The organism is Mesorhizobium zhangyense (assembly GCF_011045115.1).
GTDB classification, from domain to species: Bacteria; Pseudomonadota; Alphaproteobacteria; order Rhizobiales; family Rhizobiaceae; genus Mesorhizobium_M; species Mesorhizobium_M zhangyense.
Map to the genome: position 1 here is coordinate 1 of NZ_JAAKZG010000022.1, position 54,049 is coordinate 54,049.

At 59.3% G+C, this 54,049-nt stretch carries 52 protein-coding genes and 2 pseudogenes; 24 read left to right on the forward strand and 30 right to left on the reverse strand.

Translation table 11 applies throughout. The features are described 5' to 3' along the window. Positions 1-429 precede the first annotated feature (429 nt). From G6N74_RS28100 to G6N74_RS28120, 5 genes are all read left to right on the forward strand, one after another. Positions 430-615 carry a hypothetical protein gene (locus G6N74_RS28100; RefSeq protein ID WP_165121301.1) on the forward strand — a complete coding sequence of 62 codons (186 nt, stop codon included), beginning with the start codon at positions 430-432 and terminating at the stop codon, positions 613-615. Between the two features lie 491 nt (positions 616-1,106). Next, on the forward strand, positions 1,107-3,578 hold the full coding sequence (locus G6N74_RS31310; RefSeq protein ID WP_165121302.1) for a beta strand repeat-containing protein: 2,472 nt from the start codon (positions 1,107-1,109) through the stop codon (positions 3,576-3,578). Between the two features lie 390 nt (positions 3,579-3,968). Then, entirely contained in the window at positions 3,969-4,925 is a 957-nt protein-coding gene (locus G6N74_RS28110) for an AraC family transcriptional regulator (RefSeq protein ID WP_165121303.1), read from the forward strand. A gap of 334 nt (positions 4,926-5,259) precedes the next feature. Then, positions 5,260-7,320, forward strand: coding sequence for a calcium-binding protein (locus G6N74_RS28115; protein ID WP_165121304.1), 2,061 nt, complete (start codon positions 5,260-5,262; stop codon positions 7,318-7,320). A gap of 617 nt (positions 7,321-7,937) precedes the next feature. Then, positions 7,938-9,149: a calcium-binding protein gene (locus tag G6N74_RS28120; protein WP_165121305.1), complete on the forward strand. Its 1,212-nt coding sequence runs from the start codon at positions 7,938-7,940 to the stop codon at positions 9,147-9,149. 116 nt (positions 9,150-9,265) lie between these two features. Here G6N74_RS28120 and G6N74_RS28125 read toward each other — a convergent pair whose 3' ends face one another. From G6N74_RS28125 to G6N74_RS28135, 3 genes and pseudogenes are all read right to left on the reverse strand, one after another. After that, positions 9,266-9,481 (reverse strand): hypothetical protein, encoded by a 216-nt coding sequence (locus G6N74_RS28125; RefSeq protein ID WP_165121306.1) that lies wholly within the window; start codon positions 9,479-9,481, stop codon positions 9,266-9,268. A gap of 127 nt (positions 9,482-9,608) precedes the next feature. Further along, positions 9,609-9,797 (reverse strand): annotated as a pseudogene (locus G6N74_RS31010) (transposase domain-containing protein); the annotation flags it as partial. A gap of 22 nt (positions 9,798-9,819) precedes the next feature. Then, positions 9,820-10,680 carry an alpha/beta fold hydrolase gene (locus G6N74_RS28135; RefSeq protein WP_165121346.1) on the reverse strand — a complete coding sequence of 287 codons (861 nt, stop codon included), beginning with the start codon at positions 10,678-10,680 and terminating at the stop codon, positions 9,820-9,822. A 1,200-nt stretch (positions 10,681-11,880) separates the two neighbouring features. On the opposite strand from G6N74_RS28135, the gene G6N74_RS28140 reads away from it, so the two are divergent. Then, entirely contained in the window at positions 11,881-12,147 is a 267-nt protein-coding gene (locus G6N74_RS28140) for a hypothetical protein (RefSeq protein ID WP_165121307.1), read from the forward strand. Between the two features lie 194 nt (positions 12,148-12,341). Here the strand turns inward: G6N74_RS28140 and G6N74_RS28145 are convergent. Then, positions 12,342-12,769, reverse strand: a pseudogene (locus G6N74_RS28145) (GFA family protein). 223 nt (positions 12,770-12,992) lie between these two features. On the opposite strand from G6N74_RS28145, the gene G6N74_RS28150 reads away from it, so the two are divergent. After that, positions 12,993-13,214 carry a hypothetical protein gene (locus G6N74_RS28150; RefSeq protein WP_246246018.1) on the forward strand — a complete coding sequence of 74 codons (222 nt, stop codon included), beginning with the start codon at positions 12,993-12,995 and terminating at the stop codon, positions 13,212-13,214. Positions 13,215-13,243: 29 nt separating this feature from the next. On the opposite strand, the gene G6N74_RS28155 is transcribed toward G6N74_RS28150, so the two are convergent. From G6N74_RS28155 to G6N74_RS28165, 3 genes are read right to left on the reverse strand one after another with little or no spacing between them, the layout of a single operon-like run. Next, positions 13,244-14,407 carry a patatin-like phospholipase family protein gene (locus G6N74_RS28155; protein WP_165121308.1) on the reverse strand — a complete coding sequence of 388 codons (1,164 nt, stop codon included), beginning with the start codon at positions 14,405-14,407 and terminating at the stop codon, positions 13,244-13,246. Positions 14,408-14,427: 20 nt separating this feature from the next. Beyond that, on the reverse strand, positions 14,428-15,180 hold the full coding sequence (locus G6N74_RS28160) for an acetoacetate decarboxylase (RefSeq protein ID WP_165121309.1): 753 nt from the start codon (positions 15,178-15,180) through the stop codon (positions 14,428-14,430). Positions 15,181-15,227: 47 nt separating this feature from the next. Next, positions 15,228-16,034, reverse strand: coding sequence for a 3-hydroxybutyrate dehydrogenase (locus G6N74_RS28165; RefSeq protein ID WP_165121310.1), 807 nt, complete (start codon positions 16,032-16,034; stop codon positions 15,228-15,230). Between the two features lie 455 nt (positions 16,035-16,489). On the opposite strand from G6N74_RS28165, the gene pstS reads away from it, so the two are divergent. The 3 genes from pstS (at position 16,490) to G6N74_RS28180 (ending at position 20,498) form a co-directional block, all read left to right on the forward strand. Then, positions 16,490-17,539 (forward strand): phosphate ABC transporter substrate-binding protein PstS, encoded by a 1,050-nt coding sequence (gene pstS, locus G6N74_RS28170; RefSeq protein WP_312857938.1) that lies wholly within the window; start codon positions 16,490-16,492, stop codon positions 17,537-17,539. 95 nt (positions 17,540-17,634) lie between these two features. Further along, positions 17,635-19,371, forward strand: coding sequence for a Na/Pi cotransporter family protein (locus tag G6N74_RS28175; protein WP_165121312.1), 1,737 nt, complete (start codon positions 17,635-17,637; stop codon positions 19,369-19,371). A 116-nt stretch (positions 19,372-19,487) separates the two neighbouring features. Then, the gene (locus tag G6N74_RS28180) at positions 19,488-20,498 is read left to right on the forward strand and encodes a DUF808 domain-containing protein (RefSeq protein WP_165121313.1); all 1,011 of its coding nucleotides are present in this window, start codon (positions 19,488-19,490) and stop codon (positions 20,496-20,498) included. A gap of 366 nt (positions 20,499-20,864) precedes the next feature. Here the strand turns inward: G6N74_RS28180 and G6N74_RS31015 are convergent, their stop codons facing one another. After that, positions 20,865-21,680 carry a CHAD domain-containing protein gene (locus tag G6N74_RS31015; RefSeq protein WP_312857939.1) on the reverse strand — a complete coding sequence of 272 codons (816 nt, stop codon included), beginning with the start codon at positions 21,678-21,680 and terminating at the stop codon, positions 20,865-20,867. Between the two features lie 11 nt (positions 21,681-21,691). Next, the gene (locus G6N74_RS31020; RefSeq protein ID WP_246246019.1) at positions 21,692-22,414 is read right to left on the reverse strand and encodes a CYTH domain-containing protein; all 723 of its coding nucleotides are present in this window, start codon (positions 22,412-22,414) and stop codon (positions 21,692-21,694) included. A 327-nt stretch (positions 22,415-22,741) separates the two neighbouring features. Between G6N74_RS31020 and G6N74_RS28190 the strand changes: the two genes are divergently transcribed. Continuing rightward, complete coding sequence (locus G6N74_RS28190; protein ID WP_165121314.1) at positions 22,742-23,734, forward strand: magnesium transporter CorA family protein; 993 nt, start codon at positions 22,742-22,744, stop codon at positions 23,732-23,734. A gap of 35 nt (positions 23,735-23,769) precedes the next feature. Here the strand turns inward: G6N74_RS28190 and ppk2 are convergent, their stop codons facing one another. Then, positions 23,770-24,684, reverse strand: coding sequence for a polyphosphate kinase 2 (ppk2, locus tag G6N74_RS28195; RefSeq protein WP_165121347.1), 915 nt, complete (start codon positions 24,682-24,684; stop codon positions 23,770-23,772). A gap of 225 nt (positions 24,685-24,909) precedes the next feature. On the opposite strand from ppk2, the gene G6N74_RS31585 reads away from it, so the two are divergent. Continuing rightward, entirely contained in the window at positions 24,910-25,179 is a 270-nt protein-coding gene (locus G6N74_RS31585; protein ID WP_376767764.1) for a serine hydrolase, read from the forward strand. Between the two features lie 472 nt (positions 25,180-25,651). Here G6N74_RS31585 and G6N74_RS28205 read toward each other — a convergent pair whose 3' ends face one another. Continuing rightward, positions 25,652-25,864, reverse strand: coding sequence for a cold-shock protein (locus G6N74_RS28205; RefSeq protein WP_165121315.1), 213 nt, complete (start codon positions 25,862-25,864; stop codon positions 25,652-25,654). A 354-nt stretch (positions 25,865-26,218) separates the two neighbouring features. Here G6N74_RS28205 and G6N74_RS28210 point away from each other — a divergent pair, with 354 nt between their 5' ends. From G6N74_RS28210 to G6N74_RS28225, 4 genes are all read left to right on the forward strand, one after another. Further along, a complete protein-coding gene (locus G6N74_RS28210) occupies positions 26,219-26,530 on the forward strand; it encodes a PadR family transcriptional regulator (protein WP_165121316.1) in 312 nt (103 codons plus the stop codon). A gap of 45 nt (positions 26,531-26,575) precedes the next feature. Then, entirely contained in the window at positions 26,576-27,796 is a 1,221-nt protein-coding gene (gene chrA, locus G6N74_RS28215; protein ID WP_165121317.1) for a chromate efflux transporter, read from the forward strand. Between the two features lie 124 nt (positions 27,797-27,920). Beyond that, a complete protein-coding gene (locus G6N74_RS28220) occupies positions 27,921-28,304 on the forward strand; it encodes a VOC family protein (protein ID WP_165121318.1) in 384 nt (127 codons plus the stop codon). A 182-nt stretch (positions 28,305-28,486) separates the two neighbouring features. After that, positions 28,487-29,020 (forward strand): cytochrome b, encoded by a 534-nt coding sequence (locus G6N74_RS28225; protein ID WP_165121319.1) that lies wholly within the window; start codon positions 28,487-28,489, stop codon positions 29,018-29,020. Positions 29,021-29,440: 420 nt separating this feature from the next. Here the strand turns inward: G6N74_RS28225 and G6N74_RS28230 are convergent, their stop codons facing one another. The 7 genes from G6N74_RS28230 to G6N74_RS28260 form a co-directional block, all read right to left on the reverse strand. Continuing rightward, the gene (locus G6N74_RS28230) at positions 29,441-29,737 is read right to left on the reverse strand and encodes a hypothetical protein (protein WP_165121320.1); all 297 of its coding nucleotides are present in this window, start codon (positions 29,735-29,737) and stop codon (positions 29,441-29,443) included. Positions 29,738-29,827: 90 nt separating this feature from the next. After that, positions 29,828-30,247 carry an exopolysaccharide biosynthesis protein gene (locus G6N74_RS28235; protein WP_165121321.1) on the reverse strand — a complete coding sequence of 140 codons (420 nt, stop codon included), beginning with the start codon at positions 30,245-30,247 and terminating at the stop codon, positions 29,828-29,830. Positions 30,248-30,252: 5 nt separating this feature from the next. After that, positions 30,253-30,534, reverse strand: coding sequence for a DUF2076 domain-containing protein (locus tag G6N74_RS28240; protein WP_165121322.1), 282 nt, complete (start codon positions 30,532-30,534; stop codon positions 30,253-30,255). A 21-nt stretch (positions 30,535-30,555) separates the two neighbouring features. Then, positions 30,556-31,275, reverse strand: coding sequence for a Bax inhibitor-1/YccA family protein (locus tag G6N74_RS28245; RefSeq protein WP_165121323.1), 720 nt, complete (start codon positions 31,273-31,275; stop codon positions 30,556-30,558). 26 nt (positions 31,276-31,301) lie between these two features. Next, positions 31,302-32,075 carry an anti-sigma factor family protein gene (locus tag G6N74_RS28250; RefSeq protein WP_165121324.1) on the reverse strand — a complete coding sequence of 258 codons (774 nt, stop codon included), beginning with the start codon at positions 32,073-32,075 and terminating at the stop codon, positions 31,302-31,304. Further along, positions 32,059-32,604, reverse strand: coding sequence for a sigma-70 family RNA polymerase sigma factor (locus G6N74_RS28255; protein WP_165121325.1), 546 nt, complete (start codon positions 32,602-32,604; stop codon positions 32,059-32,061). The genes G6N74_RS28250 and G6N74_RS28255 overlap by 17 nt, the downstream gene beginning before the upstream one ends. A 160-nt stretch (positions 32,605-32,764) precedes the next feature. Then, entirely contained in the window at positions 32,765-34,321 is a 1,557-nt protein-coding gene (locus G6N74_RS28260; RefSeq protein ID WP_246246020.1) for a S8 family serine peptidase, read from the reverse strand. Here G6N74_RS28260 and G6N74_RS28265 point away from each other — a divergent pair. Together G6N74_RS28265 and G6N74_RS28270 are read left to right on the forward strand one after the other, a co-directional pair. After that, on the forward strand, positions 34,295-34,837 hold the full coding sequence (locus G6N74_RS28265) for an RNA polymerase sigma factor (protein WP_165121326.1): 543 nt from the start codon (positions 34,295-34,297) through the stop codon (positions 34,835-34,837). The genes G6N74_RS28260 and G6N74_RS28265 overlap by 27 nt on opposite strands. Beyond that, positions 34,834-35,628 (forward strand): anti-sigma factor family protein, encoded by a 795-nt coding sequence (locus tag G6N74_RS28270; protein ID WP_165121327.1) that lies wholly within the window; start codon positions 34,834-34,836, stop codon positions 35,626-35,628. The genes G6N74_RS28265 and G6N74_RS28270 overlap by 4 nt, the downstream gene beginning before the upstream one ends. Before the next feature lie 170 nt (positions 35,629-35,798). On the opposite strand, the gene G6N74_RS28275 is transcribed toward G6N74_RS28270, so the two are convergent. Together G6N74_RS28275 and G6N74_RS28280 are read right to left on the reverse strand one after the other, a co-directional pair. Further along, positions 35,799-36,038, reverse strand: coding sequence for a hypothetical protein (locus G6N74_RS28275; RefSeq protein ID WP_165121328.1), 240 nt, complete (start codon positions 36,036-36,038; stop codon positions 35,799-35,801). Between the two features lie 113 nt (positions 36,039-36,151). Next, positions 36,152-36,862, reverse strand: coding sequence for a DUF6065 family protein (locus G6N74_RS28280; RefSeq protein ID WP_165121329.1), 711 nt, complete (start codon positions 36,860-36,862; stop codon positions 36,152-36,154). A gap of 562 nt (positions 36,863-37,424) precedes the next feature. On the opposite strand from G6N74_RS28280, the gene G6N74_RS28285 reads away from it, so the two are divergent. Continuing rightward, on the forward strand, positions 37,425-37,841 hold the full coding sequence (locus G6N74_RS28285; protein WP_165121330.1) for a hypothetical protein: 417 nt from the start codon (positions 37,425-37,427) through the stop codon (positions 37,839-37,841). Further along, positions 37,819-38,664 carry a competence protein CoiA gene (locus G6N74_RS28290; protein WP_165121331.1) on the forward strand — a complete coding sequence of 282 codons (846 nt, stop codon included), beginning with the start codon at positions 37,819-37,821 and terminating at the stop codon, positions 38,662-38,664. Before G6N74_RS28285 ends, G6N74_RS28290 begins: the two co-directional genes overlap by 23 nt. A 118-nt stretch (positions 38,665-38,782) precedes the next feature. Here G6N74_RS28290 and G6N74_RS28295 read toward each other — a convergent pair whose 3' ends face one another. From G6N74_RS28295 to G6N74_RS28340, 10 genes are all read right to left on the reverse strand, one after another. Next, entirely contained in the window at positions 38,783-40,423 is a 1,641-nt protein-coding gene (locus G6N74_RS28295; RefSeq protein WP_165121332.1) for a hypothetical protein, read from the reverse strand. Between the two features lie 65 nt (positions 40,424-40,488). Further along, entirely contained in the window at positions 40,489-41,574 is a 1,086-nt protein-coding gene (locus G6N74_RS28300) for a hypothetical protein (RefSeq protein ID WP_165121333.1), read from the reverse strand. Positions 41,575-41,917: 343 nt separating this feature from the next. Continuing rightward, the gene (locus G6N74_RS28305) at positions 41,918-42,649 is read right to left on the reverse strand and encodes a hypothetical protein (RefSeq protein ID WP_165121334.1); all 732 of its coding nucleotides are present in this window, start codon (positions 42,647-42,649) and stop codon (positions 41,918-41,920) included. Next, entirely contained in the window at positions 42,637-43,026 is a 390-nt protein-coding gene (locus G6N74_RS28310) for a hypothetical protein (RefSeq protein ID WP_165121335.1), read from the reverse strand. The genes G6N74_RS28305 and G6N74_RS28310 overlap by 13 nt, the downstream gene beginning before the upstream one ends. A 198-nt stretch (positions 43,027-43,224) precedes the next feature. Next, positions 43,225-43,848: a HupE/UreJ family protein gene (locus G6N74_RS28315; RefSeq protein ID WP_165121336.1), complete on the reverse strand. Its 624-nt coding sequence runs from the start codon at positions 43,846-43,848 to the stop codon at positions 43,225-43,227. Further along, positions 43,845-44,453: a HupE/UreJ family protein gene (locus G6N74_RS28320; RefSeq protein ID WP_165121337.1), complete on the reverse strand. Its 609-nt coding sequence runs from the start codon at positions 44,451-44,453 to the stop codon at positions 43,845-43,847. Before G6N74_RS28320 ends, G6N74_RS28315 begins: the two co-directional genes overlap by 4 nt. A gap of 17 nt (positions 44,454-44,470) precedes the next feature. Further along, entirely contained in the window at positions 44,471-45,487 is a 1,017-nt protein-coding gene (locus G6N74_RS28325) for a HupE/UreJ family protein (RefSeq protein ID WP_165121338.1), read from the reverse strand. After that, positions 45,484-46,437 (reverse strand): peptidylprolyl isomerase, encoded by a 954-nt coding sequence (locus G6N74_RS28330; RefSeq protein WP_165121339.1) that lies wholly within the window; start codon positions 46,435-46,437, stop codon positions 45,484-45,486. The genes G6N74_RS28325 and G6N74_RS28330 overlap by 4 nt, the downstream gene beginning before the upstream one ends. A gap of 29 nt (positions 46,438-46,466) precedes the next feature. Further along, positions 46,467-48,665 carry a DUF3604 domain-containing protein gene (locus G6N74_RS28335; RefSeq protein WP_205826908.1) on the reverse strand — a complete coding sequence of 733 codons (2,199 nt, stop codon included), beginning with the start codon at positions 48,663-48,665 and terminating at the stop codon, positions 46,467-46,469. A 193-nt stretch (positions 48,666-48,858) separates the two neighbouring features. Continuing rightward, positions 48,859-49,830, reverse strand: coding sequence for a helix-turn-helix transcriptional regulator (locus tag G6N74_RS28340; protein WP_165121341.1), 972 nt, complete (start codon positions 49,828-49,830; stop codon positions 48,859-48,861). A gap of 88 nt (positions 49,831-49,918) precedes the next feature. Between G6N74_RS28340 and G6N74_RS28345 the strand changes: the two genes are divergently transcribed. From G6N74_RS28345 to G6N74_RS28360, 4 genes are all read left to right on the forward strand, one after another. Then, positions 49,919-50,515: a hypothetical protein gene (locus G6N74_RS28345; RefSeq protein ID WP_165121342.1), complete on the forward strand. Its 597-nt coding sequence runs from the start codon at positions 49,919-49,921 to the stop codon at positions 50,513-50,515. Positions 50,516-50,689: 174 nt separating this feature from the next. Continuing rightward, the gene (locus G6N74_RS28350) at positions 50,690-51,463 is read left to right on the forward strand and encodes a DUF2092 domain-containing protein (RefSeq protein ID WP_281354046.1); all 774 of its coding nucleotides are present in this window, start codon (positions 50,690-50,692) and stop codon (positions 51,461-51,463) included. A gap of 393 nt (positions 51,464-51,856) precedes the next feature. Beyond that, positions 51,857-53,125: an alpha/beta hydrolase gene (locus G6N74_RS28355; RefSeq protein ID WP_165121344.1), complete on the forward strand. Its 1,269-nt coding sequence runs from the start codon at positions 51,857-51,859 to the stop codon at positions 53,123-53,125. 45 nt (positions 53,126-53,170) lie between these two features. After that, positions 53,171-53,965, forward strand: a complete 795-nt coding sequence (locus tag G6N74_RS28360) for a hypothetical protein (RefSeq protein ID WP_165121345.1) — start codon at positions 53,171-53,173, stop codon at positions 53,963-53,965. The last annotated feature ends 84 nt before the right edge of the window (positions 53,966-54,049 follow it).

The window sequence follows — 54,049 nt, forward strand, 5'->3', positions numbered from 1 at the left end:
GTGGCGAGGCTGATATGCCGTTCAAGGCAATCGTCTGGATAAACACTTTGGCTGCTTTTCATGAGGCCATTGATGGCGAAAGACCGAAGTCGCTCAGAGGTAAGAAATTTGGCCGTGATCGCCAACCGCGGCGGGCCGCGTTCATGCCGAAGGCTTGAAAAAAGAAGCCCGCCGTCGCGAGGGCAGCGAAGGCGGGCTCTATGCCGCCGGGGAGTGAGTGAACGCCGGCGGCTTGCCGCTCCTCGCATAATCCCAGACAATAGCGGCACCACGCTAACGCTCGCCTTGCGGCAATGTTCCCTCCAAATTCACTGGCACGGCAGGAGATTCGGTGATTATGTGGTTGAGTAGCCTGACCCCCGTCGGCTGCATGGCCGGCGCGAAGACCCCCAAGTCGCCCAACGCGCCGGCCTCTCATCGGAGGATGCGATGCCACAACTTCACGCACGCGGCGTTGAACTGGTTGTCGAGCTTCTAGACGCTGCAGAGCATTTCGAGCAGATGCCGCCGGATCACATCAAGAAGCTACTACGCGAAACATCGCTGGTTTTGGGTGATCTTCTGGCAAGGGATGTCCCCCCAGAGCGGCCAGCTCGTACGGCGGGAAATCCCTAAACGCAATAAAGCCCGCGCTTCTAAAGGAAACATGTAGGCTCCGGCTACCATATCTGCCGCGCGCCGGCGCAATAAACTTTTCTCAAGGATACCCTCTTTGTGCGCCGGCCAATCGCTACCGCACCGCCGATGAACGCTATGCGCCGTTTACGTCCGAGCAGTTTCGAACCGCGTCTGTGTTGATTAAAACCGATAAGCCGCTCAGGCATGTTCCGTAAGTATTTCCGCCGCGGCCATAGCCCGACTACCGTCAATTGGAATTCCGGCTGAGACGGGGCCTAGCGCAGTGATCCTGACTTGGCAGTCGGCAAGCGTGAATCCAAAAAGTTTAAAACGCTCCTCGCGATTGCTGAACTGGGAGCACACGTATATGGTGTATAAGGGAGTGAGCCGGGGATCACAGTTCCAATAGCTTCTCTTTCAGATTTGTCCGATGGCGCATCCCATAGTGCGCCGCCATCGGCTCCAAACTCGATTGGGGGATTTCCATCATGACCGTCAACGCCAGCTCGATCATCCGGATATCGGTCGACAGCAGCGGCAACAGCGCCAATAACATCGCTACTGGCGGCGTGACGTCGGGCGATGGCCGCTTCGTCGTTTTCCAGAGCACTGCGACTAACCTGGTGTCCGGCGACGCCAACGGCTTCTTCGATGTCTTTCTGCGCGACACACTGAGCGGCACCACGACGCTGATCTCGACTGCAATCGGTGGTACGCAGGGCGATAACGTCTCCAGCGTGGCGGCCGTTACCGATGACGGCCGCTTCGTATTCTTCAACAGCACGGCTACCAACCTGGTCGGCGGCGACACCAATGGCGCATTGGATGTCTTCATGCGGGACACGCTGACGGGTGTGACCACTCGTGTCTCGACGGCATCGGACGGCAGTCAGGCAAGCGGCGCCAGCCAGAATGTCGACGTCACCGGGGACGGCGGCCATATCGGTTTCCAGAGTACCGCGAACAACCTGGTGGCCGGCGACAGCAATAGCTTCAGCGATGCCTTCGTCAAGAACCTGCAGACGGGGGCTGTCACCCGCGTTTCGGTAGCAAATGACGGCTCGCAGGCCAACGGTAACTCCCTTGTGGCCCGTCTGTCTGACGATGGCAGCCGCGTCTCTTTCGTCAGTAGTGCCAGCAACTTGACGGTGAACGACAGCAACGGCGCCGTGACCGATGTCTTCGTTCGAGACATCGCTGCCGGCACCACTACCCTCGTCTCGGTTTCGACCGGCGGCGGCTCGGGGGACGGCACTTCCTACGGCGCTTTGATCTCCGGCAGCGGCCGCTATGTTGTGTTCACCAGCGACGCCACCAACCTTGTCAGCGGCGATAGCAACGGCTCCACCGACGTCTTTGTCCGCGATCTGTTGACCAACACCACCACACGCGTCTCCACCGCGACAGACGGGAGCCAGGCAAACGACCTGTCCCTCCAGGCGGTGATCTCGGCCGACGGGCGCTATGTCGTCTTCCTCAGCGCTGCCAATAACTTGGTGCAGGGCGATACGAACGGGCTGCGCGACGTCTTCCTGAAGGACATGGTGACCGGCGCGGTGACGCGCCTGTCCGTCGCAGCTGACGGATCTGAGTTGAACGACATTTCGAACACGCCATCGATCTCGACCGATGGCCGTTACGTCACCTTCCAGTCGCAGGCGACCAATGACGGGGCAGGTACTGACGCCAACGGCAGCGGTTTCGATGTGTTTCGGATCTCGCTCGTTGCGTCGGCCGGGGCCGACCGAATGATCGGCTCCGACGGCAATGACTCCATTGATGGTTTGGCGGGCGACGACATACTCAATGGCGGGCTGGGCAACGATGTGCTTACAGGGAGCGCCGGCGCGGACCAACTCTTCGGTGACCTCGGTTCCGACACTGCCGACTACACTGCCTCGACGGCGGGCGTTATCGTCGGCCTCGCGGACGGTTCGGGAACGGGTGGCCACGCTGAAGGCGATACGCTGACCGGCATAGAGAACCTCACCGGCTCGGCCTTCGACGATACGCTGACCGGTACCGACGCCGACGCGAACACTCTCAGCGGCGGGGACGGCAACGACATGCTTTCCGGTCTCGGCGGCGCGGACAACCTGATCGGCGGAGCAGGTTCGGATACTACCGACTACACCGCCTCCACGGCGGGCATCATCGTCAACCTGGACACCGGAACGGCTAGCGGCGGCCATGCCGAAGGCGATACGCTGGCCAGCATCGAAAATCTTTTCGGATCGGCCTTTGATGACACGCTGACAGGCACCGATGCCGATGCGAATATCCTGAACGGCGGTGCCGGCAACGATCTGCTATACGGCCTGGGCGGCGACGACACTTTGATCGGCGGGCTGGGTAACAACACACTGGCCGGCGGCGACGGCGACGACATCTACATTGTCTCCTCGACAGGGGATCGTGTTATAGAAGTGACTGGCGAGGGCCGCGACACCGTACGAGCTTCGGCCAGCTGGACGATCGGCGCCAACATCGAACGCGTCGAATTCCAGGGCACCGCCAACCTGACCGGCAATGGCAACACGCTTGCCAACACCGTCGGCGGCAACAGCGGCAATAACATCCTGCGCGGCGGTGCCGGCAACGACACGCTTGCCGGCTATCTCGGCAATGACCGCCTGGTCGGCGGGGAAGGCAAGGACAATTTCGTCTTCAACACGGTGCTCGGGCCGAACAATGTCGACACCATCACCGACTACAATGTCGCCGACGACATGATCCAGCTGGACAAGGGCATCTTCTTCGGCCTGGCGGCGGGCTGGCTGTCAGCGGCGGCATTCCATATCGGCACTGCCGCGCATGATGCCAGCGACCGGATCATCTTCAATTCGACGACGGGTGGCCTTTTCTTCGACAAGGACGGCATCGGCGGCGCTGCTGCAACCCAGTTCGCCACCCTCACGCCCGGACTGGCGATGACGGCAAGTGACTTCTTCCTCGTCTGAATAATCTCACTGCCGAGGCCCGTGGACTGCGTTCTGTGGGCCTCGAGTTTTCACGGACTGCTCGGTCACTCGCCGGTATCACGGCAAGACTTCTGTGCCAAAAGAGGTTTTGGACGCCCCGAGGTGCTTTCTCCAGCCTCTGAAGCAATCTGCAAGGATGCCATCGCTTCTGCTTACACGACTCGTCCGCGCGATGAGAGACGGCTGGCGGGAGAATGAAATCCGGGCCGCCGTCGTCGAACTGGCTCAGACGGCGCTGCGTTCGATCTCGACGGCAGGAATCGCGGGAAGCCGAAGGCCAGCGATGACCGGCATACAGTAAGCCATCCCTTGCCATCGATTGCGGCTAGCCGTACCAAAGCGGTTACTGGACAGGAATGATCCTAGCCGATGCAGCGTTTCTCCACCGAAAATATCCCTGAACGCGATCGCCCGGCATTCGTGCACGAATTCGTGGCGCGTCATGTCGCCGGCAGGCAATTCACTCCCGCCGACCCAAGGGGTTTCCATGTAGAGATCGCCGCCTTTGGCCTGCCGGATCGGGTCACAGTCGGAACGGCCAGGTATTCACCACTCCGCGGTGCAAGGACACGCGATCTGCTCGGCGATGGCAGAGACGGCTATCTCCTCACCTTGCATACGGAAGAGCATGAGGTGTCGATAGAGGGAGGGCGACCGGTGAAAGTGCCTGCCGGTGACCTGATGCTCGTCAACGAAGGGACACCGTCGGATTTCTGGCTGCCACAAACCGTCGTGAGGGTGCTGTCCTTTGAGCGATCGCGGCTGGCTCGGATGGTGCCACGTATCGACATGAGAGCAAGCTACCACATTCCTAAAACCACCCCCGGCATGTCACTCATTTCCGGCTATGCTGATCTCTTGCGAACAAATCAGCCACAGGGTGACAAAGCCAGTCAGATCGCCGTCAATCACCTTTATGACCTTGCAGCTCTTCTACTGGATGGTTTTGTCCAGGGCGGTGCAGAACGGAACGAGCCCAGCTTCAGGAGCGCGCGGCTCCAACTCGTGAAAAAACACATTCTCAGCCGAATGCAAGATCCAGAGCTGAGCATCTCTTTGGTGGCCGGTCTACAGGGTGTCACGCCGCGATATATCCAGCGCCTGTTCGAGGCAGAAGGCGTCACCTTCTCCGAGTTCCTGCGCGACAGCAGACTGAAACTTGCATTCCAGTTGTTGAGCGACAGCGACCTCGACAAAACCATATCGGAGATCGCTTACGATTCCGGTTTCCATGATCTCTCCAATTTCAACCGCGCCTTTCGTAAGCGCTTCGGGATCACGCCTTCCGATGTCCGAGCAGAGGGCATGCGCAAGCATTTCAGCTAGTCACCTCGTAGTTTTTATTTTCCCGCAACCTTCGCCGGACGCCGGGGGATTTTTAAAATCCCGATAGGCAAACGGCTGGTTCGTTCTCGGCAGTAAATGTTCGCCCGATGCAAAGACGGCGAACAATGCGGTCGTGTATGCAACCGGACGGCCCGACTGCGGCTGGCAACAAATTGGCTTGCGAGGACTCATTATGCCAACGCCTACGCTCCCCTATCACTCATTCCAGATAAATCCACATAGCCCCAACGACAGTCAAAACTCGGCGGCGGTTACGGCCCTTTCAGATGGTCGCTTCGCGGTAGTTTACCGTAGCCTCGGCGATCCGAGCACCTTGAAGTATGTCATTCACAATGCTGACGGCACCGTCAGCCGGGCCGAAGCTGTCGCCAATGCCACGAACGGCGGAGCCATCGACGAAGGCAACGTGGCAATCGCTGCGCTTGAGGGAGGCGGTTTTGCAATTACGTGGGCATCCCGCTCTGGCAGCAACGAGGATGTCCACCACCGCGTTTTCAATGCCTCCGGTGATCCGGTGACCGGAGACTTGCCCACCAATGTCGGCAGTACTGACGGCACACAGAGCAGGCCCGACATCGTGGGCGATCGCGCAGGCGGTTTCTATATCGTATGGGACGATGACAGGTTCGATAGCGACCCAGGGCCCGGTGTGACGTACACTCAGGCCGTTCGTGCAGTTCATTTCGGCGCCGATGGACAGGCCACAGGTCCGATCCAGCAAATCAGCGACCAGTGGGGTGCGGATTCCAATGCTTCAATCGCAATCAGTCGCGATGGATCGCGCGTGAACATCGTCTGGGATGATGACCTAGGTCAGTCAGCAGAGACCAATCACCATGACAGCATACGCGGCCACGAAACCGGTGGCCGTGGTTCGTACCGCGTCGACAGCGGCGAATTCGACGAATTTCATATCGATCCGGATGTCGCTTATTCGACCGGCGACAACTTCATGGCCGTTTGGACCGAACATGTCTCACCGGGTGTGTTTCGAGTTTACGGCGCTGTCAATGGCGGAGACGAATTCCAAATCAACACCTCCGCCCACACCCATACGCAAACCAAGCCACAGGTGGTCGGCCTTCAGTCCGGGAATTTTCTGGTCGTCTGGAACGACGGTGGTTTCGGTGGAATTGACGACGTTCTGGGCCAACTCTACTCCGCCAGCGGTGAACGGATAGGTTCCGAATTTGTGATATCTTCGGACCGAACCTCCAATCTTGTTGCAGGGATTACCGCGTCCGAGATGGCGGATGGCCGTGTGATCGTGACTTGGGACTCCGCGCATATAGGCTCCACCGAAATTTACGCACGGATCGTGGACCCGCGCCAGGCCGCCGTGGAATGGGTCGGCACAGCGGTCTCGGAACAGTTCTTCGGGACCGTTTTCAACGATAACATAGACGGACGCGACGGTGCTGATCGGCTATACGGGGAGGCTGGCGCCGATCGCCTTACTGGCGGTCTGGGTAACGACTATCTGAACGGCGGTTCTGGCAGCGACATCTTGAAAGGCGGCAGCGGCGACGACGTCTACGTGGTAGACACCGCCGGTGATCAGGTCATCGAGACTGCGGGAGCAGGCACCGACACCGTCCGCTCCTTCATCCACTGGACACTCGGCGCGAATATCGAACGACTGGAACTGCAAGGCACAGCCAATCTCGTCGGTACCGGCAACAGCCTACACAACATCATCATCGGCAATGTCGGCGACAATACGCTGAGAGGAGGTGCCGGCAACGATTTCCTGGATGGTGCGGCTGGCAACGACACCACCCTCGGCGGCACCGGCAACGATATCTTTGTCCTCTCCTCGACAGGCGACCGGACGATCGAACTTGCCGGCGAAGGCACCGATACGGTCAAGTCCTATATTGACTGGACGCTCGGCGCCAATATCGAGCGGCTGGAGTTCCTTGGCTCGGCCAACCTGATAGGCAATGGCAATACGCTCAACAACACGCTCATCGGCAACAGCGGCAACAACATTCTTCGCGGTGGCGCCGGCAACGACCTTCTGTTGGGCGGTGCCGGTAAGGATACCTTGCTCGGCGGAGCCGGCAACGACACGTTCCTGTTCAACGCACCGCTTGGCTCGACCAACATAGACAAGGTCAACGACTACAACGTCGCGCAGGACACGGTTCAGCTGGAGAATGGCGTCTTCACCGGTCTTGCGGCTGGCTGGCTTTCGGCCGGCGCTTTCCACACCGGGGCCGGTGCGCATGATGCGAGTGACCGCATCATCTACAACGCGACGACCGGCGACCTGCTGTTCGACAAGGACGGCCTGGGCGGTGCAGCGGCAATCAAGTTCGCAACGCTCTCGCCCGGACTGGCGATGACGGCCAGCGATTTCTTTATCGTCTGAGGGGTGAAATGCGAAAAGCCCACCACCCCTTCCGGAGCGGCGGGCCAACGTGTGGTTGGCGATCGGGAAACCGCCACGCCTGCTGTCTGAGCTTTTGAGTTAGATCGGTTTCCTCGGAAATACCGGCGGATATAGGACCAGGGCAAGATCAGCGATATCCTTTGCGCTCTCGTCGCTAGCCTTGATGCCTCTTTCCCATCGGAGTCTTCGGCATACGTGGGAGAGCATGAGCAATCTTCAGGTAATAGACGTGCGGTTGATGTGCTCTGCGGAGGCCTTCCATGGCTTTCCTCCCTTCATTCGAAGCATATGCTGTGACTTCCAGCCGCCGCCTGCTGGTCCCTCGATGTGGAGTATGCGCCAATATCGAACGACGACAATAAGATTTGACATATACGCAAAAGGAAGCCAGCGCGCTCCAGAAGGAATACGCGGTCTGAATGATTATTAGGCGCAGAATGCCAACCCACCACTGTCTATACCTGAATTCAGGGATACCAGTCTCGCTGGCATATCCGCAGGCTTGCCGAGCGCAGTATCCCAATGAGGTAGGCATATCTTCTTGCGTGCACCGACCGACGCATGCAATCTGCCCGTGTCCTTTTGGAGCTTGAAACATGTCGCAGATTCTTACGGATGGAAATGACTACATCACCGCCGCTCAGTCCGCAGTTTACGGGCTCGACGGCAATGACCGCATTTTCACCACTCAGGCCGGCCCCGACCTCTATGGCGGCAACGGGAGTGATTTTCTCGGCAGTAATGGGGCCGGAAACATGTATGGCTTCGGTGGCGACGGCAACGATACCGTCCATGGCGGCACCAGTACTGACTACCTCCATGGCGAACTCGGGAGCGACCTGCTGGTCGGCGGCGAATTCACTTACAGCTCCGCCGCAAGTGGATCCATCGTTCCCTATCTTGGTGAATTGAGCGGCAGGGACTACCTCGATGGCGGCGATGGAAGAGACAGCCTTTGGGGGTTCGACGGTAACGATACGCTGCTTGGCGGCGACGGCGGCGACAACAATGATTTCACGATTACTGTAAAAAGCAGTGATAGCGCTGACACCTTTTGGAGCACTATAAAGGGCGGTCTCTACGGCGGCGCAGGCGATGATTATCTCGACGGTGGCCGGGGCGACGACTATCTCGATGGCGGAGCCGACAACGACACGCTGATCGGTGGCTTGGGCAATGACACCCTTGACGGGGGCGACGGGGCCGACTCGATGGCCGGCGGCGACGGCGACGATCTCTATTTCGTTTCGCTTTCGGGAGACCGGACAATCGAAGCCGCTGACCAGGGCCTCGATACTGTGCGTTCCCATATCGACTGGACGCTTGGCGCAAATCTTGAGCGCCTGGAGCTTCAAGGGACTACCAACCTGACCGGCAACGGCAACAGCCTCAAAAACACCCTCATCGGCAATGCCGGCAACAACATCCTGCGCGGCGGGGCTGGCAATGATTTGCTGTCCGGGGGAGCGGGCAAGGACACGCTGGTCGGCGGAACCGGAGGCGACGCCTTTCACTTCAACGCCCCGCTCGGTTCGACCAACATCGACAAGATTACGGACTACAACCTCGCCGACGACATGATCCAGCTTGAGAATGCGGTCTTCACCGGCCTTGCGAATGGCTGGCTTTCGGCGGGTGCCTTTCATACTGGAGCCGCCGCGCATGATGCGAGTGATCGTATCATCTACAACAAGACAACCGGCGACCTGTATTTCGACAAGGACGGGCTGGGCGGTGCCGCGGCAACGAAGTTCGCCACGCTCTCGCCCGGACTGGCCATGACGGCCGGAGAGTTTTTCGTCGTCTGAGGTCGAAAACGAAAAAAGGCCCGCGCTCCAGAAGGAACACGCGGGCGCAAGGGGCTAGAGGCGTTGAATAGCCGCTTCGAGCTATTCACGCACCCTCCATTTTGGGTGGAATTTGATCATCCGGGCGGTATCGGCACGCGGCGTTCGACTCGATCCAGCCTTTCCAGAATATCCCGGATCACGTCACGCTGATTGTAGATGCCGCTCGGGAATTGCTTGATCTCGTCGACCTGGCGCTGTTGGTCACCAAACACCTGATCCAGTTCGGCGCGGAACCAGCCGTTCTTCGATCTTGTCAATCCGGCCGGATCGCCGACCAGATCACCGGCCATTGCGTCTTGGACGAGCCCCGCAATTCGTTCGACAGGGAATGAATGGAGCTTTCCTGGTTGCGAAAGCCCGTGTTTATGTTCGAGCGCAGGTCGACGACATCCCAACCCTGATTTTCCACCCGCTCGCTCAAACGAGCATATTGAGCATGCCTCTTGCACACATCGTAAGCGGTGTTCTCAGGCCACGGCGTTGAGCTCGGGAGCCGGGGATATAAGCCCAAGGCAGCAGGTCGTCGAGCTGGCTGTTGGGGTGGCCATTGACGATCCTGGTGAGGACATCGGCGAGATAGCCGAGCGGTTCGACATCGTTGAGTTTGATGAGGTGGGTGGTAGCAGATCTAAGCGGATCGAAAGAACCCTCGCAGTTCCGCCGTGAGAGCCTCCGGCGCCTCCTCCGCCATATGGTGTCCACAATCGATACCCCTCCCAGACAATCTGGTCGTCCATGGAATCCATACGTCGAGGACGTTGCCGTAAAGCTGCTCCAGATCGTCTTGGAGCGACCAGAGTACCATCGTCGGGCAGGCAATCCGGCGACCGGCAGCACGGTCCGATTGGTCATGCTCGCGATCGATCCCAAGACCGGCCCGGTAGTCTTCGAGCATTCCATGGACGACCCGAGGATCATGGATGGCAGCACGGTAGTCCTCAAAGGCTTCTGCGCCCATATGCTCCGGCGATCCGCCATACCAGCCGTCTGGGTCGGTCAGAATCGCTCGCTCTGGCTTTTCCTTTTGGGCGAAGAAGAACCAGTGCCACCATTCTTTCGCGAAGCGGGCATCGCAACGTTCCAGTGCTTCCAGGATCGGTACGCCATCGAGGATCGCGAGATGCGTAATCACGTCGGGGTAGTCCATTGCCATACGGAATGCGGTGTAACTGCCGCGATCGTGGCCTGCGACAGCAAAGCGCTCGAAGCCGAGGTGCCGCATCAGGGCAACGCAGTGACGCGCCTTTGCGCGTTTGGAGGATCCGGCGTGGTCGGGCGTGTCAGCAGGAATGGATGATTGCCCGAAGCCGGGAAGATCTGGACAGATCACTGTGTAGAATTCGGCTAAATGAGGAGCCACGCGATGCCAGGTCGCGTGCGTGCGGGGATGCCCGTGCAGGAGAAGCACCGGAGGGCCGTTGCCACCGCGGCGAATCCGAAATGTCGCCTCCGGCAGTTCAATCATTTCAAGATTAAAGCCATCGAACATCGGCGGATATAATCCCTGGAAGGGCTCAAAGGTTCCACGTCTGGTAACAGAACCGGTATGGGTAGTCCTTCCGAAAGCGCAGCCGGCACCGCCGTCCATCACCACTCCGAAGTGGCGGGATTTTTGGATCAACGACATGATAGATCCGGATCCGAAAGTTATCATAGATTAGCGCCTGAAAACGCTATGAATGCTATTCATCGTCTCTGCTCGGCTCAATGCCGCTGTCCGAGTGGGACAGTGTAAGGGGGCCGTTGAGCAGGGCGGGGGTATCAGTGAACTTGCGTTCCCCCGCCTCTTTCGCTGACCTAGCAGTGGGCCTTATGTCGACAATGTGAAGCGCAAAGCAGCGGCGCTCGTAAGTCCCGATGCTGGTCTATGGATTAGACGGCCTTGGCAAAAATGCCAGACACCCCCGACACCCTCGCCGATCACATCGCCAAGAAAATCTCCGCTTGCTATTGGCCCGCTTAGGCGTAGCGTTATTGGGTGACCAGCCTTTGATAAGGGCGCTGGTTTTTGAGAGAGAACACCATGCTTTCGCCCTCATTCGTAGGAGAAAGCCATGACCAACCATCATGATTTTCAACCGAGAATTTCTATCCCGACGACCTGGATCTGCTGGATCGCGTCGTCCAGAAGACGTGCGACTGGCACGGTCTCAGCGTCAAAGGTGAGGATGCCGAGGAGCTTGCCAGCCGGGCCATGTCGCTTTTCAGTTTCGGTTTGACCAGTGAAGACGCACTTTTCAAGAGGCTTCGACGCGAACCGTTGGCAAGGCGTCCACACCGAGCTTTCGCCGACCTAACGCGCATTTATCGTCGGGATTGGCGCCCAAAAACGATCAGATCGGTGCGCACCGTGGCCCCGACATAATTGGGCAAGAGAGTGACCGCGAGTCCTGGCTGGCAAGTGAACGTTATGTGCTTTGCGCTGCAAAATTGGCGGCGGTGGAGCTAACCGTGCTTGACGACGCCCCGAGACGAGTTGAAACGGGAAATTCAAGCGGCGTTGTCTGATCTTTGGCATTACCAAGCCGCCGGCGGCCATTCTGAAGAGGTGTCGGACCTTTTGCGTTTCAGAGTATCAGCTTGCTATTGGCCGGAATCGGCGTACCGTTATTGGGTGACCAGCGATAGAAACGGGCGCTGGTTTTTGAGAGAGATTATCACGTTTTCGCCCTGATCTGTGGAGAGAGCCATGAATAGCTCTCATGCTTTTCAGACCGGCATTTTCTATCCCGCTCAGCTGGGCGTGCTGAACCGCGTCGTTGCGAAGTTGTGCCGCTGGTACGGTTTCGAGGCTGAGGGTTCGGATGCGGATGTACTCTCCAGACGTGCTGTTTCACTACACAGTTCCGGCATTACCAATGAAGAGGCGCTTTTCAGAAAGCTTCGACGGATGCCTCTCGCGAAACACGCAGGGCATACTCGCAATGTTTTCGATTTCGGTCGGTTAGGTTGCTGAATTAGAAGCCGCTCTGATTTGGTTTGAAGTGTCCCCGCCTGCCCTCACTCCCTCCTTGGCGGGGAATGTCGCCGCTATCACCCCGGCGGTGGCGGAAGCCCGTCGTCTCGATCCGTCTTGCCGGCGGGCTTTTTGTGATCTGACAATTCACCTAGATCAGCCGTGTTTAATTCCATTGATGACGGACGCGGCGATTAACGGGAGTCGGACCGTCTCGTCAGATCAGGCGAATATTCTCGTATCGCACCTTCTTGAAAGTGTTCGACATCCCCGTCAAATTGCAACCAATGATGTTTCGATCGCTCGAATATCGATAGCGCTGGGGCCGGGAAGTCAGGGGCGGCCAGCGCACCAACGGCTACGCCGATCATCGATGGCAGCGCATCGGGCTTCCAATAGATTGTCGAACCGCAGGTTGGGCAAAAATAGATGCGCACCCTGTTACCGCTATCGCCAACGTGGACAAATTCCGTGGCCCCCCAGAAATCTCAACCGTGTCAATCGCATAGAATGCCCCGACGCTGAATGGACTACCGGTCCGTCTCTGGCAGGCGAGACAATGGCATGCGACAACCAGTTTTGACGTCTCTCGCTGTGAAATCGCGCCGAACTGCAACCCCAAGGATCGAAACGCGCAAGTGTCTGATCCAGTAGTTCTTTTTGGGATTTTCGAGGGGTCATAACAGGTGCCTTCTGGAACCCCTTGCCAACATTCATTTTCGCAATGAAATCAGCCGATTAATCCTGGTCGACGTGGGGTCACTGTTCGGCGCAATTTCACATCGTGGTGCAAAGCAACTTCCGCCTAATGCCGTGCGGGCGATTCCCGCTGCGGCCATATCGATATGAAAATCGATCCAGAGGGGGACAGCTGCAATATCCCAGGCCCCGCCTACAACAGCATGAACAGCGATTTTGGGGGCGATCTTGTGTTGGCCAGGTTAAGCCATTGCCCTTCGCCTACCGGCCAGCATGTCATTGGGGTTCTTCTGGCAGATGATCATCACCAGCCCATCCTTGTGAACGGCCAGCCGGTCACCGCACTGGTGCAGATCACGACCGAATAGACACGGATAGGCCTGCCTTGTCGAACCTCTCAGCTCGGATCATCGCGGTGAATGTCATGGACAGTCATTCCGATCGATTCCGGCGGCTTCACCAGCCATTTGCGATGGCGCAGCGTCTTGCGGGTATCCTGATAGCCGGCGTCCCAGTGCTCACGCATCGAGGTGCCTGAGAACTCGTAATCCTTTGCGTCGCTCTCGTAGATTTTCGGCTGATAGATGAGATGGACGATGTTGATCTGCGGGACATCCTCCATCGAAGCGAGGAATTCCTTGTCTCCCTCGGTCAGGATCTCCGGCGGAATGCGCAGCAATGCCTGGTGAAGCTTCAGGCGCACATTGTGCAGGCGGCGGAACGTGTCCGTGTTGTTGCGCGTCCGGCTTGAATACATGATGTCCTTGTGACGCGCCTGCACCTCGCCCATGTCTCGTGGAAGGATGCCGCGCGCACTGAACAGGTCGACCTGGAACACCAACGTATCGTGCACATCCTCCTGTTCCAGCAGATACTGAAGCGGCGTGTTCGAGACGATGCCGCCATCCCAGTAGTACTCGTTCTCGATATGGATAGCCGGAAAGGCTGGCGGCAGAGCGCCCGACGCCATGATGTGCTGCGGGCCGATAATTTCGATCTCGCTATCGAAGTAGCGGAAGTTACCCGTCCGGACATTCACGGCACCAACGCTCAACCGTCGTTGCCGATCGTTCAGGACATTCCAGTCAATCAGGCGATTGAGCGTGGCTTCGAGTTCGCCCGTGTCGTAGAAGCTCGTCGCCCCCGTTGCGCCGGGAAGCTGGTACCACGGGCTCAGCTCTCGCAGTTTGAAAAAGCCTGGAAGTCCCGACATCATCGTCATCATGGCGCTGGCCTGATTGCGCAGCTTGCGGAACGCATCGCCCTCCGGCGTAAAATGCCACACCTTGCGGCCCGACACCGTTTCCCAGAAATCGCGCAGCCGGTCGACCTGGTTGCCGGGCTCGTTGCCGGCGATGATCGCCGCGTTGATCGCGCCAATGGAAACACCTGACAGCCAGTTGGCGCTTATCCCGGCTTCGCTCAGCGCCTGGAAAACGCCCGCCTGATAGGCGCCAAGCGCGCCGCCACCCTGAAGCACGAGCGCCACAGACTGATAGGGCGCTATGAGGTCCTGTATATCGGGTGTCTCGCCTCTTCGCTTCTTCACAGTCTGGTCCATTGCAAGATCCTTCTGCCCGCTTAGCGTTCTGCGCCGGGCTGTTTCGCATAGTCGTGGACGACTTCGCCGAGGCCCAGCGTGAGATCGGCGACAAAATGAACCGCTGACACGATCTCCAACACCGGCAGGCGCGCAACATCCGCGATGACGTGCCTGTAAAGCTGCAACTCTGCCGGACCTGACCAAGCCCCCTTCACGGTGATGTCCTGAAGGTGATAGCGGACCAGTTCGCAAATGCGCGGCGTAGCATCGACATGCGGGATGATTTTGACGAGGAAGTTTGGTTTACCGAGTGAGTGCGCGATGTCGCCGGCGTCTATTGTATTGTGTTTGTAGCCCATGGTCGCAGTCGCGCAGAGCACCGAGCCATAATGCAGCGTGCCGACGACCACCTCACCCTCGTGGACGAGTTTTGGTGACGCCAGCTTCTTGGGGAAGCCCCATATCTCGCGGCCACCGGCGATTGGAGCGTCGTCATCGAGATACATGGCGTGAACATAGACGCCCTCCTCGCCGTCGAAACGCACCGGAATGACCTGGCCGGACTCGGTATAGTCGCCAAACCCGGTCGAGTCCGGCATCCTGATGAATTCATATTTGACCAGGGGTTCGGCGATTTGCAGCGGTTCGGGAACGACGGCCCTCAAGGCTTCGGGGTCGGTCCGATAGGTGACGATCACATATTCGCGGTCGATGAAGCGGTAAGGACCACGCGGATAGGCCGGATTGGTGAGCGGCATCGCATAGCTGCGGCGAACGTCTTCGGCTTTCATCTAACTGGGTTCCTGTATGGCGGAGAAAGCGATTGGGTTTTTAGGCTTCAATGCGCGGTCCAGCCGCCGTCGATGGGAAGGATTGCACCCGTTATCGACGCGGCGGCGTCCGAGCACAGGAAAAGCGCCAGGCCGGCAACCTGGTCGATGGTGACGAATTCCTTGGTCGGCTGGGCTTCGAGAAGCACGTCGTGGATGACCTGTTCCTTGGAAAGGCCGCGTGCGACCATGGTATCCGGGATCTGCGTTTCGACCAGCGGGGTCCAGACATAGCCCGGGCAAATGGCGTTAGCTGTGATCCCGGCTGTCGCAACCTCGAGGGCGACGGTCTTCGTCAATCCTGCGATGCCGTGCTTGGCCGCGACATAGGCGGACTTATACGGCGACGCGACCAGAGCATGTGCCGATGCGATGTTGATGATCCGACCCCACCCGCGCGCCTTCATCAAAGGAAGTGCGGCCTTGACGGAGTGGAAGGCCGCAACAAGGTTGATCTGGATGATGGCTTCCCATTTATCGTCCGGAAACTCGTCGATGGGAGCAACGTGCTGGATGCCAGCGTTGTTGACGAGAATGTCGCAACCGCCGAGAGCGTCGACCGCCAGCTTGATCATGTCGCCAATCTCCGCGCCTGAGAACATATTGGCGGAAGAATAGAGACAGCGCACACCGAACTCCGTCTCGATTGCAGCCCGGACGGTCTCGATGGCGACTGGGTCGCCCAAACCGTTAATCACGATATCGGAGCCTTGTGCGGCAAGCCCGCGCGCGATGCCGAGCCCGATGCCGCTCGTCGAGCCGGTCACGATAGCGACCTTCTTGTCGAGCGGGGAATGGCTTACCTGATCAGACATTCATTACTCCTGTTACTCCTGTTGCCCAAACTCTCATTGCCACAAACGCAACCTGCGATTGGCCAGAGCGAGCACAAACTTCACCGAACAGAGGTGGCATCGTATTCAGATGCCGCCTGTCACCTAACGACTGTTGACGCACGCCGATGTGTCACAGGGATGAAGCTTTTGCTTCACTTATGAAAAACCAAGCCAATATTCGGCGGCCATTCCCAAAAGTGTAGGCCCGAATTTACTTTCGTCACCGCCAGATGGCCTGTCATCCAAGCGTCAAACAACAGCATTACCAAGCATATGGCTTAATGTTGGTTCCGGCGTGGCCGCCTAGCCAGGTTCGAGCGCACGCGCGTCTTGAACAAACTACAACTTCGCGCATGCTTGTTCCGCAAGCGCACAAACCGCAGTGAGGCGCCATGGTTGGATTGCTCGTTTCCCGAATTGGAAAAGCTCGGGGCGTGGTCGATGGGCTGGCTGGCGCTGCCATTCTGGCCATAGCGTTGACTTTTGGGCAAACCGCCCAGGCGGAACCTATTCGCGGCGCGGGATCGACTTTCGCTGCGCCGGTCATGGCCAAATGGGCGAGAGCCTATAAGGATGCGCGGGCGGACGGCGGTGACTTTTTCACGCTGGATTGGACCGTCGACTACGAGCTTGTCGGATCGCTCGCCGGCCTGATGCGGCTTGAACAGCCTGAGATGGATTTCGCGGCCACCGACGTACCGGTTGCGCCTTCGGAACTCGCCAGCCGCGGCCAACAACAGTTTCCGATCGTCATGGGTGGCATCGCGATCGTCACGAATATCGACGGCGTTGCCCCGGGAGCCTTGCGATTGACCGGCCCAGTCCTGGCGGACATCTATCTAGGAAAGATCCAGACCTGGTCCGATCCCGCCATCAAGGCGCTCAATCCCGATCTGGATATTCCCGATCTCCAGATCAGCGTCGTTCACCGCAAGGACGGCTCAGGCTCAACCTTCGTCCTTACAGAGTATTTCACGGCAGTCAGCGCCGAATGGAAGACAAAGTACGGCGCCGATACCCTTATCCCGTGGCCGGTCGGGACCAGCGCCGAAGGTACCAAGAACCTTATCCTCGCCGTGCAGGAGACCAAGGGCGCGATCGCCTATGCCGAATACGGCCAGGTGATGCGCGCGGGATTGCCCTTCGCTTCAATCCAGAACAAATCGGGCAACTTCGTCAAGCCTGATCCCGAAGGCGTCCAGGCCGCAGCTAACGCCATCGCCTGGGAAAAGACGCAGGACTTTTACGCTTCCCTGACCGACCAGCCTGGGCCAGCTGCCTATCCAATCAGCACTGCCACCTTCGCGGTTGTTCCTATCGCCGGCCGGTCCCCGGATCGCTATCGCCGCGTTCACGACCTCTTTCGTCTCGCATTCGATGACGGAGATTCGGATGCGGCGGCGCTCGGTTATGTGCCGCTGCCGGAGCCTCTTGCGGAACAGGTCAAACAATACTGGGTCAAGGAATTGCAGGCCGGCAACTGAAATCGGCGAGCACTCCGTCGTTCGCCAACTCTGGACGCACCGAGGGTAATCGAAACTTGTCGCGTCGGGACGGCGCATTTTTGGGGTAGCATGAGATGGATATAGACATCTTCAAGGACATTCTCGTGCCGGTCATCGGCGGGCTGGGCTTATTCATGCTCGGCCTTGAGTTCATGTCCAACGGCATTCAGGCGCTTTCCGTCAACAAGATGCGCGCCTTCCTCGCTAGGGCGGCCGGAACGCCGATCAAAGGCGTGCTGGCCGGCACGCTGATCACCGGCGTGATCCAGTCTTCCACCGCCATGACCGTGATGGTTGTTGGCCTCGTCAACGCCGGCGTTGTCGCGTTGCGACCAGCGATCAGCGTCATCATGGGCGCAAACATCGGCACGACCCTGGGCAACGGGCTTATCGCGCTGCCGCTCGGCCCGCTGGGGCTGATCTTCGCCGGCGCGTTCTCGCTGCTCTACTGCTTCTCCAAGAATGAGAAGGTCCGCAACATCGCACTCGCCTGCATGGGCTTCGCGCTGATCTTCTACGGCCTCAACCTGATGACCGGCGGTCTGCGCCCGCTGCGCAACATGCCTGAGGTCATGGAACTGCTGCAGACGCTGAAGGCAGACTCCTACTTCAACCTGATCAAGTGCGTGCTCATCGCCGCCGCCATTACCGCGATGATCCACTCGTCGTCGGCGACGATTGGTATTGTGATGGGCCTTGGCGCGGCAGGCATCCTCGACTGGGAAACGGCCGTCGCCTTCTCGCTCGGCGCAGACCTTGGCACCACCATCACCTCGTGGATGGCTTCGCTCAATCTGTCGAAAAACGCCAAGCGGGCGGCCTACGCGCATATTTCCATCAACATCATCGGCGTGTGTATCACCGTGCCGCTGTTCTTCGTCTCGATCGAAGTCCTGCGGTGGGGCATGCAGTTCTTTGGCGGCGACCCAAGCGTTCCGGTCCTGATCGGCGGCAAGGAAACGTTCCCGCTCGTGCCGGTCGCCGTCGGTGTTTACTCGACCGTATTCAATATCTTCAACACGCTGCTGCTGTTTCCCTTCGTCGGCGTGTTCGACCGGATATTGTCGCGCGTCGGACACACCGACGCAGAGGATGTCGAAGACTACTCGACCCCAAAATTCCTCGACCAAAAACTGGCGAGCGACTTCGCCAAGGCCATCCCGGCCGTGCAGCAGGAAACAGCGCGTCATCTACAGGCTGGAGCCATGTTCCTGGACATCGCGCGATCCTCGAAGAACGCGCCGTCCGATCCGGGCGAGCATTATCTGGCGACCGATATCCTCAGCCGCGACATACGGGCCTACACCGCCCTGTTGATGAAGGAGGATTTGCCTTACGAGCAGCTCGACCTCGTCGCGAGCCTGATCGAGGAGGCGGATTTCACAGCTGCGCTGACCGAGTCGATGCATCAGGTGGCCCGGCGCGTGAAGCGCGAGAAGTTCAGCGGTCCGGCAAACGCCATCGTCGAAACCGCGCTCAACAAGCTCGATGTCTCGCTTCGCGATATCATGCCCGATCACGGCATCGCCAACCCGACCATGCCGGCCGGGCATGTCAGCTACCCCGAAGTCGATGAACTTCGTGCCCGCACTCTTGCGCTGGGGCCGGATGCGGGCGCGGTGGAACGTGGGACGATCCTCGCTCTGCTTGGCTCCATCGAGCGTGCGGAAATCCTGATCCGCCGCATCGACGCCGAGCGCAAATCCGTCAACAGGCAGAATGTTTTGGCACGTGCGGTGCAAAAGCGGGATCGGTCGTCCAACCCGAAGGATGAAGGTAGCTTCGGCCTGAACCCGCTTCCTGCCGAGTAAACCTTAACATATCACCGCAGCGCCCGCTTCAGGCAATGCTGCGGTGATAATCCTGCAATGCCCCCATGTGCGGCGCGGCATCTCCTTTCGACTCATCTTCCTGAGCGGTGGCCTCAATGAGCGTCGGTCTGATCGCCCTTCTTGACGACATAGCGGCCCTGGCAAAAGTGGCCGCAGCCTCACTCGACGACATCGCCGGCCAGGCCGCGAAGGCCGGAGCCAAGGCAGCCGGGGTCGTCATCGACGACGCCGCCGTTACGCCGCGCTATGTCACTGGTTTTTCCGCGGCGCGAGAATTGCCGATCATCGGCAGGATCGCGCTCGGCTCTCTGAAGAACAAGCTGCTGATCCTGCTGCCGGCAGCCATGCTCCTGAGCCTGTTCGCACCCCAGGCGGTGACGCCACTGCTAATGATAGGTGGTGTCTCTCTCTGCTATGAAGGCGTCGAGAAGATCTACGAACTGATCCTGCCGCATGCGGCGCACGATCATGAGACCGGTATCGAGTCCATCAGCCTGGACGCCAAATCCTTCGAAGACCAGAAGATCGCCGGCGCGATCAAGACTGACTTCATCCTGTCGGCCGAGATCATGGCCATAACACTCGCCGCCGTTCCCGACGGGAACGCATTTACTCAGGCAATGGTGCTCGCTGTCGTCGGGATGGGCATCACCGTCGCTGTCTATGGCGTCGTCGCGCTGATCGTGAAGGCCGACGATTTCGGACTTATGCTCGCCCGCGCGTCGTCGCCATCGACTGTCAGCGCGGCCCTTCGCTTGACCGGACGCGGACTCGTCCAGGGCATGCCGTATTTCCTCAAGGCACTTGGGATCGTCGGAACGGCCGCCATGATCTGGGTCGGCGGCGACATCATTCTTCATGGCTTCGAGACTTACGGCTTCGACCGGCTGGCCCACATCATCCACGACGTCGGGGATACTGCCGCGCTCGCCCTTGCGCCCGTGGGGCCTGTTGTCGCCTGGGTCGTTCAGGCAGCCGGTGCTGCGGTGATCGGGATTGCCGTCGGTTCGATTGCAATTCCGGTCATGGGATATGTCGTTTCGCCACTTTGGTGGCAGGTCAAGTCAGGCATCCGTGCTGCCTCATCGGATCGGCACGGATTCTGATTGATGTCGCACTGGGATCCGGCAGTCTTGGCGATGGAGGCCGGTTGGAACTGGCAAACCCCGGGGAACTTTTATCATCCAAAAACTTACCCGAACCCTGACAATTCAGACTCATTCGGGTACGCGCATCTTGTATCGAGCGACGGACGTCCTCGGCCCGGACACCATCGCTCGCCATGAGCTCCTGTATGATGGGTTCGTCCAACAACTCATCAAGTGTCGGTTCACTTCGGAACATCGCCCAATCTCCGCATCGATCCTTGCCGCTCGCCGACGATACGATGCATGAGAATGATGACCGGGCCACGGCGTTTCCATGACGAGTGCCAACTCATGCCGATCCTGTCTGGCTGCACAGGATGCGCCTCATCTCCAGAACGCGCGCGTGTGCTCCAACTTCTGCCAAAGGAGCTTTACTCCCGCCCAACTGGATTCGGCGCGCACCTGGCTTGCGCCGATTACCCAACCTGCAGCCCGCTGCATCTGTGGCGCTTCCGCCAAAGATGTTTCGGCACCGGTCAACAGCGCCTTCGCCATCGCGGCATCATTCAGATCGCCGAAAGCCGCTTGAAGCTTCTGCAGGCGCTTGATGAAAGGAAATACCCGTTTGGCTGGATACAGTGACGCGAAAAACTCCGCGCCGTAGCGCAGCTTCTTCAACTCCTTCCGCAATTCGTGGCGCTCGTTCACATTCAGCGCTTCGAACCCATGTGCGCGTTTGGATACTTTTTTCCAGCGTTTGCGGAGCGCCTTCTCAGCCAACGCACCAATCGGGGCGATGAGCCGCTCAGGTTGGTCGGTATCCTCCCGGTTAAGCCAGCCACCGGTTTCAACAAAGCGTGCAAGATCAATCAGAAGTTTCTGTGTCCGAGCACCCACTAGACAGTCGCGAAGGGGCTTGCGCATTTCAAGTGCTTGACGGGATAGCGCATCGGCAAGCGCCGAAAGTTCGAGTTCGTGCGGATGGTATCCCGCCTCCCGCCGTACGATGTCGTTGGCAAGAACGTCGGTATCCCGCAGACGCCCGACTTCCTGGCCAAGCCATTTTGCTTCGTCGGCGATCCTCGCTGCTTCTGGGCTGTTCAGCACCGATGCGTAAACGGAGAATACGCTCCGCAAACGGCGCAGGCCGACACGCAATTGATGCGGCCCCTCCGGGTGGTCGATTTCCCGAACCACCACAATGTTAGAGGCTATCTGGTCGAGACATTCTCGAAGCGTGGCGCGCGCCGCCTGCTCGGCCGTCCCCGCAGGATCCAGCTTGACTGTTCCAGCTTTTTGCGGCGCGAGCGGCGTATCGATGTAGCCCTTCTCATCGAGGAGATAGCCGCGGGCCGATTTGGAAAGCCGCGAAAATCGCAGCCACCGTCAGGAAACAGTGCCTGCGCTATGTCGAACAATCCGCTCGGATCGCCCTCCAAAAGCTCGATCTCCACCTCGCACAGGGGAGCAGAGCGTCCTGCGGCAAGTATCTCGCCGATGTCGACCGCCAATTCGGCGCGCGTGCCATTCTCAAGCGAGAACTCCCTTCTTGTCCGCCGAATGGCAGTTTCGCATATCGTCTGTAGCGACGCGCCGCCTACTGCGCGGACAATTTCGGCGCGCAGGGCAGCATCGGGAATCAAATCAAGGTTGAGCTGGCCTTCAGGAACCGCAACCTCGACCTCGCCGGACAGCGAGAGGCCGCCATGCAATTGCCGGCCAGTCTTGACCGTCTGGATCCAGCGCCGCCCGTCGCGTCTGAGTCTGAGCGCGATTCCTGCCTTCTTCAGGGCGTGTTCGGCCGTATCCAGATAGATACTTCTGAGCGTTTGCGTATTGGGGCGCCCATCGGCCCATCCAAGCGCCTTGACGCGCGCCCAGAGTGCGCGCGCATCTGCTTCGTCAAAGAGAAATTTAAGCTCGATCTCGCTCATATGACGATTCTAAGTCCGTTTTTCTGGTGCCGTAAAGCTCGGTGGATGCGTTGGCGTCGCAGTTTCCCGCAGGCGTTCGATACAAGGAGTGCTTACCTTCGGCAGTGTGTCGACGAGAGGGCAGGATCCTCCAATTCTCTCGACCACCGAATATTCAGTACCGGATGCCGGGTTTCGGCGCCACTGCATTGGCCAGGACCGATCCGTTAGCTGTGATCAGCCAAGACCGCAGACTTCTTGAGTTCTCGCGTGACCTTCAGAAGAGCGTTGAAGAATTGTCATGCCTTCATGCTAGCGATCTCCATTTCGGCCACAATAGGAAACAAGATGATCCGAGCTTACAGCGTGAACGACCATACCTTGGTCTGCACTCCGCTACCTTCGGGAGCGGCGTTGCCGGCGAACACCATCTGGATCGATATGTTCGAACCGACCGTTGAAGAGGACGCCCATGTCGAGACACTTGCCGGCCTGTCGATCCCGACCCGGGACGAAATGCGAAACATAGAAGATTCAAGCAGGCTGTATTCGGAAAACCATGCGCTTTATCTCACTGTGCCGATATTGTTCGCTGCCGGAACAGACACACCTGGCATCGCGCCGATTACGTTCGTCGCCACGAAAGAACACCTGGTGACCGTGCGCTACACGGAGCCGCTGCCGTTCACCCTCTATGCCGCGCGTTCCGCAAAGCCAGGCAATGACCTTGTCTTCCCGAAATGCGATCCACTGACGATTTTCTTCGGCCTCATCGAATCTGTCACCGACCGCATAGCCGAGCTGTTGGAAAATGTCGTGCAGCGTCTCGACGCCGAATCGACACGGCTCATCTCAGGGTCAAGCGATAAAAGGCCTATGTCGACAAAGGATTTCAGGCTAGCGCTCAAACTGATAGCGAAGGAAGGCGACTTCCTGTCCAAGATAAGAGAGAGCCTGTCGGGATTCGGGCGGCTGCTGGCCTACCTGCAGTCGTCCCCAGCTGTGACGACCGATCGACCTTCCCATTCGACATGGCTCAAGTCGCTGGAGCGAGATGTTCAATCCCTGAGCGACCATGTCTCCTATCTTGCCGAGCGTACTGTTTTCCTGCTCGATACCGTCGTCGGCCTGGTTTCCGTCGAACAGAACGGGATCATCAAGGTTCTTTCGCTCGCGGCCGTCGTGTTCATGCCGCCAACGCTGGTGGCATCGATCTACGGCATGAACTTCTCGCATATGCCGGAACTCGCATGGCTGCTCGGCTACCCCTGGGCGATCGGCATGATGATCATCGCGGCCATTCTGCCGCTCGTCTACTTCCGGACGCGCGGCTGGCTCTGAACCGCCCGCGTCCGGATCAAAACGAGCCTAAACGTTCAGTAGACCTCCGGCACAAACAACTCGGCAGGCACTGGCTTACGGGTGTAGTCCGCATGGCGCACGCGTTCTGGCAGCTCGATTTCGGACTTGCGCACGTCAGTATATGGAATCTGCGCCAGCAGATGCGCGATGCAGTTGAGCCGAGCTTTCTTCTTGTCTACGGCCTGCACAACCGACCATGGCGCATGATCCGTGTGGGTACGCGCAAGCATGTCCTCCTTGGCCCTGGTGTAGTCTTCCCAATGTATCCTGCTCTCCATGTCCATGGGCGAGAGCTTCCACTGTTTCAGCGGATCATGAATGCGCATCTTGAAGCGGAACTCCTGCTCCTCGTCGGTGATTGAAAACCAGTATTTGACCAGCACGATGCCTGAGCGCACGAGCATGTGCTCGAATTCGGGAACCGACCGGAAGAACTCCTCGAGTTCATCCTGCGTGCAGAACCCCATCACGCGTTCGACGCCGGCACGGTTATACCAGCTACGGTCAAACAGGACGATTTCGCCGCCCGTCGGCAAATGCGGGACGTAGCGCTGGAAATACCATTGGTTGCGCTCACGTTCGGTCGGAGCCGGCAATGCAACCACCCGGCAGACACGCGGATTGAGGCGCTGCGTGACGCGCTTGATGGCGCCGCCCTTGCCCGCGGAGTCCCGCCCCTCGAAAATCACCACGACCTTGAGCTTGTTGTGCTGCACCCAATCCTGAAGCCGTACCAGTTCGTGCTGAAGCCGGAAAAGCTCGCGGAAATATATCTTGCGGTCCAACGTTGGTTCGGCTGGCTCGGACATCCCTTCGGCGACAAGCTCGTCCAGCCTATCCTCTTCCCGCTGCATCTCCAGTTCCTCATCGAAACTGTCTGCGATTTCGGCCTTGATTCGGCTCAGACTATTCTGATCGTCATAATTCATGGACGTTGTCCTGTTGGGTGAACTGTCAAGGAAGCAGAGCATCTGCAACACCAATGTGACAGACTGGATCATTCCGCGATCGGAAGGACCGGAATTGGTCAAAATGCCGCCGTGGTGAGCGGCCGCAACAAAGTCGCCGGCGGACCGGCAAGAAGGTCGCTGCATCTGCTTGAAGTGCTTCGCACCGGTGGCGAGCCTTTGCTGACTGGTGCGCTGATTGATGAGATGACAACCGATCACACAGTTGGAATGGATCTGTTGCCCTGGCCCGGACGTGGCTTTGGTCTCGGTTTCACAATCCTGCGCGACCCAGGGATCGCGCACTCGGCGGAAACCGCGGGGACATGGCGTCTCGGCGGGGCCTATGGCCACTCATGGTTTGTCGATCCAGACCGGAAGCTGACGATGGTGGCCTTCACCAATGCGGGCCTGGAGGGGCAATCTCCCGGCGGTCGCCTTCCCGATGAACTTGCCAAGGCTCTCTATACAGCGTGATGCACGCTCCAAATGGGAAGCTTGCGGGTGCGTGACTGAGATCGGTATCTGATAGGTTGATGTGACCAAAAGAAAAAGGCCGGACTGTTAAGCCCGGCCAAGCATGAAGGTTTAAAACCTCCAGAGGGGAACGCGCCAGACGAATGGGAGGAGACGTCCGACGCAATGTGCATATGGGTCAGCTTAGGTGACCTTTCAATGACATTGCGGTGGACCACTGTTGCCGCTCGATAGAGCCAAGGATGGAATTGGTCGACGCACAACGTCGCGTCAGGCAACCGTCATGCCGCCGGAGATGCCTCAAGCACGAGAAAGGCGAGTTCTTGCCCCGCTTTCCGTCGCCAGACAGCCTTTTGACTTTCAGCAATCTGCCGCCTCGGTCTCCGGACCAACCATGCTTCGCGCCGGCTTGGCGGACAGTGCATCCGCGACTTGCCGCGCCGTCCGGCAGATGCCGGGCACTTGAGAAAAATCAGCCAGCTTTGCTGAGACTGCCGGCAGAGGACTTGCCGGTGCGGCGATCCTGCTCGATCTCGTAATTGATCTTTTGGCCATCAACGAGGTTCGAGAGACCAGCACGTTCGACAGCGGAGATGTGGACGAAAACATCCTGACCGCCATCATCGGGCTGGATAAACCCAAAACCCTTGGTGCTGTTGAACCACTTCACGGTTCCAGTCGCCATATGCGTATTCCTTGTAATGTTTGCAGATGTCTGATCCGGCGGTGAAGCCGAACCGGTTCGTATCGAGATTTGGAATAGACACAGCAACGCCGGAAATCGCAAGGCCAGATCGACCCGCCAAAAATGTCTGCATCAGTCATATAAGCGCGCAGCTCCTCGATCTGCGACGCCTCCGTTGTTTTGAGAAGGGACGTTTGCTCTACGCGTGGCCAAGCCGCGCCTATTTCTGGGACAAGCAATGGATACATGCCGACGTGGCGTTCAGCAACGAATTGACTCGATAAACCAATCCATATTATCGATGATCGATATCGATTTTCGATTACGTGGATCGACTGTCTATGATCGCCAACCATGGAACATCAAGATCTACTCAGCGGCCTGATCCGCCTCCATGTGTTGCATCATGCGGCGCAAGAAGAACTCTATGGCCAGTGGATGATAGAGGAGCTTGCACGGCATGGTTACAAGCTCAGCGCCGGGACGCTTTACCCAATGCTCCGGTCCATGGAGAAAAAAGGATACCTGACCTCCAAGGGACACCGCGTCGGCCGTTCCGTACGGCGCATGTATCGCGCGACGCCGCTCGGACGCAAAGCGTTGGAGATGGCACGCGGCAAGGTGCGCGAGCTCATCGGCGAGATGATGGAGCACCCCCACACATAGGCTGCATGATCAGCACCCTCGGACCATTGTTCAAGCGAGATCACAATGACCGCTAGCAACGAGACAGTCACGGCGTCGCGCCGCGGCTCCTCGGCCGAGGTCTTCCGCGTCTTCCTCAAATTGGGCCTCACCTCGTTCGGCGGTCCAATCGCCCATCTCGGCTATTTTCATGATGAGCTGGTCGTGCGGCGACGCTGGATCGATGACCCCGGCTATGCCGATCTTGTCGCACTCTGCCAGTTCCTGCCTGGCCCTGCCTCCAGCCAGGTCGGCTTCGCGCTAGGCGTTCTTCGGAGCAACAGCCTGCTGGGCGGTCTGGCTGCATGGATCGCCTTCACCCTACCGTCGGCGATCATGCTCGTCGTCTTCGCACTCGGCGCGGCCAGCTTCACAGGGCCGGTTGCCGAAGGTGTGTTGCATGGGCTGAAGCTGGTCGCTGTTGCGGTTGTCGCCCAGGCCGTCTGGGGTATGGCGAAGAGCCTCACACCCGATCGCGAGCGCGCCGCCATTGCATTGGCGGCGGTCGTGATCGTCGCCTTCGTCGACGGATCGTCGGGTCAGATCGGCGCGATTGCTATCGGTGCTTTTGCCGGGCTTTGGCTCTGCCGCGCCGATGGTACCACGCCCGCCGGGCACTTGAGCTTTCCCGTGTCGCGGCGGCAGGGGGCATGCGTGCTCGTCCTGTATGCGGCTCTGTTTCTGATCCCACCTCTGGTTGTGAGTGCGACGGGTCATCAAGCCATCGCGCTCTTCGATGCGTTCTATCGGTCGGGAGCGCTGGTCTTCGGCGGCGGCCATGTCGTACTGCCGCTGTTGCAGGCCGAGGTGATGACGCCTGGGTGGGTCAGCAACGAGGCTTTTCTGGCGGGCTACGGACTGGCGCAGGCTGTACCCGGACCGCTGTTCACCTTTGCGGCCTATCTTGGTGCAGTCGCAGGCCCTGCGCCTAACGGCCTCACCGGTGCCGCGATTGCGCTTGTCGCGGTCTTCCTGCCTGGTCTTCTGCTGGCCTACGGGGTGCTGCCTTTCTGGGATGCGTTGCGCCTGCGCCCGGCTGTGCAATCAGCGATGCGCGGCGTCAATGCGAGCGTCCTCGGTATCCTGGGAGCTGCGCTCTACAGTCCGGTCTGGACCAGTGCGGTCCTTGGGCCGCGTGACTTTGCGCTTGCGCTTGCTGGCTTTCTTCTACTCACCGTGTGGAAGGCCCCACCGTGGATCGTCGTTGTCCTGATGGCTATGGCTGGCGCAGCCTTGAAACTGGTTTGAAGGGCGGCGGGGCGGGCTACGAAGATGTTCGCGGCCCTCACCTGAGTTTTGCCGATTGGGCGAAGGACAAGCGTTGCGCGATCGCGCGCAACCGATCAGAGGAACGCAACAGGGAGAGACAACCATGCCTGGAATCAGCGTGCGTTACATCGTCGATAAGGTCGATGCAGCAGTGGAGTTCTATACAAAGCATCTCGGCTTCTCTGTCGATCTGCGTCCGGCACCAAGCTTCGCCATCTTGTCCAGGGACGGTTTCCGTCTCCTGGTGAGCGGAATGGGCGGACCAGGCGGTGCCTCGCAAACGATGCCAGACGGCCGCAAGCCCGAGCCTGGCGGCTGGAACCGCATCCAGATTGAAGTCGCGGACCTGGAAAGGGAAGTCGCCTCGTTGCGGAACGCAGGCGCGTATTTTCGCAACGAGATTGTGCAAGGCATGGGCGGCAAACAGATATTGCTCGAGGACCCAGCGGGAAATCCGATCGAGCTGTTCGAGGCACCAAAGATTTGAGCAGTACGATTGTTGGGGGCCAACATCTGGACACGGCGAGCGAAAGCCACGCAGGCATCCAAGTTCACCTGATTTGCAATGGCCTGGGAACTCGATCTAACATTGCGAACGGTAGGTTGCGACGTCTCGATGCTTCTGTAGATGTCAACGAGCGTCGCAACGGTCCTTAATTCGGGATTTCAATGTCAGCCACAGCTTACTCACCCATTCAAAAGACGCTGCATTGGGTACTTTTCATTCTTGTGCTCGCCCTTTACGGGCTCACCTACGGCAATAGTTTGTTCCAGCGAGACGATCCGAATCGGGCTCTGGCGCAATGGCTCCATATCTCGTTTGGCCTGTTGCTGGCCGGGCTTGTGATTTGGCGAGTGGTTATGCGCTTATCCAGGGGCGCACCGAATCTTCCTCCATCCATGACAGGCATGGAGAAAGTGCTTGCCAAGGCTGCACACCTCGCGCTGTATGCACTGCTGTTCACCATCCCAGTGCTCGGAATTGTGCTGACCTGGTTTAGAGGTGACTCGGTGAGCTTCTTTGGTCTCTTAAGCGTTCCCGCGCCGTTTTCCCCGGATCGCGACATAGCGCGATCGATCAAGGCAATTCACGGTCTATGTGCCAATGGATTGCTGATCCTTGTAGGAATTCACGCCTTGGCAGCCCTTTGGCATCATTTCGTTCGCAAGGATGACATTCTGAAGCGCATGCTTCCAAACTAAGTTCTCGCCGGAATGCGAAATACACGCTGATGTCCCTCGCAATCTTCACGTGACGGCGATGTTTTCATTGTGGGACACGGGTTAGTCGGCATACGGAAAGGCAGGGCATTGCACCGGCCAGGAAAGTGCCACGCAACGTTGGACGGCCGCTGGATCAGGATCGTTCGTTTCTTTGTCCGGTTCCCGAAAGGGAAATCGATCTCCGAAGGTCTCGAAAAGCCAGCCGTTTGTTGCGCGGCTGGCCAAGGACTGCAATGGGTCAACCCGCCCATTGCACCGAACGTCAGCTTTGGCGGCATCGGGGAGCGTCGGGAATCGCCGCTTCAGGTCTCATGACCGGACATTTCCGGAGTTCTCCAAAGCCGACCCCCGAGCTAGTGCCGCCGAATGGCTCTCTGTCAGCATCGTGTAGCCCATATCCTAGATGATCAGCGCTGCCACGAGCCAAAGGACTGCGCCGACTTTTGCAAAGTCACTCCAGCCGGAGGGATGGCGGGTGGCCGAGCGCCAAACGAAGAGACACAGAAGGAGGTTGTAGGGAAGCGGCGCCAGGAAAATGCCCAGCGCGAGCCAATCGGGGGCGTCCGTGGCAAACGCCACAAGGGCAGTGGCAGCCGATACCGCGTTGACGATCGTGCCGACCACCAGCATGTCGAACCAAAAGACGCGACGGAGCGGGACGTCGCCGTTCCAGTATGTCCTCAGCAGGGAGCGCATGCCGATTAGCCTTGTTTTTTCGTGGGCGCTTTCGCGAGCGCACCGGCATTGCATCGCCTTGCTGCCTAAGCCGGTGCGGCAAGGATCTTGTCAATACGACCGCCATCGATGAGTGTTAGCGAGCCCGATCCACGCGACCGGATCAGCCAGCCATGGCCCGGCGCGATCCAACGGGGTGGCAAAGTCGGTCCGGAACATCGAGCGGTCCGCGACTTTCCTTGGAAGCCACGGGCGTCGACCAAGCATGAGCTGCGCTGACAGGAAAACCAGCGGCGCGCCGAGGATTCCTGAAGTTCCCGGCGGCATCGGCAACACGGTCGGAAGTGCGAAGACGACCATCAGCGCGGCCAGCGCGCGATCACCCAGCGCGACAACAAGATCTCCGACGGAAATTCGCTCCCGCGCAGTATCACCGGCAATCGACCACAGGATGTCGGAAAGTTTGCGTCCACGCTCTTCGCTATCTGGCGGAGTGTGGACGGGACTGGTGGACGGTTCTTCGTCAGGCATGGAAATCAGAAATCGCCGAAATCGCCGCCGTCATCAAACCCTGTATCGACATTGTCAGCCTGAGGCTCCTCGTTCGTCTCGGCTGCCTGAGCCTCATTGCCGCCGAACATGCCCGCAATCGCGCTGCCGAGCAAGACGCCGCCGGCAACGCCCATCGCCGTCTGCTGGCGGGCGATCTGCTCGCCAATATAGGCTTCCGCTTCCTGGTCCCGAGGCGGCGATTGCCGCGCAACATCGGCGAGCTTGTCGAAGAGGCCGACGATGGCCTGCTGGTCCAGTCTGTCCACAATGATGCTCTGACCTGACTGCTATTCCTCGCGCTGGCCCGTGAAGGTCAGCAGGAGCTGGAAGATGTTGATGAAGTTCAGGTAGAGCGAGAAAGCTCCGAAGACCGCGAGTTTCTGCCGGGATTCGGCATCGAAATTCTCGGCATACTGCTCCTTGATTGTCTGCGTGTCCCATGCCGTCAGGCCGACAAAGACGAAGATGCCGATGACCGAAATGGCGAACTGAAGAGCCGTCGAACCGAGGAAGATGTTGACGACGCTCGCAATAACCACGCCGATCAGGCCCATGATCAGGAAGGACGAGAATTGCGAGAGATCGCGCTTGGTGGTGTAGCCGTAGAGGCTGGTCGCGCCGAACATGGTTGCGGCAATGAAGAAGGTGCGGGCAATGCTGGTGCCCGTGAAAACCAGGAATACAGAGGCCAGCGACAGTCCCATGACCGCGCAGAACGCCCAGAACATCATCTGGGCTCCAGCCGCCGACATCGATTGCATGCGAAACGAGAAGACAAGCACGAAGGCCAGCGGTGCGAGCATCACCACCCATTTCAGCGGCGTCGAGAAGATTGGTACGTAAAGCGCCGGGGTGGAGCCGACGACGAAGGCGACGATGCCCGTCAGCACCAGTCCGAGGCCCATATAGTTGTAGACCCGCAGCATATGCTGTCGCAGGCCCTCGTCGAACACTGTCGCGGACTGGCTGCGAGCCGTGTTCATTCCCGATTGGAATGGAGTGTTCATCCTGGAATCTCCCTAGGTTGACTGGATCAATAAAGCGTATCGGAGAGCTGGCTTGCCGCTCGGTCGAGATCGCGCGCGTCAGCCTTCGCAACGAGCGCATAGGCGACTTCGCCGATCTGGAAATAGGCGGCCGTCACATCCTGCATGTCGGCAACGGTGGGCTTGACGACATCGAACGTGCCCGGACGCACCGCAAACAGCGAAACGGCACCCAACTTCTCAGTCTTGATTGCCATTTCGACGCTTGGCCCGAACTTGGAGGGAAACAGCTGTACGTCCGTCACCTGCCAATCCTTGGGCAGTCCTGGCATGACGATCGCCGTTGCCGCACGAATTTCGTCGGGATCATAGTCCGGAACCGCCGGCTGCGACGCCATGGAGGCGCGAAGGGCGGTTGTCCTGTGCGACATCACCGCATCGTTCACGTAGTCCGGAGGCGGCGTGGAGGCGACGACTTCCGATATGACCAGCGGGCCAAATCCGGCATGCGCCATCCAGCCCACCGCCACGAAAACCGCAATCGCCGCCACGCGCTGCAAACTGCCGACAAATCTCCTGCGAGCCAGACCACGTTCCAGACGGCGAGCCGCGTCACCGGTCGCGGGACGAGCCATGCCTTTTGGCCCTGCCAAGGCGAGACGCAACTCGCCACGAACTCGAAGATCGGACATCACGCGCGCCGCGGCTTCCGGACTGCCTGAAAGATAGGCTTCCACCTCGATCCGGCGGCTCGCGTCCAGCTGATCATCCACATAGGCGTCAAGGTCAGCGTCCACGATGGGATCACGCATCTCGTTCATCACGGCCTCCCACGATCCTGAGGCGACCTTTCGGCTGCCCTGCCGCATTGTCTTCCATGCCGCGCAAGCTGGCTCTTGCCCGTCCTATGCGTGACATGAGCGTGCCAAGCGGGATGCCGAGCGCATAGGCTGCTTCCTGGTAGGAAAGCCCTTCGACCGCAACCAGATGCAAGGCCGAGCGCTGCTCTTCCGGCAGGTCGAGAAACGCCTCCCGCACCTGAGCGAGCCGCACGACATGATCCTGATGAGGCTCCATCCGGGTTTCGGAGAGGTATCCGGATTGCACTACCCGGGCAGCTTCGGCACGGCGCGAACGGACCCCGTCGATGAAGGAATTATGCAGGACCGAAAGCAGCCAGACGCGCAGGCTACCGCCCTGCCTGAACGTTTCCCGACGCTCATAGGCACGGACCAGCGCATCATGGACAAGGTCTTCGGCATCCGTCGCGTCACGCGTCAGCGCGCGGGCATAACGGCGCATGGAGCCAAGCTGGCCTATGACGTCGAAGCGCGGTTTCATTCGATCCATGACAGGTTTACGGAACAGCGAACGGTTTTAATCCCCTCAGGCGGCGATTTTTCCCGGGCACTGGAGCTGGACCCTGACTTCTATCCGGAAATTCCATCCTGCATTTTATGCGATTTTTCTGCAGCAGACCTGCCGGAGCTTCGTGACGGCTCCGCCGATCCTACATTTTTGCAGCGCACAGTGTGCTCGCGTTAAGCAAGCCCCAACCGAATGTCGGATCCTTGCCAAGGTCACCAAGGTCTTGCGCAGATTTAGTCAGTGTCTCGTGCACCTGCGCACTAGTCATGCCTTGGCCGCTCGATCGAAGGAGAGCGGCTGCGGCTGTGACGAACGGCGCCGCAAATGAAGTGCCCGTTTTAAGCCTTGCACCGCTGACGGAAGCAGCCGTCCATATCTCCACGCCGGGTGCAGCCAGATCGATGTGCTTGCCACGACCGGCGCGCCGATAGACACGCTTGTTGCGATCCACCGCAGTCACGGCAATGACCTGCGGGTACGCCGCAGGATAGGCCGGGTCGGCTTTCGGGCCCTTGTTACCGGCTGCAGCGACGATAACGACGTTACGGTCGGATATCTCCGTCACCAGCCGTTCGAGCAGCATGTTTTGCGGGCCGGAAAGACTCATATTGATGACGTGCGCTCCACGCGACGCCAGAAGATCCATGGCGCGGATAAGCTCGTAGACATCGGAGCGGTCGTCCTGGCGAGCGGCACTCTGGAATGTATCGACTGCGATCAGCTTCGCGCCCGGCATAAGACCCGGCGTGGAGCTGTCCGCAGCGCCAACAAGCAGGGCCGCGACCGCAGTGCCGTGTTGCCGACCGGATTGCGGCAGTTCCTCATCTACCAGCCGAACGATCTCGACCTGACCTTTCGCGAAGGTGGCGTGGTCGGCATTGATCGCGGTATCGATCAGGCCGACTATTACATCGCCGCCGCAATTTGTCGGCCCAGTCACACGGATGGGCCATCCAACAAGGTTTGTCGCATCGCAATGAGGGCCAGAGCATTCGGGAATGGCTTCCTGCTCAGGCCGGTAAAAATGGTTGAAATCGGCTATCGACGGTGGCCCAAAGGTGCGTATCCGATCGCGCGCGGCCTCAAGCGACATGCTTGATGGTTTGCGCAGCTTGACCACCTCCGAAACCAGCAGCGGAATTTCCGCGTGATCGAGCACAACGAAGCCGTAAGCCGTAAGCTGATCGATCTGCTGTGCGGTAAGGCCGGTCGCGACAATCTCATCAGTTGTGTGCACGGGTAGCGGGGGTTGGGGTGCCTGAGCGCGGTAAGGACGAGCAGCGCCACTTCGTTGCGCCCGCGGCAGGAACCGGTTGCGCAAGCCCCGAAACAGGTTTCGTCCACTGGAGCGGCGCGATCCGATTGATGGATCGGAGTTGCGGGAGGAAGCGCCACTGCGGCCACCATCGTCATCACCGCCATCATCGTCGTCTGCGAAGGCGGGCTTTGTCTCCAGAAAGCCCGGCAGGAGGGAGCTGTCGGCAATCGGAATGCAGGCAAGCATGATTGCAAGAAGCAAACGTTTTGCTCGGATCCATCTCAGCCAATTGAACATGTCGCCCTTGCGCTTCATCGTTGACATCCCGGTTCCACCCAACAAATAAGGATAGCATCGCAAAGAACGGGCATTACGGCGCTTTATTCCCTCGGCATCGAAAGACCGGACCATACAATGATCGAAAGCGCGGATTCTGTCCAAGACCAGCTTGTCGCCTTCCTGCCAAATCTCCGCCGGTTCGCCATATCGCTCTGTGGGTCGCGCGATCTCGCCGACGATCTCGTTCAAATGGCCTGCGAACGGGCCCTCGCGAACGAGCAGCGTTTTGAGGCGGGTACCCGTTTCGATGCCTGGATGTTCCGCATACTGCGCAATCTCTGGATCGATCATATTCGCAAGCAAAAAACGGCTGGTATTCAGGAAGAAATATCGGAACGTCCCGACCTGACCGGATCCGATGGGGAGCGCGAAGTGCAGGCACGTCTCGCCCTGAAGAGCGTGTCCCAGGCCATAGCCGAGCTGCCGGATGAACAGCGTGAAGTGCTGCTCCTGGTCTGTGTGGAAGAGCTGTCCTACCGCGAAACGTCGGACCTGCTCGACATCCCCATCGGGACGGTCATGAGCCGATTGGCGCGGGCGCGTAAGAATCTGGTGGAAGCGGCTGGAATAACAGCGACTACTGAACGTTCTGAGGTCATGAAAGGGGCGAAGAAATGACCAAGGCAGATTTCTCCGACGAGATCCTGATGCGTTTCGCCGATGGCGAACTTGATGCGGAAACTGCGGCGAGGATCGATAAGGCGCTGGAGACGGACGACGATCTGCTGGCCAGGGTAGCACTTTTCACTGAAACGCGCGCGCAGGCGCAAGTCGCGATGAAGCCGCTGCTGGAAGAGGATGTGCCCGACCATCTGGTTGACGCCGTCCAGCGCATGGTCGACAAAAAACGCGCGCGGTCAACAGATGAACAATCGGCAGGCAATGTCGTGCCGCTTCGCAAGCCGGCAGCCGAACCACTCTCAGCTCGAACATGGCGATTGCCGATCGCCGCGTCCTTTGCCGCAGCCGTGCTGGGGGGCATGGTCGGTTACTGGCTATCATCGAACAATGGCCGTCCTGCAGAAGGATTGCAGGTTGCCGGTGTCAGCAGCCCGGCGCTGATCGAAGCGCTCGCAACGAGGCAATCGGGCGACGAAATCCAATTGCCCGGTTCAAACCAGCGCTTTCGCCTGATCGCGACGTTCCGCGATAGCCAGAAGGCGCTTTGTCGCGAATTCGAAGTCGACTCGCCGGATCAATCCACGGTCATCTCGATCGCCTGTCATGCAGGTGATGAGTGGCGCGTAAGCTTTGCCGTGGTTGCGCCGGGCGACAGCAACGGCTATGCGCCGGCATCATCCACCGAAGCGCTCGATGCCTATCTTTCGGCGATCCATGCCGAAGCGCCGATGTCGGCCGACGAAGAATTGAAGGCGTTGCAAACAATGCCTCAACGGCCTTCGAGCTAATTCCGGCGGTCGATTGCATCTCTGCGGAATAAAGGCGGAGGTTGCCCGTTTCCCATGTCGGACCGGAACCACTGGTCCAGTTTTGGAAACGGAGTAACGATCATGACAAGACACTGGAAGTTCAAATCGGCCCTGGTCGCGGGCATGACGGTTCTCGCAGGTACGGCGGCTCAGGCAAAGGAGCATCCCTTTGGAGCCGCTGACATTGAGCGGCCGTCGCCCACGACAGTCAGCCAGAGTGACGGCAGCTTCATTGTTGCCGGCAACAGTTCGTCCAACTCGAGTTCCAACTCCAGCTCGAACTCATCGTCCAACAGCTCGTCGAATTCCAACTCGAATTCTTCAAGCAACTCGAACTCGAATTCATCGTCGAACGGTTCTTCCAATTCGAGTTCGAACAGCTCTTCCAACTCAAGCTCGAACGGCTCCGATCGTGGCTGGCGCGGTTGGCGGCGCTAACCGCTCATAACTCAAAAAGAGGGGCCGGATATGATCCGGCCCCTTTCATTTTACCGTATGGCTATTACCGGGCGGCGCGTGCCCATTTTCTATACCAGCCCTCGCCTGCAATTGTGTTGCGATAGACGGTTTCGCGATCGTTCGCTTCTTCGCCGCGCTCGGCACGAATTTCTGCCTTGAGTGCCGCATCTTCACGACGGAACGGGATGACCTGCACAAGTGGCGTTCCCTTCTCGATCGTGTACAAGCCATCTGGCGCAATGGCAAAAAACGGGAAATGTATGTGCGCCGTATAGGTATCTGTGTCGACGATGCCGGCGACGCACTCGAAAGGTTGCGATGGCCTGTTGAGTGGCGGCAGGAAAAGGCAGCTCCAGCCGGGTGGCGTGCGAATTGACCAATAATTGTGGAACTTGCAGGGAGGGCTGGGTTCCTTGGGATTGCCGGCGACCTGGTGGGCGCCGTGGTTGCTCACCATTGTTCGGTCGAATTCCCAGCCTGCATCCACTGCGCGGCCGTCATCCTTGATCTCAAGTCGCACTGTGGCCGCAAGAGGCAGGATCCAGCCGGTCATCATTGCGTCGAGGAAGGGCATACAACGCTTGACGGTAAGACCGTTATTGGTCGTGGATATCTGTCCGGAATCGATTGCCGGAAGTTTGCGGAACCATTCCGGCAGAACGGTTTTAGCCGCCACTGGCGGTGCGATAACGCCATGATCTTCCGGCCGGCAAAGAAACCGGACTGAGCGTGAGTTGTGAGAAAAATGAAACATCGATGTTCTCCGGTCGATTGACCGGGGAGAAACGGACCGGACCGGTGTTTATTCCCCGAAGCACTACAATTCGGGCCGGCCCAAGCAGCGTTTCAAACTGCCTTCATTCTCCGATCACCTCATATGTCTGCGGCGAAAGCACCGCGTTGATCTTGCGTCCACCATCCTATTGGCAGCGGGCCGTTGGCTGACGGGCGCTGGTATTTATCTCGTCGCAATCGACTTCATCGCCCGCGGCGACGGCTAGATCCCGGACTTCCTTGGTAAGGGCGTTCCACGCTGCATCTTATGCGACTTTCGAAGCACGGGTCGTGAACATCGAACCCGAAGGCGGCTTTGCTACCGACCCTGGAAGCCAGTTTCGCTCCCCAAGGAACAGCGATCAGCAGCGCCATAGAAGGTCTCGGTTGGGCCGCTTGCTGACCGATTGTTTCTGGAATGGAGGCGACAGAAGGCGGTCGCTCAACGCGGCCACACCTTGCGGAGACGGTCAGCATTCGGGATGCCGCCATGCTGTGCTACATCGAGACTCGCCGGCGTCGGCGACAACGGGTGGCAAGGCATGATGGACATCGAGAAGGACACCGCGAAGAGGATCATCGACGCGCTGGCGGTCGCCATCGACGGCAAGCCCTCTTCGGCGAAGAGTTTCAACCAATTCCCCTACGAAGACCTCGCCGACTACGGCAATTGGGGTCAGGACAACAATGACTCGAATAGGGACACGCCGCGCACGCGGGCGCTGTTCATCGCCTACCTCGTTTTCTCCGGCGGACGCATCCCGCTGCGCGGCATCGAGATGCACGGGACCTATTTCCGGCCGGATGTCTGGGTCGCGGGTGCGCTCGTCAAGAAGGGCTACCTGACCGTCGACGAGAGCGCGCAGGACTTCGTAGTCACGCAGGACGGCTGGGGCTTTGTCGCTGAAACGCTGGAACCCTTGGGAAGTAGCCGCCATGCAATACGCCCTGGTCGATAAAGAACGGCGCGAATCCTTTCCGGGCGGCAGGGGAGACTGTCCGACGTGCGGATCGGCGATGATTTCCAAGTGCGGTCCGCGCATCATGCATCACTGGGCGCATTTTGGCCGCAGGAACTGCGATCCATGGTGGGAGAACGAGACGCCGTGGCACCGTGAATGGAAGAACAGGTTTCCCGAGAAATGCAGGGAGATCTCTCATGTGGCGCCCGACGGGGAAATCCACCGCGCCGACATAAAGACCCCGTCCGGGATCGTTATCGAGGTGCAGCACTCGGCGATGACGGATGCGGAACGGCTATCGCGAGAAGCCTTCTACGGGAACCTGGTGTGGGTGGTCGACGGTAGCGTCTTCAAGCAGAACTTCGACGTCTATCACGAACTTCCGGCTCCGGAGTCCGAGCTGGGCCAGGACCTCGTGTGGGAGAAAGCCGAGCGGCACATGCACGGGACGATCGTCGGGATGTGCGTCCGGCTTTCCGAGTGCAGGCTCGAGAACCCGGAGGCGACGAAGGCGCGCGCCCGGGGCGGGACCTGGCTCTTCATGCACGAGATCAGGCAGCAGGTGATCGAATCCTATCGAGGGCATCATCAATACGACTGGGTCCGCCCGCGCCGGACATGGCTGGATGCGACCTGTCCGGTCTACATCGACCTCGGGGGTGACTTCATGGCCCGGCTCGAGACCTATGACGAGTCCCTCCTTCCGTGCATCTACTGGGTGTGCAAGCGCAGGTTCGTCCGCGACGTGATGGCGAAGGCCGACGCACGAGCCGTTGCGGTCAGGGTCTTGCCCATTCCGGCCACTTCCGACCGAACGTAGCCTCGAACGCGTCCGCGATCTGCTTCGGCAGCTCCTTCTCCACGATAGGTGCGTGGCATCCCCGATACCTTCTCCGTCGAAGAAATTACAGCCGGCACCGGCAAAAGGCGCTCGCTCTCTAATCGGGAACCAAGATCGCTATTCCCGCGAGCCGATCGACGAGGGCGGCCCTGTTGATTTGGACATCGAAGCGCCATTCGAGAAGGCGCACTCCGTGGTGCGCCAGCAGCATCCGCTTCTTCTCGTCCCGGGCTTTTGTGAGCGTCAAACCTTTCCCACCACCGAAAAGTCCTATCGGGTCATAGTACTGCTGTCCCTGATACTCGATGGCGAGGCGGAGCTCCGGCACGTGGATGTCGATCGATTGCATCCCGAGGAAGGCTGGTCGCCACTGATGGATGGCGGATGGCCAGATAGAGCGCACAAGGTCGAACAGTGCCACTTCGGAAATCCAGCCTTTCCCGATCTCCAGAATCGAGCGCTCGCGTCTGAACGACTCCTCGGCCGCGACCATGGCGGAGGCGAAAAATTCAGAAGCTCCCGTGTCGGCCACGCCGATGTTGATCGAGAAGATCCTGCCCCTCTGCCCCGAGGGCGTCGTAAAGCCGGCTCTGTAACGACGGTAGGCGGCCCAGTCGGAAGCAGGCGGCATCGGCGGCATCATCGTTGAACCAAAGTCGGGCTGCAGGCGCGTCATCTCCTCGAGGAGTGGTGGCTCCAGCGCGAACTGCGCGTCGAGATGGCCAAGGAACGCCTCGAATTCGTCCAGCAGCCGTCCCGCGATCAGGGAGCGCTCGACATGTTTGCGCGCGAGCAGCCGAATATCGTCGGCGCGAAGCGGGGTGTTCGTCAGGAACCGCAGATAGATCACCTCGTCAAAGGCCGGCTCTCGCTCATGCCCGGGGATGGCCTCCACCAACGCTAGCGCCTCGTGGAGCCGGTCCGACTCTGTGAGCTCGAGCACGCGTTGCCAAAGAGGGTCCGGATCCCAGGGTATGCCGGTGATGTCAGGAATATCCTCGGGGAGTCCCTTTCCATCCAATCCATGCCATTGATCGCCGAGCCCGCGGGCCTGCCAGCTATATCCCCTGGCCCTCTGGTTATCCTCCCAGATGCGCGCGATCGGCAGTACGGGATCAAGTGGGTTGGCGGTCCACGACTGCTCCTGCGGGATGCCCTCGGGCCTCATGACAAAGCCTATGTCGAACCCCGCAGCCGCATAGTCGCCTTGCGCGAGGTCGCCGATCGCCTCCACAAGCCGCTCGAAGAGCCGGACGTTGGCTTTCGGGACGCCGACGGATACGAGGACACGTCCCCGGTCGGAGGTCTGCTTGTAGACAGCGGGCGCATGCGTCGCGAGCTCTACAGCGCGTTGGCGCCTGATGCCTGGTCCTTTGAGAAAATGGATCCGATGCGTGATGTCGTCGGAAAAGTCTGGATAGGTTAGCGGGATCGCGGCAACCGCCTTTGGCACCCGCTTTTTCTGGATCGGCTCTAGGCCATATTCCAGGAGCAGCTCGCCACAAAGGGCTGACAGATGCGAGAAATGTGCGGCTGCGGCGCTATTTGCTGCCCTTTTCCTCGCCAGAGTCGCGTAGAGTTTCTGCCAGCGCGCCATCTCCTTGCAGTGGAATTCGCGGCTCCACCGATTGCCCAGCGTCACTTCGTACAGCTTCACACCTTCGCGGAAAGCGGCGATACCCGCGTCGCCGGTTTCGATCGGCGGCGCATTCGGCACGCCCATCCTCATCGGCGACAATTTACCTCTCCTATTCTGGTAAAGTGTCACGACTTACAGTCGCCTGCCTGAAAGCATCTTCCGGGCTAGCTTTGGTCGACATGCTCCTCCTCGTCGCCGTGATGACGAAGCATGTGTTTGAGCAGTGAGAGGCTTGACCGATAGCGGTTGGTGGCGCCCGGGTCGCTCGACACCACGACCAACGCGGACAGGTCGCTGAGTGCCGCCTTGGAGAAGATCATCCGGAGCGCATCGTCGGCCGAGTTAGCCCTGGGCGCGCAGACGGGGTTTGTCGCAGCGCGCAGCAGGTATGTCGCGAAATCGAGGCTGTCTTCCAGAACGTCCGTGGTCGTTGCATACGGTACGGTCTCCACGGGTTTGACGAGCTGGGGAAACGGCGTCGTCGCATCACCGAGATTTTCGTAGAAGATGTAGGCGGAAGCGCAGCTGTTGCTGGCGAGGATGGTCCGTTGCGCGCCCCGGGTGAAATTGGTTTGCGATACATCCGCGGTCGGACGTGCGTAACGCTTAGCCTGAAAGATGAGTGGAACGATGCGGCGCTCATCCGACTGCTTTCTTGCACCCGGCTGTACGGTGCTGCCATCGAAGTCCAGGATGAGGCCAAAGTCCCCGCCGGTGGACTGCTCGCCTCCTCCGATCTCGAGATCGATCTCGCTGATGGCAAGCACGGCACCCGTGCGGGTGATGGGCGCTGCGATCGCCTCCGACCAGACCTTTCCTTGAGCGGCGAGCGCCTCGAGAAGGTGGCCGGTCAGGCGAGCCTCCCGCTTGCTCGCTGTGCAACGCTCGAGCTGGAAGCCCGTCGCGGCATCGAGCGCCGTAAAGAAGAGCCACCAATCGGCCAGATCGCGATAGCAGGGAGGATGGACGAGGACGCGGTCGAGCAGCGCCTCCCAAGAGTCCAGTTTGGACGGATCTTCCTGGAGGAGGTAGATCATCGATGCGGTTCCGGCGTCGCCAAGCAATGCGCTTATGCCGCGAATGGCGACGCCCCTACGTTTGTCGGCAGCCGGGCAGGTGCCGGTAAATTCGTTCATGCCCCGGATCGTGGCGTCGTCCCCAAGCAATGACTGGGCCTTTTCGGTCGCGGCGGCGATCTCCCACCACTCCATGCCGAAGGTTCCGAGCAACGTCTGATCCTCCTTCGCCATAAAGTAACCCTGATTATCCTGTGTTCACCGAGGTCTCTAAACCGCGTCCGGCCCGGATACCATCGTCCGCGTCTTCAAACTGACATCGCGAAGGCGATGAAGATCGATGATCCGCTCGGATCTGGCGCACAATTTCCGTCGGCATGAACGCAGGCGAATGACCGCTTTCCGGAACTGGTTAAGGTTTGCCGAATGGCGAGATCGAGGCGCAAAAGCTGCGGGCCGCATCCCAGCTTTGCGAGGCAGCTTTTGGTTAGAACTTCCCGTTCCGCTCTGCAATTTCATGCGACTTTGAGCTCCACGCTTCGCGATTCAGCATGGTGACGATTCTCCTGGTCGCATTTCATTCGGCGGGCTCGGTTTCGGGGGCTGGAAGCGCATCGGGATGCAGCCGCAGATAGATCGCATCGCCCCGTCGTCCGATGGCCGCGCTAAGATCTTCCTTGGACAGCGTGGCTAGCGCTTCTCCCGACGTCACGCCCGCGTCTAAAAGTCCGCATATTTCACCGCGACGGAGAAACAGAGGGCGTCCGCTAAAGACGAGCCCTGCTTCCGGAAGTCCCTCCTCAAGCCGCCGAAGCACGACTTCGGTGCCGCTCCATTTCTCTGGATCCGGCACCACGATCTCGGCGATACGCCGAGCAGATTCCAGCAGGAAGCGAGTTCCATCGGCCATGCCTACCACATCGCCATGACGCACAGGAGCAAACGGATTGAGAGTATATGTGCGCTCGATCTCCGCCATCGGGACACCCCCTAGCCAGGCGTCGATAATCGCGGCGCGCTTGCAGCGTCCATAATAGGCGCGGTTGTCTTCTGCGTTATGGCGCAGGAGATCGGTGAGGTCATAGCCAAACCGTTCCACGGCTTCACTATGCCAGCGCGCCTCGCCACCGCGCATCTGTGGCGTATAATTTTCATCGCGTTCAGGCAGCGCTTGCAGGACCGCTAGGAGCGAAAGGCCGTTCTGGTCTGATGGCGACATCCGACGGACGAGCTCTACAAGGCGCATCGCCGATTCGAGCCGTAGCGGTGACTCTCCACACGCCTTTCCCAACATGGTCAGCGAAAGCATTCCGCCCTCATCCGCGACCAACTGGTCGCGGACCATGCGGTCAAGAAGGCGATCCAGGGTCGGCAGCATGGATGTGCCCAGCTTGGATTACGCAAGTTGGCCAGAAAGCCGCCGAAGGTGTTGCACACAAGATCGATCACGCCGTCACGCGGTACTTTGCGCACCTGCGCGAACAGCCGGATTACCCAGGTCGCCGGGTTGCGGGGATCGAACGATGACCGGATGGGCTCCGGTGGTGCCAGCACATAGTCCCTAAACTTCGCGTCGCGTTCGAACGAGGTGTCAGCAAGCGCGACGGCTTTGCCTTGTGTCTCATAGCCAAGCCGCCCTGCACGGCCAGCCATGTTCTTGAACTGTGCGACGGTGTAGGGTTTCAACTCAAAGGACAGTCTTCCATCTTTCTCGGACCTTCACCGACGGTCGACGGTCGAGAAGTTGTGACCCGATGGCGACCTTCGTTCTTCGTGCCGCGGATGACCGCTTAGCGCCGGATGTCGGCCGTAGAGGTCGGCTTTGCTGCTCCCGAAAGCAGACAGCCGCCATTATGCTGGAGATCGTGGTTGCCCGAGAAGCGATCAGCCAGCTAAATTTCCGCCTGACCCTACAATCCATCCGAGTGACAGCAGGCCCGTTGCCGCTGCCCAGCTGCCAAGGACTCGCTGCACCACGCGGAAGGAGAAGGCGGTATATGAGATGATCAGCGCGGAGACCAAAACGGTTACCGCCAGGACGGCGGCAACCGTGCCGATCAAGGCAACCCAATCGGCATCGGCATCGGCAGCCCGCAGTTCCACGCCGCTCTGAAAACCCAGCAAACCGCCGAAAACCGCCGCTGCGACCGCGGCAACAGTCGACGAGGTTTTCAGCTCGAGTGCTACGGATCCGCCAAGTAGGACAAGCGTACCGGCGTTGGCGATGGCGATGGCGAACGACCCGGTCATCTGGGAATGCACCCCGATAGCTCCAGCCAAAAACCAGGCAATCGGGGTGACGATTACCAGCAGTCGGCCAGCTTCTGCGCCTTGCGATGCTGCAAACAGGCTCAGCGTCACCAGCCCGACGAGGTCCATTGGGGTCAGCATGAGGTGCAGCGCGCCATCATAAAATGGCCCGAGCCCGGAATTGACGAGATGAGCATGCGATGGCGTGGGCGCGCAAAGCGCCACAGCCAGGAGAACGCCAGTAGCGCTTCGTCTCATGCAAAAGCGCCGATCAGAAAATACGTCCCACCGAGCAGAACACCGCCACCCAGGGCGCGTAGCGCGGTTCTACCCATTGGTAGCTTGTCTACGGCTCCTACCCCAATTCCCAGCGCGTGCAGCAGGCCCGTGGCGACAACGAAACCCAGGCTGTAGAGCACGGCGTCGGCGCGGGGTGAAAGTTCGGTTCCATGCGCGTGGCCGTGGAATAGCGCAAAGATCATCACCAGCGGGATTGCGACTGCCAAGCTCAGTCGCATGTTCGTGAGGATGAGAAGGCCGAGGACGATCGAGGAGACTGCGATGCCGATCTCGACCCAAGGCACAGGAATACCGAGCAGACCGAGCATCCCGCCCGCCGCCATGGCAATCGGGAATGCTATCGGAAGGATCCACAGCGCTGGTGGGCCGAGGAGCGCTCCCCATAGTCCCACTGCGATCATGGCCAGGATATGGTCCCATCCGCCGATCGGATGGCTCAATCCGGAGAAGAAGCCGCTGACCGCCTCTCCCTCCACATGAGCAAAGGCCGCTTCGGGAAACTGGACAACCGCCGCGCAGATGCCCGTTGCGAGCAGAAGACGGAAGACGTGAAGCTTTGCCATTGATCCCTCTTTCGGCTCTAGAACAGCATGAGCGTGCGCTCGATCGTCCAGAACGCCCCCAGCGATCCGACCAGATATCCGGGCGCATAGCTGGCCCACCTTGGCGGGTCGAACTGGAGGGCCCGCAATGCGCGATGAAGCAGCAGAATGAGCAGGACAAAGGCCAACTGGCCGATCTCCACCCCAATGTTGAACGCCAGCAGCGCCAAAGGAATGTCGCTGCTGGGCAATCCCACGGCGGTCAGTCCGCTGGCGAAGCCGAATCCGTGAAGAAGGCCGAAGGCGAAGGCCACGATCCAGGGATGGCGCAGCGTGAAGCTGGTCTGACCCCGCCACAGCCGCACGACTTCAACGCCCAGAAACAGGATCGAAAGCGCGATGGCGGCATTGAGCGGATCGGCGGGGACCCAAGCATAACCGAGCGTAGCGAGCCCCAGCGTAATGCTGTGGGCGACGGTGAAGGCGGTGATAGTCTTGATCAAAGAACGGGTCGAGCTCACGATGATCATCAGACCGACGACAAAGAGCAGATGATCGAAGCCCATCAGGATGTGCTCGATGCCCAGCGTGGTGTAGGTCTTGGCGAGCTGCCAGGCGGCCTGGCGGTCAGAAAGCTCAATCCACGGCTGCGCGGGCCTGACGAACTCAGTGGCTTTCCGGCCGTCGAGCCAGGATACCCGAACGAGAACATCGGTGATCGTCGCCTGCAAGCCCACGAAGTCGATGCGCTGACCGGCAAGTTCGCCGGGAGATTCAATCACGTTCCGTTCGATCACCGAGTCGGACAGTTCACGCTCCATCTGCTCGGTCACCGGCTTGATGCCATCGGAAAATTTCAGCAGGACGGGTAGCCGCATGCCGGACAGGATGGGTGTGCGCCAAAGCACGTTGAAGCGGTTTTGCCCGATCTGATCGATCTGGAGATAGGCGGGCCTGATCTCGTGCGCTGACACGCAGACGCACGCAGCAAGGAACGAGATTAGAAAGCCAAGCAGCAATACCCCAGTTCTACAGGATCCGCTGGCATGGCTCATTGCGAGACAGGTGCCAAAGGAAGGTTTGTCGGGTTCGGGCTCCTCAGGTCGCTGAGGTTGACCGTGTCGAGCGGAACCACGACCACCGTGTAGCGCGAACGCATCTCGCCTAGTGCGACGCGTTTAACCTCCTGATAGCGGGCATCGTGCCAGGCCGCTCTCACGTCGGTCTCCACCTCCTCGAAGGCAGGAGTTCGACCCGGTTCCATCGTGTCTATCCAGACGAGGTGCCAGCCGTAACCCGACTGAATTGGACCGCGCCACCCGGCAGGATCGAGCTTGAAAAGTTCTGCTGCAAACCCGGGGCCGAACTCCTTCAGCATCTGGTCAGGCGTGCTATTTCTGTAATAGGTGCGCAGGATGAACGGGTCGGCCAGCGCAGCGACCTCCGGAGAATCGGCGCGTTTGCCCGCAATAACCTGAAGCGCTGCCTCGGCACCACTGCGCGCGGCGGAGCCACGTCTGTCCGGAGAAAAATAGAGCTGCCGAAAGCTCGCGCGCGGTGGAAGCGCAAAGCGGTCAGAATTCTCGGAGAACCACTTGACCAGTTCCGCCTTCTCGGGCTCCTGCATGGCGGCGACATCGGCCGCCAGGAAATCCATCTTCTGCGCAACCCGACGTTTGATGATCTCGTCGTTGCGATCGAGGCCGAGGGCCATTCCCTCGCGGAACAGCACCTCTTCGGCGATCTTCTGATCGATAAGGCTCTGCAACTGATCCCGGGTCAGCGGCGGCCGCCCTTGCGCGAGCCACGCGACAACCATCTGGCGGACATCGTTTGCGCTGATCTCGATTTGCTGCCCTTCGACTGCAATCTCCGGTTCCTCGTTGAAGAGCCAGTTCGCGCCGAACAGGATCGCACCGGCAGCTAAGAAGTGGACGAGCGGCTCGCCAAGCAGCCCACGCCACCACTTCCCGGGACTCTCCTCGGTAGTCGTATACTGTGTCATTTTCGCTTCGGCAGGTTCTGACTGAGGCGTTACTTCGGTTCCCCCTCCAGAGCTTCCACCTCGTAATTTGCATAGCCGAACTCATTACTTCGCGCCGCCACGTATTTGTCACCGGAATGATAGACCGTCAGTTCGAACGGGGTGCCTTCTATGGTCGTGACGATATGCCCATCCTTGATCTCGTAACCTGCCGAAGAGTTGGAAACACTGTGCATCACCTGCAACAGATCGCCACCCTTCGCCTGAGAGCCGTCGAGTTCAGTGATGATGCGCTTGCCGTCCACACCGAACAGCACGTTCGCCGTCTGACCGGTCACGTTATTGCGAACCGTCAGATTCTTGCCGACGACGAGCTGCTTGAGATCATCGTCGCCAAGCGCCGTCGCTCCGTTCTTGAGCAGGTCCGCAACCGTCAAGCCGGACTCGGCCTTTGCGGCTTCTGCCTCCGTCGGCGTGTACCAGATCGGCGTGCTCCAAGCGCGCTCCTGGATCGTTGCGGGCGCGTTGCCGGGCGGAACTATGCCCAACTTTGCCGCGTCATAGGTGCTCCAGCGAGGGGTCGGTATCTGAAGGGCGCGCGCATAGTAAAATGCGTGCTGGCTGGCGTCGAATTCGGGATCGGTCCAGACGGCCTTCAGCTCCACGGCGCCAATGTCATTGGTGTAGGTCGCCTTGGTGATGTCGACCGTGCTGCCGACGGGCGGAAGTTCGCCCATGGCGGGATCGGGTTGACGTTCGCCAGACCAAGCGACGTCAAAGATCTTCTCGAATATCTGTCCGTCCTTGGTCCATCCCTTGATTATCTGGATACGATCGAGGTTTCCGTCGACCGGGTCCTTCATCGCCCAGACCACGAATGACGGCACCTTGCCTTCAGCCTGGGTGAGATCGCCGCCCATGGGAACGCCGCCCGCATAAGCGGTCTTCACCCAGTCCGGTTGCGACAGCATGCCCTTGTCGTAGCCCCATCCTCCGAAGAGACGCAGCTTGAGCCGCACCCCGCTAGTACCGAACACTTCTCGGCGCTGCATGGCGGCGAAGATGGATTCGCGCGTATTTTCCTCTGCCCACACACCGCCCAGGCCGGATGTGCCCGTTTGCAGGACATCCATGCCGGAAGCGACGACACCGGACAACCGGACCTCCGGTGTGGCGTCGACCAATGCATGGTCGCCAAAGTAGTCCGATTGCGAATAGGCCGTTGCCGTGTTGTGCGAGTCGCCAGCGCCTACAACGCCGAATTTGTACGGATTGTAGCCGCGCGTGTCCTGCATCGCCAATCCGTTCTGATAGGCCTGCCGGGTATAGCTTCCGTTCAGCTTCGAAAAGCTGTTATCGATGCCGATCAGATAGCTCATGATCTCAAAGCCTGCGAATTCGTCGTTAGGCGACAGATCGGGATGCGTTTCGGATGTACCCTTGACCTGCTTGATCTCGGTCAGCGGTTCGTTGGTCATCCGCTGTTGCGCCCAAGCCGCGTCTATCGGATTGCCCTTGCTGTCAACCTCGATCGGAAACATGATGCCGTTGGAGAGGTTTGCGTTGTGCGATATTGCCAGGGCTTCGTTGCCTGCCTTCCTCTGGCCATCCATCCAGTTCCAGAGATCCTCGGGATGGTCGGAATCGATCGCGCTGAACGGCGCTTCAGGAACTTTCGCGCAGTCCTTGAAGAACACGTTTCGATGCATATTCTGGCTTTGCGGCATCGACGTCCATTCATATGAGCAGAACGTCGTGAACTCGCCCGGTTTGTAATATTTGTCCGCGATCTCGTTATTCTGCTTCCAGACCGAGTTCATGATCGAGGGATCCAGCAGCTCTGTGATAGGCTGGCTGTGAGCTATGCTGCCGGCCAGCCACTGGAATATCTTTACTGCCGTATTGTCCTTTGTCACTTTGAGCTTTTGCGCGACTGGAAGCTTGCTGAGTGGCGAATTCGGATCGTTCGCCAGCCTCACGACTCCCACATATTCAGAGTGATCCGTGACCCCCTGAAAATCGAGCGGCGTCTTGATTTTGACGTCATAGCCGGCGGGATGCTTGATCGGCTGTCCCATCGAATACTGGTATGCCTCTTCTGGCCCGGTCACCGTGTTGCCGAGAATGTAGGCATCCAGCGACCAACTGGTATGCTGGTGGGTCTGCCCGAAATAGGCATTCCTGTCCTGGGCTTGCGCCGAACCAACTATCAGAACCGAAGCCACTGCCGAGGCGCTTGCCCGCACCATCGGTGACACAACGCAATTTGACAGTCCCCGCATCATCTCGCTCCTCCAAAAATCGACGTTCTTCGCGCTTTTCTATTTCCGCCGAGAAAATCTTCTACGATGCTAGTTTGGTTTGGCCGGTTGGTCTTGCCATTTCGTGCCACATCGTGCCGCCAGCCTCCTTCGACGCTGAGCAATATGTGCCTGATCATTGTTACAAGTCCGTCGGGAAGCGAGATGGTGCCGCTCCCGTCCAGCGCCTGAAGGCGCGCGTGAAATGCGCAGGGTCGCTGTAGCCGATCCTGTAGGCGATATCAGTCATTGTGTGCTCGCCTTCGGAGATCAGCCGCAGCGCCTCGCTGCGACGTGTCTCGTCAAGCAGGTCCTCGAAATCGATACCGCAATATTTGAGACGTCGCTGAAGGGTGCGCGCCGACATCCCCATTCTTTTTGCTATGGCTCTTAACTTGGGCTGCCGGTGATCCGAGAGCCGCTCGATCAGCAGGCCTGCCGCGTCAACCGCCGACCGCAGTGCTTCCGTCACCTTCGAAGCCTCGTCCGTTTGAACCCCGAGAGGCATGTCGAGCAACGCGCGATCAAATTCGATCATGTCGTGCTCGCATCCCATTTCGATGTTCGGCCCAAGGCATTCCTCGAGCGTATCGTCACCCCGCGACCTTGAGGTAGTGAGATGCACTCGTATCGCGGCGGGCTCGCCGGTCATCAGCGGCACCTTGCGCAGAACCGCAAGACTTCCGTAGATGAACTGCATGGGATCCATCTCGTACCGGCCTGTGAAGCGGTAGACGATTCGGGCAGTCCGGCCTTCCGTGATGAAGTGGACATTCGACCCCTGATGGAGCATCGAGACGTTGGTCGCAGCAAGCTCGCAGGCATGAGCCACGTCCACCGACCGCAGGATCGACTTCCCCCACATGCCGAGTGAACGCAGTTCGGTCATATGTCCGACATGCGCCCCGCCAAACGGATCCTGCGTTGCCGCCACCATTTCGTTGGCGATATGAAAGCATAGCGCGCGCGGCAGATAGACGTCCGGATCCTGAAAGATATTCGGGGAGATGCCAAGACGCTGGAAAAACTCGATCGAAGATATGCCTCGCTTTGCGAGATACGGCGCGACCTGCAGGAAACTTCTGATCTTGATCGAGGGCTCAGTGTTTAACATTCGAAATAACTTGGCATCAAATGGCAAGACGCAGTACGCGCACTATAGCAAGATGCGATAAACTTGAAAGACATGGGAAATCGAAATAATGAAGATGCGTTCCTTGATTTTCGCTGCGTATTTTGTCGTCGCTGGAGTGGTGCAATCAGCCGTGACTCACGCATGCGGCTTCGAAAATCCGCAGGCTATCGCATTGGGTACGCTCAATTTGAAATATCCCGATGCGGTCCATGTGCTCGCGGCAGTCTGGCGGGCCGAGGATGCAGGCTTCCTGATACCCCGGCGGGGTCGCGCCGATGGGGCGGGATCATTCGCCTTCTATCGTGCCGCCTCGGTGGTGAAGAAGCTCGGTGTCAACCTTGCTGACTCGCTCCCGGCAGAAACCGGCATGGCCATCTCGGTCGTCTTGATACCACAGGTCATGTGGACGCGCCTTGAGGTCGGCCCTGATGGTCTGACCGTGCAAAGCCATGCCGGGGGACCCCGGGATGGCGATCTTGTGATCGTAACTGAAGAGAAGGTCATTCGGGAACTGGTGGACCGGAAGCTGGATTCTGGGACCGCCGAAATAACCGGGCTGCTGCGTTTCTACGGAGACCCGGAAGAAATTGCGAACGTGCGGGCGGCCTTGGCAAAGACCGATCAAGCGGAACGGACGCCATCATTCGCGTTCGCTGGGAGATGAACCGTCGGCGGCAACCGGCGGGTGCAGTTCATCTTGGACTGGTGGAGTAGATCGCTCCGACGGTCGCTCGAAGAGGATGGGCCGGCTTTGTTGAAGAAAGAGATCTTGATGCGGCTAGCCTGCATCGAAGCCAAATGCGCCAACCTTTGAAACAGAAGTCATCTGGAGGCAGTAATGAGATGTCATATCGGTAAAGCTGGAATTTTAATCGCTCTGTTTCTGGCTTCCTTATCAGTCCAAAAGGCCTTCGCACAGGCTGAAGTCGAGGCAGACGCCGCCAAGGTTCTTGGCGCGATGTCGGAGTATCTTGGTTCGCTCGAACGCTTCTCAGTCGACTACGACTTGGAGACGGAGGTCGTGTCCTACGACGGGCAGAAGCTTCAGTTCGCAAGCTCGGGTGAAATAAAGGTGCAAAGGCCGAACAAGCTCCACGCCTCGCGCAAAGGCGCGATCGCCGATCTGGAACTGATCCTTGATGGCAGCGCGCTTACCCTCTACGGCAAAAAAGCGAATGCGTTCTTCCAACTGCCCGCCGCCACCATCGACCAAGCTGTCGATGCCCTTCGCAACGATGTTGGTTTCGATGCACCCGGAGCCGACCTTCTGTCCGAGAAGCCCTTGCAGCACGCTGAAACGGATACAGCCAGCGGCATGCATGTCGGCATGGCGTTTCTCGACGACGTTCAGGTCCACCATCTCGCTTTCCGAGGCAAGGAAGTCGACTGGCAGCTTTGGGTGACCGACGGCGAAAAACCTTTGCCGCTCAAATATGTCATCACCAGCAAGTGGGTTACAGCCTCTCCCGAATATTCCATCGAGTTCAGAAACTGGAACACCGCGCCGTCGATCGATGACTCCGGCTTCGTCTTCAAACCTTCAAAGGATGCCAAAAAGCTCGAGACGTTTTCCGTCGACGAGATCGGCGAAATCGACCTGACCAAGGAGTGACGGTGATGAGTCTTACGCTTCGCAAAGGCATGGTCCTTGCCCTGTCGCTATTGACTTTCCTTCAGGTCGATCCGGCGGCGGTCGTGACGAACCATTCATTGCTATCGGAAGCCAATGCAAGAATAGGGCGGCCTGCCACTCCGGGCAGCGTCGCTGGCGTGGCCCGCCGCACAACCCGGCGGACTGTTCGTCGGTCAGCAATCTACATAAGCGCGCTCCCTGCGGGCTGCGCACGGGTAACCGTCTACAGCACATTGGTTTGGCGATGCGGCGGGACCTACTATCAATCCTCCGGGTCAAGATACGTCGTCGTCTATGTGGACTAGCAGCCGCTCCCGAAACTCTCTCGAGCACGTTGGTTTGGCTTCCCTTGCTGGACGCGCCGAAAGAATTTTGGCGACTGTTGTCCTGCTCGCTCTTCTGGAGGGCTGCGCCAGCCGCCCGACCGGTGTCCTGTCGCCAGTAGCCGACACCTCGCCGTCCACCAGCAGGGTCGAGATGCTGGTCGCCACAACTCGCGGCCGGGCTTCGAAACCCGGCGAGATGTTCGCCGGGGAACGCGGAATGACACCGTCCTTCGCGGAGATCACCGTGTCGATTCCTCCAGACGATGTCCGCAAAGTCGGCGAGGTCGCTTGGCCAAAGAAACTGCCCTCGAATCCTACAACCGATTTCGCAACCCTGCGGGCTGAGGAAGTCTCTCGGGATAGGGCCGAAAATTGGCTCAAGACGTCCGTTTCACAGAGTTCGGATCGCAGCGTCCTTGTTTTCATCCACGGTTTCAATAACCGGTTCGAGGATTCGGTCTACCGTTTCGCCCAGATCGTTCACGATTCCGGGACGCGCAGCATTCCCGTGCTGGTCACCTGGCCCTCGCGGGGCAGTTTGCTTGCCTACGGCTACGACCGCGAAAGCACCAACTACACGCGCAACGCATTGGAGAACCTGTTTCAGTATCTGGCGCGCGATCCCGGCGTCAAAGAAGTTTCCGTCCTGGCCCACTCGATGGGAAACTGGCTGGCGCTAGAGTCTCTTCGGCAGATGGCGATCCGCAATGGCCGTCTCCCGCCCAAATTCAAGAACGTCATGCTGGCCGCGCCCGACGTCGATGTAGACGTTTTCCGGTCGCAGATCGCCGACATGGGAACCCCGCGCCCACAATTTACACTCTTCGTCTCGCGTGACGATCGGGCGTTAGCGGTATCGCGGCGGGTCTGGGGCGATGTGGCCCGGCTGGGTTCGATCGATCCGGAGCAGGAGCCATACAAGACCGAGCTCGCGGCCAACGACATCTCCGTCATCGATCTTACGAAGATCAAGACTGGAGATAGTCTCCACCACGGCAAGTTTGCTGAGTCCCCGGAGATTGTTCAGCTTATTGGAACGCGTCTGTCGGACGGTCAGGCGTTGACGGATAACCGGCTGGGCCTGGGCGACCATATCGTGACGGCCACGGCAGGCGTGGCGCATGCAGCCGGCACCGCGGCCGGGCTGGCGATTGCCGCCCCCGTCGCGGCGGTCGACCAGAACACACGGGACAACTTTGCCAACCACGTGGGAGTGCTGGGCGCAACTGTGCCTGGCGGGCCGGCAAGGGGCAGGCCGGGCAGCGTTGATTGCGGTTCCGCGAAAACCACCTCGACGAAGATATGTGACCGTTAGCGTGCGGACCAAGGGAAAACAATGCTGCAATTTCTGGAGGGAATTATGAAATTGGGAACGGCTTCTACTTTCGCATGCGTTGGCGGCCTCCTGCTTGCCGGTGGCGCCAAAGCTGCCGACGTGTATTCGCCGGTAACACCGGAAATCCGGCAGGTCGTGACCGAGCAGGGCCGGACGTTCTCGGTCGCCCCATATTTCTGGGCAGCGGGCATATCCGGGGATGTCGGGCAGTTCGGGCTGCCGCCGGTCGAGGTCGATGCGAGCTTCGGCAACATCTTCGACCACCTGGACTTTGGGGCCATGGCGATCGGCGAGGCACGCTACGATCGCTTCAGCATTTTCGGCGACATCATGTACACCAAGATCTCTGGCTCCACCGGAACGCCGAGAGGCATTCTTGCTTCAAGCGTCGAGGTATCCACGGAAACATTTGCCGGGTTGATCGGGGCCGGCTACGCGCTCCTAGAAGACATTTCCGGACGGCTTGAGGTCGTCGGCGGAGCCAGGGTGTGGTCGGTCGACACCGACATCTCCTTCAGCGGCGGCATTCTCAACGGCATCTCGCGAAGTGACGGTGCGTCCTGGGCGGATGCTGTGGCGGGACTTCGAGGAAATTACGCGATCACACCCGAAATCTATTTGACTGGGTGGGGCCTTGTTGGTGCCGGTGGAGCCGATATCGACTGGGACGTTGCCGGGGCGGTCGGCTACCGGTTCAACGACAAGATTTCGGCAGTCGCGGGCTACCGCGCCCTGGGTGTGGATTACAGCAACGACGACGGGTTCGTCTTCGATGTCGTCCAGCAGGGTCCGATTCTCGGAATGGTGGTGCGATTTTAGGGCGGCAAAGCGCCAGATCGCTGCGACTCCGCGTTTGCCTTTCGGCCGAGTTTGGTCGGGACTGGCCAATCGGTGAAGCGAGAC

What these genes read in the sequence shown, in the direction of transcription:
- G6N74_RS28220 (WP_165121318.1), top strand. Translation starts at nt 27,921, where the DNA reads ATGCCTGGAATCAGCGTGCGTTACATCGTCGATAAGGTCGATGCAGCA.
- G6N74_RS28150 (WP_246246018.1), top strand. Translation starts at nt 12,993, where the DNA reads ATGAAAATCGATCCAGAGGGGGACAGCTGCAATATCCCAGGCCCCGCC.
- G6N74_RS28250 (WP_165121324.1), bottom strand. Translation starts at nt 32,075, where the DNA reads ATGAACGAGATGCGTGATCCCATCGTGGACGCTGACCTTGACGCCTAT.
- G6N74_RS28255 (WP_165121325.1), bottom strand. Translation starts at nt 32,604, where the DNA reads ATGGATCGAATGAAACCGCGCTTCGACGTCATAGGCCAGCTTGGCTCC.
- G6N74_RS28135 (WP_165121346.1), bottom strand. Translation starts at nt 10,680, where the DNA reads ATGTTCGATGGCTTTAATCTTGAAATGATTGAACTGCCGGAGGCGACA.
- G6N74_RS28225 (WP_165121319.1), top strand. Translation starts at nt 28,487, where the DNA reads ATGTCAGCCACAGCTTACTCACCCATTCAAAAGACGCTGCATTGGGTA.
- G6N74_RS28335 (WP_205826908.1), bottom strand. Translation starts at nt 48,665, where the DNA reads ATGGTGCGGGCAAGCGCCTCGGCAGTGGCTTCGGTTCTGATAGTTGGT.
- G6N74_RS28360 (WP_165121345.1), top strand. Translation starts at nt 53,171, where the DNA reads ATGAAATTGGGAACGGCTTCTACTTTCGCATGCGTTGGCGGCCTCCTG.
- G6N74_RS28210 (WP_165121316.1), top strand. Translation starts at nt 26,219, where the DNA reads ATGGAACATCAAGATCTACTCAGCGGCCTGATCCGCCTCCATGTGTTG.
- G6N74_RS28320 (WP_165121337.1), bottom strand. Translation starts at nt 44,453, where the DNA reads ATGGCAAAGCTTCACGTCTTCCGTCTTCTGCTCGCAACGGGCATCTGC.
- G6N74_RS28330 (WP_165121339.1), bottom strand. Translation starts at nt 46,437, where the DNA reads ATGACACAGTATACGACTACCGAGGAGAGTCCCGGGAAGTGGTGGCGT.
- G6N74_RS28265 (WP_165121326.1), top strand. Translation starts at nt 34,295, where the DNA reads ATGATCGAAAGCGCGGATTCTGTCCAAGACCAGCTTGTCGCCTTCCTG.
- G6N74_RS28285 (WP_165121330.1), top strand. Translation starts at nt 37,425, where the DNA reads ATGATGGACATCGAGAAGGACACCGCGAAGAGGATCATCGACGCGCTG.
- G6N74_RS28205 (WP_165121315.1), bottom strand. Translation starts at nt 25,864, where the DNA reads ATGGCGACTGGAACCGTGAAGTGGTTCAACAGCACCAAGGGTTTTGGG.
- G6N74_RS28345 (WP_165121342.1), top strand. Translation starts at nt 49,919, where the DNA reads ATGAAGATGCGTTCCTTGATTTTCGCTGCGTATTTTGTCGTCGCTGGA.
- G6N74_RS28325 (WP_165121338.1), bottom strand. Translation starts at nt 45,487, where the DNA reads ATGAGCCATGCCAGCGGATCCTGTAGAACTGGGGTATTGCTGCTTGGC.
- G6N74_RS28125 (WP_165121306.1), bottom strand. Translation starts at nt 9,481, where the DNA reads ATGGCCGGTGATCTGGTCGGCGATCCGGCCGGATTGACAAGATCGAAG.
- G6N74_RS28290 (WP_165121331.1), top strand. Translation starts at nt 37,819, where the DNA reads ATGCAATACGCCCTGGTCGATAAAGAACGGCGCGAATCCTTTCCGGGC.
- G6N74_RS31310 (WP_165121302.1), top strand. Translation starts at nt 1,107, where the DNA reads ATGACCGTCAACGCCAGCTCGATCATCCGGATATCGGTCGACAGCAGC.
- G6N74_RS28165 (WP_165121310.1), bottom strand. Translation starts at nt 16,034, where the DNA reads ATGTCTGATCAGGTAAGCCATTCCCCGCTCGACAAGAAGGTCGCTATC.
- G6N74_RS28120 (WP_165121305.1), top strand. Translation starts at nt 7,938, where the DNA reads ATGTCGCAGATTCTTACGGATGGAAATGACTACATCACCGCCGCTCAG.
- G6N74_RS28235 (WP_165121321.1), bottom strand. Translation starts at nt 30,247, where the DNA reads ATGCCTGACGAAGAACCGTCCACCAGTCCCGTCCACACTCCGCCAGAT.
- G6N74_RS28230 (WP_165121320.1), bottom strand. Translation starts at nt 29,737, where the DNA reads ATGCGCTCCCTGCTGAGGACATACTGGAACGGCGACGTCCCGCTCCGT.
- G6N74_RS28300 (WP_165121333.1), bottom strand. Translation starts at nt 41,574, where the DNA reads ATGGCGAAGGAGGATCAGACGTTGCTCGGAACCTTCGGCATGGAGTGG.
- G6N74_RS28340 (WP_165121341.1), bottom strand. Translation starts at nt 49,830, where the DNA reads ATGTTAAACACTGAGCCCTCGATCAAGATCAGAAGTTTCCTGCAGGTC.
- G6N74_RS28160 (WP_165121309.1), bottom strand. Translation starts at nt 15,180, where the DNA reads ATGAAAGCCGAAGACGTTCGCCGCAGCTATGCGATGCCGCTCACCAAT.
- G6N74_RS31020 (WP_246246019.1), bottom strand. Translation starts at nt 22,414, where the DNA reads ATGAGCGAGATCGAGCTTAAATTTCTCTTTGACGAAGCAGATGCGCGC.
- chrA (WP_165121317.1), top strand. Translation starts at nt 26,576, where the DNA reads ATGACCGCTAGCAACGAGACAGTCACGGCGTCGCGCCGCGGCTCCTCG.
- G6N74_RS28305 (WP_165121334.1), bottom strand. Translation starts at nt 42,649, where the DNA reads ATGCTTTCGCTGACCATGTTGGGAAAGGCGTGTGGAGAGTCACCGCTA.
- G6N74_RS28280 (WP_165121329.1), bottom strand. Translation starts at nt 36,862, where the DNA reads ATGTTTCATTTTTCTCACAACTCACGCTCAGTCCGGTTTCTTTGCCGG.
- G6N74_RS28180 (WP_165121313.1), top strand. Translation starts at nt 19,488, where the DNA reads ATGAGCGTCGGTCTGATCGCCCTTCTTGACGACATAGCGGCCCTGGCA.
- G6N74_RS28110 (WP_165121303.1), top strand. Translation starts at nt 3,969, where the DNA reads ATGCAGCGTTTCTCCACCGAAAATATCCCTGAACGCGATCGCCCGGCA.
- ppk2 (WP_165121347.1), bottom strand. Translation starts at nt 24,684, where the DNA reads ATGAATTATGACGATCAGAATAGTCTGAGCCGAATCAAGGCCGAAATC.
- G6N74_RS28315 (WP_165121336.1), bottom strand. Translation starts at nt 43,848, where the DNA reads ATGAGACGAAGCGCTACTGGCGTTCTCCTGGCTGTGGCGCTTTGCGCG.
- G6N74_RS28350 (WP_281354046.1), top strand. Translation starts at nt 50,690, where the DNA reads ATGAGATGTCATATCGGTAAAGCTGGAATTTTAATCGCTCTGTTTCTG.
- G6N74_RS28100 (WP_165121301.1), top strand. Translation starts at nt 430, where the DNA reads ATGCCACAACTTCACGCACGCGGCGTTGAACTGGTTGTCGAGCTTCTA.
- G6N74_RS28270 (WP_165121327.1), top strand. Translation starts at nt 34,834, where the DNA reads ATGACCAAGGCAGATTTCTCCGACGAGATCCTGATGCGTTTCGCCGAT.
- G6N74_RS28155 (WP_165121308.1), bottom strand. Translation starts at nt 14,407, where the DNA reads ATGGACCAGACTGTGAAGAAGCGAAGAGGCGAGACACCCGATATACAG.
- G6N74_RS28175 (WP_165121312.1), top strand. Translation starts at nt 17,635, where the DNA reads ATGGATATAGACATCTTCAAGGACATTCTCGTGCCGGTCATCGGCGGG.
- G6N74_RS28190 (WP_165121314.1), top strand. Translation starts at nt 22,742, where the DNA reads ATGATCCGAGCTTACAGCGTGAACGACCATACCTTGGTCTGCACTCCG.
- G6N74_RS28140 (WP_165121307.1), top strand. Translation starts at nt 11,881, where the DNA reads ATGAATAGCTCTCATGCTTTTCAGACCGGCATTTTCTATCCCGCTCAG.
- G6N74_RS31585 (WP_376767764.1), top strand. Translation starts at nt 24,910, where the DNA reads ATGACAACCGATCACACAGTTGGAATGGATCTGTTGCCCTGGCCCGGA.
- G6N74_RS28245 (WP_165121323.1), bottom strand. Translation starts at nt 31,275, where the DNA reads ATGAACACTCCATTCCAATCGGGAATGAACACGGCTCGCAGCCAGTCC.